We start from the raw sequence: 53,161 nt of genomic DNA, 5'->3' as shown, positions 1-53,161 counted from the left end.
GCGTAGGCGGCCTCGCAGAGCACCGCGCAGAACACGAGCAGGTTGCCCAGCCAGGGCATGGACGGCGCACCGGCCGCGCTGCCGGTGGCGGTCGGTGCATGCGTCGGCGTGAACGCGAGCAGGCCGATGCCCAGTGCCGCGCAGGCAATGGCCAGGCCGATGCGCACCGTGATGCGCTCGCGCAGGAAGAGCCAGCTCGCCACCGCGACCACGGCGGGGATTGACGCCATGATTACGCCCGCCGACACGGCGCTGGTGAGGCTCACGCCGAACAGCATGCAGATCGAGAACAGGAAGTTGCCGAGGAAGGACTCGAGGAACACGAGCCCGCGCGTGCGTGCGCTCATGGGCGGCTCGTCGGGCGTGGGTTGGAGCCAATGCGGCATGGCGAGCGCCGCGATGCCGAAGCGCAGCCAGGCCAGCAGCAGCACCGGGAAGGCTGCCACCAGCGGCTTGGAGAGGGCGACGTAGATGCCGACGAGCGACATGCTCAAGGCCAGGCAGCCGTAGGCCACGAGGCGGCCGGAGGTGGATGCGGCGGGGTTCAATAGACTGGGCGCTGGTTGTTGATCGGATGGATTCGATGATGCCCCACGTTCTTGTCTACGGCACGCTGCGGCGCGGCGGGCGCAACGACATCGCGCGCTACCGGCCGGCGCCGGTGTTCGTCGGCGAGGCCTTCATCGTCGGCACGCTGTACGACCTGGGTGCGTACCCGGGCGTGGTGCTCGGCGGGGCAGGGCGCGTGAAGGGCGAGGTCTACCGCATCACGCTGGAGGTCGAGCGCGAACTCGACCGGCTCGAAGAAGTGGCCGAAGACGATTCGGGGGAGTACATCCGGCGCAGCGTGCGCGTGGCGGTGGGAGTGCAATCGATCGACTGCCTGGTCTACGAGATCCATCCGACGCGCATCGCGGGCCGCCATGTGATCGACAGCGGCGACTGGATCGCGCATGCGGCGGGCACCGCGGGATAGGCGCAGGTTTTCACAACCGAAAGAGCGATTCCGCATCGCGAAAATTCAAACTGCTGCGCCGCAATATTTTTTCTCGATATGAGAAAAATAATTTCTCATTGAGAAATATCTCCGTAAGTTGTTGATTTTGTTGGTTCAAAAATATGTCTTCTATAAGACATAAGAGTCCGCAATCGGATTACAGTAACCCCACGGCCGCAACGCCAACCTTCAATCAACCTCACGGAGTGACCATGCCCCAGACCCTGAACGAACAACTGAGCCGCGAACAGCAAATTGCCGCCCTCGAAAAGGACTGGGCCACCAACCCTCGCTGGAAGGGCGTGAAGCGCGGCTACAGCGCAGCCGACGTGGTTCGCCTGCGCGGTTCGCTCCCCATTGAGCACACGCTGGCCAAGCGCGGCGCTGAAAAGCTCTGGGCCAAGATCAACGGCGGTGCCAAGAAGGGCTACGTGAACGCCTTCGGCGCGATCTCTGCTGGCCAGGCCATGCAGCAAGCCAAGGCCGGCCTCGAAGCCGTGTACCTGTCGGGCTGGCAAGTCGCCGCCGACGGCAACACCTCGGAAACGATGTACCCCGACCAGTCGCTGTACGCCTACGACTCGGTGCCGACGATGGTCCGTCGCATCAACAACACCTTCAAGCGCGCCGACGAAATCCAGTGGGGCCGTGGCATCAACCCGGGCGACAAGGAATTCATCGACTACTTCCTGCCGATCGTCGCGGACGCTGAAGCCGGCTTCGGCGGCGTGCTGAACGCCTTCGAACTGATGAAGAACATGATCGCGTCGGGCGCTGCCGGCGTGCACTTCGAAGACCAGCTGGCCGCCGTCAAGAAGTGCGGCCACATGGGCGGCAAGGTGCTCGTGCCGACGCAGGAAGCCTGCGAGAAGCTGATCTCGGCGCGTTTCGCCGCCGACGTCATGGGCGTGTCGACCATCGTCCTGGCCCGCACCGATGCGGAAGCCGCAAACCTGATCACGTCCGACCACGACGCCAACGACAAGCCTTTCCTGACCGGCGAGCGCACGCAAGAAGGCTTCTACCGCGTCAAGAACGGCCTGGAGCAAGCCATCAGCCGCGGCGTCGCCTACGCCCCGTACGCCGACCTGGTGTGGTGCGAAACCGGCGTGCCGGACATCGGCTTCGCCCGTGAATTCGCGCAAGCCGTGCACGCCGCCTGCCCCGGCAAGCTGCTGTCGTACAACTGCTCGCCGTCGTTCAACTGGAAGAAGAACCTGGACGACAAGCAGATCGCCTCGTTCCAGGAAGACCTGTCGGCACTGGGCTACAAGTACCAGTTCATCACGCTGGCCGGCATCCACATCAACTGGTTCAACACCTTCCAGTTCGCCCACGCGTATGCCAACGGCGAAGGCATGAAGCACTACGTGAACATGGTGCAAGAACCCGAGTTCGCCGCACGAGACAAGGGCTACACCTTCGTGTCGCACCAGCAGGAAGTCGGCGCCGGCTACTTCGACGACGTGACCACCGTGATCCAGGGCGGCTCGTCCAGCGTGAAGGCGCTGACCGGTTCGACCGAAGAAGAGCAGTTCCACTGAGCTGCCTTCGCTGATCGCTGAGTGACGGCGCGCTGCGCTGTCGCCCCCAAGCCCGGCCTCGTGCCGGGCTTTTTCGTGGGCGCTCGATGGGCGGGGCTCAGGCTTCGAGCCGCACTTCGCGCACGCCGCGCCCCAGCCGCTGGCGCAGCAGCGTGCGCAAGGTGACGCCGTCCGCGTAGCCGACCATGCCCGCGATTTGCTCTAGGCTCTTGTTGCTGGTCTTGAGCAGGTGCACGGCGCGTTCGACGCGCAGGTCTTGCACATACGACAACGGGCTCTTGCCCAGCACCTGCTGCATGCGCCGGGCCAGCGTGCGCTTGCTGGTGCCCGCGGCCTGCGCCGCCTCGTCGAGCGAGAAGCCCTCGGCCAGCCGGCCGCGCGCCCAGCGCTCGAAGCGCTCCACCAGCGGGTCGGCGTGCGAGAGGTGGTCGGAGATCACGTAGGCCGACTGCGAGGGGCGCGAGTCCACGATGAGGTAGCGCGCCACCAGCGCGGCAAGTTCAGGGCTGGCCTGGCGCACCAGCCACAGCGCCATGTCGACGTGGCTCAGCGCCGCGCCCGCCGTGACGAGCGGCCCCGAGCTGACCAGCATGCGCGAATCGTCGAGCAGCACCGCCGGGTAGCGCTGCCGGAAGAGGGTGGCCAGCCACCAGGTGGTGGTGGCCTTGTGGCCCGCGAGCACGCCGGCTTCCGCCAGCACGAAAGTGCCGATGCACGCGGCGGCGATGCAGCCGCCGTCTTCGGCGCGCGCGCGCAGCGCCGCGCAGGCATCTCGGACGTCGGCGCGTTGCAGGGCGGGCTCCAGCGTCTCGGGCATCTTGCAGCCGAGCGCCGGGACGACCAGCCAGTCGGTGGCGGCGCCGGTGTCGGCCAGCGTGTGCGTCACGGGCACGGTGAAGCCCTGGGCGGTGCGCACGCGCTTGCGGGTGCCCACGATGGAGACGTCGAAAGGTGCCACGTCGAGCTGCAGCATGGCGGCGAGTTCGTTTGCGGTGGTGAAGACGTCGAGCACCGTGGCCAGGCCGGAATCGAACACGCCGTCGAGGGCGAGGACATCGAGTTTCATGGCAATAACGATACCAAAGATGTCAAAAAAGCCAATGGTCCAGAGGGCGGGGCTTGCCTAGAGTTCGTGCCAGCGCCGCGCAATCCCGTGCGCCGTTGTTGTCCACCCAGGAGATGTCCCATGATCAAGTTCGCGCTGTTCGCCCGCCTCGAAGCCAAGCCCGGCAAGGAAGCCGCCGTCCAGCAATTCCTCGAGGCTGGCCTGGCCATGGCGCGCGAGGAAAAGACCACGCCGATCTGGTTTGCGCTGCGGCTGTCGCCCAGCACCTTCGGTGTGTTCGACGCGTTCGAGGACGAAGCCGGCCGCCAGGCACACCTGAGCGGCCCGATCGCCCAGGCCCTGATGGCGCAGGCGCCCGAGCTGTTCGCCGGACCGCCCTCGATCGAGCCGATCGAAGTGCTCGGCCTCAAGAACGTGGCGGCCGCGGCGTCGTGAGCGTGCAGGCGCAGCCCATGACGACGCCCGTCGGCGACCCGGTGTTCGTCAGCGACGGCGAACGCTTCGTGCCCACCGAGGCGGCCATCGGCCCGTGGTCCGCCGAGGCGCTGCAGGGCAGCGCGACCGCCGCCTTGCTCGTGCGCGCGCTCCAGGCGCACGAGGCGAGCCGCGGCCGCGAGGTGGCGCGGTTGGGCTTCGATTTCTGGCGCCCTGCGAGCCGGGCGCCAATCACGCTCGAGTTCACCCTGCTGCGCGACGGCACCAAGGCGCGCACGGTGGCGTTCGACATGGTCCAGGACGGCAAGTCCGTGCTGCGGTGCACCGCCTTGCTGCTGCGCAGCGGGCAGACGCCCGCGCTGCCGGCCGCCGACGCCTTCGCCGCCGCGACATTCGCACCGCCGGAAGAGGGCGTGCCCATTCCCGCGGCGGCGTCCCGCATGAGCCCGTTCTTTGCCGGCGTGGACGTGCGCATGGCGCGCGGGCAGATCCTCGAGCCCGGCCCGGCTGCCGCGTGGCTGCGCCTGGGCCGGCCGCTGGTCGACGCCGAGGCCGCATCGCCGCTGGCCCAGGTGGCCTCGGCGGCCGATCTCGTGGCGGGCATCTCGCAATGGGCCCATCCGGCGCGGCTGGGCTTCGTCAATGCCGACCTGACGATCAACCTGCGGCGGGCGCCGCGCGGCGACTGGGTGCTGGTCGATGCCCTCACGCTTGCGGGCCCGATGGGCACGGGCTATGCCGTCGGGCAGCTGCACGACCGCGACGGGCCGGTCGGACAGTGCGTTTCCAGCCTCCTGTTCGAGGCGCGCGGCTGAAGCGGGCAGCGGCTAGAATCGCCCACTCTGCACTCAACAAGAGCGAGAAAGGCACCTTGGTTATGACACCGCGAACTACCCCGCAAGGATTCAGCGGCTTTTTCTTCTTCGAAGGAAAGGGCCGGTAGCCCCGCGCTCGCTGGTTTTTCCAGCGCACCAACCAAGCAAAGCGCGGCATCCACCGCGCTTTTTTGTTTTTCTCCCGAGGTTTTCACATGATCCAGATCACGCTCCCCGACAACTCGCGCCGCGAGTTCCCCGGCCCGGTTTCGGTGGCCGAAGTGGCCCAGTCCATCGGTCCCGGCCTCGCCAAGATGACGGTGGCTGGCAAGATCGACGGCAAGCTCGTCGATGCCAGCGACGTCATCGACCGCGATGCCAGGCTGCAGATCATCACGCCCAAGGACGACGAGGGCCTGGAGATCATCCGCCACTCGACGGCCCACCTGGTCGGCCATGCGGTGAAACAGCTGTACCCGACGGCCAAGATGGTCATCGGGCCGGTGATCGACGAAGGCTTCTACTACGACATCTCGTTCGAGCGCCCGTTCACGCCCGAAGACATGGCCGCCATCGAGGCGCGCATGCGCGAGCTGATCGCGCAGGACTACGACGTGATCAAGAAGATGACGCCGCGCGCGGAAGTCATCGAGGTCTTCAAGTCGCGCGGCGAGGACTACAAGCTGCGCCTGGTCGAAGACATGCCCGACGAGCAGGCCATGGGCCTGTACTACCACCAGGAATACGTCGACATGTGCCGCGGCCCGCACGTGCCGAACACGCGTTTCCTGAAGGTCTTCAAGCTCACGAAGCTGGCCGGCGCCTACTGGCGCGGCGATGCCAAGAACGAGCAGCTGCAGCGCATCTACGGCACGGCCTGGGCCGACAAGAAGCAGCTCGACCAGTACATCCAGCGCATCGAGGAAGCCGAGAAGCGCGACCACCGCAAGCTGGGCAAGGAACTCGACCTGTTCCACATCGACGAAGTGGCGCCGGGCGTGGTGTTCTGGCACCCCAAGGGCTGGGCGGTCTGGCAGCAGGTCGAGCAGTACATGCGCGGCATCTACCGCGACACGGGCTACTGGGAAGTGAAGGGTCCGCAGATCCTGGACAAGAGCCTGTGGGAGAAGACGGGTCACTGGCAGAACTACCGCGACAACATGTTCACGACGGAGTCGGAGAAGCGCGAGTACGCGCTGAAGCCGATGAACTGCCCGGGCCACGTGCTGATCTTCAAGAGCGACCTGCGCAGCTACCGCGACCTGCCGCTGCGCTACGGCGAGTTCGGCCAGTGCCACCGCAACGAACCCAGCGGCGCGCTGCACGGCATCATGCGCGTGCGCGGCTTCACGCAGGACGACGGCCACATCTTCTGCACGGAAGACCAGATCCTCGACGAATGCATCGCCTACACGGCGCAGCTGCAGAAGGTCTATGCCGACTTCGGCTTCACGGACATCCTCTACAAGGTCGCGACGCGGCCCGAGAACCGCGTCGGCTCCGACGAGCTCTGGGACAAGGCCGAGCACGCGGTGATGGAATCGCTGCGCCGCTCGGGCGTGGACTTCGTCATCTCGCCCGGCGACGGCGCCTTCTACGGCCCGAAGATCGAGTACACGCTGCGCGACGCCATCGGCCGTCACTGGCAGTGCGGCACGATGCAGGTCGACTTCAACACGGCCGAGCGCCTGGGCGGGGAGTACGTCACGGAATCGAGCGGCCGCGCCCACCCGGTGATGCTGCACCGCGCCATCGTCGGCAGCCTCGAGCGCTTCATCGGCATGCTGATCGAACACCACTCCGGCGCCATGCCCGCATGGCTCGCTCCGGTGCAGGTGGCGGTGCTCAATATCAGCGAAGGACAGGCCGACTACGCGGCGCAAGTTGCGAAAACGCTGCAAAATCAAGGGCTTAGAGTTCAGCTGGATCTGCACAACGAAAAGATTACGTATAAAATACGGAAGCATTCGTTGCAAAAGCTCCCTTACATCCTCGTCGTGGGTGACAAGGAAAAGGAAGCAGGTGCCGTCGCAGTGCGCGCCCGGGGCAATCAAGACCTCGGTGCAATGTCCCTCGAATCGTTCACGCAACGGCTCGTCCAGGACGTTGCTGACAAGCGTTGATTTGTCTCTGAAACACCCCATATGTTTCTCTGCCATCTCGTGCCGCCTGTCCGCGAAGACTGAGCGGCGATCGCTACAGATTTTGTAGCAAACTTTGAAGGATTCTGACCATCGCTACTGCATTTCGCGACCGCCGCCACCGCGAGGAACGCCAACACCGCCTGAACCGGGAAATCATGGCCCCGGAAGTCCGCCTGGTCGGCCCGGAAAACGAGCCATTGGGTGTCATGAGCCTTTCCGAAGCCTTGCGCCTTGCGGGTGAGGCTGACGTGGATCTGGTGGAGGTCGTTGCTGCGGCCAATCCGCCCGTGTGCCGCCTGATCGAGTACGGAAAGTTCAAGTACCACGAGCAGAAAAAGGCAGCCGAGGCGAAGTCGAAGCAGAAGGTCATCGAGGTCAAGGAAATCAAGTTCCGGCCCGGTACCGACGATGGCGACTACAACATCAAGATGCGCAACATCAGGCGCTTTCTTGAAGAGGGCGACAAATGCAAGATCACGCTGCGCTTCCGCGGCCGCGAGATCACGCACCAGGAGCTCGGTCTGGCACTCTTGCAGCGCATTCGCGACGAGTTGGGCGACACGATCATGGTCGAGCAGTTCCCGAAGCTGGAAGGCCGTCAGATGATCATGATGATCGCTCCGGGCCGCAAGAAGGTTGGCGGCGCGGCGCCGAAGCCGGCAGCAGATGCTGCTGCGCCGGCAGCAGCGCCCACGGCAACCGCCTGAGGCATTTGCAGTAGACGGGTTTTGAAGGGATTTCGCCCTGGCCCGCATTTCGAAAGAAGTGCAGGCGGGGGCGAGATAAAGAAGTGTCTCGGGGCCAACAAGTCCGTGGAGTATCCGCGGCGCCTCACGAGCACAAACTAAAGGAGCATTTACATGCCCAAAATGAAGACCAAGAGCAGCGCGAAAAAACGTTTCCGCGTTCGTCCCGGTGGCACCGTCAAGCGCGGTCAAGCCTTCAAGCGTCACATCTTGACGAAGAAGACCACCAAGAACAAGCGTCACCTGCGTGGTGCAGTCGCAGTGCATGAGACCAACATGGTTTCTGTCGCCGCCATGCTGCCCGGTCGTGGCATTTAACTCAGACGAACAAGGAGTACACACATGCCTCGCGTCAAACGTGGTGTAACGGCTCGCGCCCGCCACAAAAAAGTTCTCGCACTCGCCAAGGGTTTTCGCGGTCGCCGCGGTAATGTCTTCCGCGTCGCCAAACAGGCGGTGATGAAGGCTGGGCAATACGCCTACCGTGACCGTCGTACCAAGAAGCGCGTGTTCCGTCAGCTGTGGATCGCGCGTATCAACGCCGCCTCGCGTGAACTGGGCCTGACCTACAGCCAGTTCGCCAACGGCATCCGCAAGGCCGGTATCGAGATCGACCGCAAGATGCTTGCGGACATCGCCGTGCACGACAAGGCCGCTTTTGCCGGCATCGTGGAGCAGGTCAAGGCCAAGCTGGCTGCTTGATTTTGCACAGCAGGTCGCCGTCTCCGGACGGCTTCTTGCGCCCACGGCTCAAGGGCTGGCGCTTGAAAAGGCTCCAGCTCTTTTTTATTTCCCCTCGAAGATTTTGTTGCTATGAACGAGTTGGACTCCCTGGTCGACACCGCACGCGCCGCCTTCGCCGAAGCGAAAACGCCCGCAGAGCTCGAAAACGCCAAGGCCCAGTTCCTTGGCAAGTCGGGCCGCATCACCGAGCTGATGAAGGGCATGGCCGCGCTGAGTGTCGAAGAGAAGAAGTCCCGCGGCGCCGCGATCAACGTCGGCAAGCAGGCCATCGAGGCCGCACTGACCGACCGCCGCCAGCAACTCGCCGATGAAGAACTCTCGCTGCAGCTGCGCGCCGAAGCGCTCGACGTGAGCCTGCCCGGCCGCCACCGCGCCGGCGGCGGACTGCACCCCGTGAGTCGCACGCTGGAGCGCATCGAAGAGATCTTCTCGAGCATGGGCTTCGATGTCGCCGACGGTCCCGAGATCGAGAGCGACTGGCACAGCTTCACCTCGCTCAACAACCCGCCGAACCACCCGGCGCGTTCGATGCAGGACACCTTCTACGTCGACCTCAAGGGCGACGATGGGATTCCCTACAACCTGCGTCCGCACACCAGCCCGATGCAGGTGCGCTACGCCCACCAGCACACCAAGAAGTACGCGGCCGAGTTCGCCGCTGCTGCTGCCGACACCACCGGCACCGTGAAGGCGCCCGAGATCCGCGTGATCGCGCCCGGGCGCACCTACCGCGTCGACAGCGACGCCACCCACTCGCCCATGTTCCACCAGTGCGAAGGCCTGTGGCTCGGCGAGAACGTCAGCTTCAAGGACCTGAAGGTCGTCTTCACCGACTTCTGCCGCACCTTCTTCGAGCGCGACGACCTCGTGCTGCGCTTCCGCCCCAGCTTCTTCCCGTTCACCGAGCCGAGCGCCGAGATCGACATCCAGTTCGCGAGCGGCCCGTTGGCCGGCCGCTGGCTCGAAGTCGCCGGCTCGGGCCAGGTGCACCCGAACGTCGTGCGCAACATGGGCCTGGACCCCGAGCGCTACATCGGCTTCGCCTTCGGCATGGGCCCCGACCGGCTCACGATGCTGCGCTACGGTGTGAACGACCTGCGCCTCTTCTTCGACGGCGACCTGCGTTTTCTCTCGCAGTTCCAGTAAGCACGCCCCCTCCACAGATAGAAAAACCAGATCGAGATCGAAGAGATGCAATTCCCGGAATCCTGGCTGCGCGAGTTCTGCAATCCGCCCCTCGACAGCGCCACACTGGCCGAAACGCTCACCATGGGCGGCTTCGAGGTCGAAGAGCGCCGTCCGGTGGCGCCGCCTTTCACGCGCATCGTGGTCGGCGAAATCAAGGAAGCCGAGCAGCACCCGAATGCCGATCGCCTGCGCGTGTGCCAGGTCGACGTGGGGCAGGGCGCCTTGCTGAACATTGTGTGCGGTGCGCCCAATGCGCGCGTCGGCATCAAGGTGCCTTGCGCCCTCGTCGGCGCCGAACTGCCGCCGGGTGAAGACGGCAAGCCCTTCCTCATCAAGCTGGGCAAGCTGCGCGGCGTCGAGAGCCAGGGCATGCTGTGCTCGGCGCGCGAGCTGAAGCTGAGCGAAGACCACGGCGGCCTGCTCGAACTCGACGCCGACGCCCCCATCGGCGCCGACGTGCGCGATGTGCTCAAGCTCGACGACGCGCTGCTCACGCTCAAGCTCACGCCGAACCTGGCGCACGGCCTCAGCGTGTACGGCGTGGCGCGCGAACTCGCCGCACTCACCGGCGCACCGCTGAAGACGCCGGCCATTGCACCCGTGGCCACGTCGTTCTCCGATGTGCTGCCGGTCAAGATCGAGGCACCCGACCTGTGCGGTCGCTTCTCGGGCCGCATCGTGCGCGGCGTGAACACCAAGGTCGCGACGCCGGCCTGGATGGTCGAGCGCCTCGCGCGCTGCGGCCAGCGCAGCGTGACGCCGCTGGTCGACATCTCGAACTACGTGATGTTCGAGTACGGCCAGCCCAGCCACATCTTCGACCTCGACGAGATCCACGGCGGCCTCACGGTGCGCTGGGGCAAGGCGGGCGAACAGCTCAAGCTGCTCAACGGCACGACGATCACCGTCGACGAGAAGGTCGGCGTCATCGCCGACGACCGCGAAGTCGAATCGCTCGCCGGCATCATGGGCGGCGACGCCACCTCGGTGACCGACGACACGCGCAACATCTACGTCGAGGCCGCGTTCTGGTGGCCCGAGGCCGTGCAGGGCCGTTCGCGTCGCTTCAACTTCTCGACCGACGCCGGCCACCGCTACGAGCGCGGCGTCGACCCGAGCCGCACGGTGCAGATCATCGAACGCATCACGCAACTGGTCGTCGAGATCTGCGGCGGCGAAGCCGGCAAGATGGACGACCAGACGCTGCGTCTGCCCGAAGCCGCGCCCGTCACGCTGCGCGTGGCCCGTGCCGCGCGCGTCATCGGCATGCCGCTGACGCAGGCGCAATGCGCCGACGCACTCCACCGCCTCGGTTTCGAAATCACCGAAGGCGAAGGCACGCTGACCGTCACGCCGCCGCCGCACCGCTTCGACCTGCTGATCGAGGAAGACCTCATCGAAGAAGTGGCACGCCTGATCGGCTTCAACAACCTGCCGACCACCGCGCCGCTCGCGCCCATCACCGCCCGCGTGCGGCCCGAGGCGCAGCGCAGCCGCTTCGCGGTGCGCCGCAGCGTTGCAGCGCTGGGTTACCAGGAAACCATCAACTTCAGCTTTGTCGAAGCGCACTGGGAGCAGGACCTGGCGGGCAACGCCAACCCGGTCAAGCTGCTGAACCCCATCGCCAGCCAGATGAGCGTGATGCGCTCGTCGCTGCTCAGCTCGCTGCTGCAGGTGCTCAAGTTCAACCTCGACCGCAAGGCACCGCGCGTGCGTGTGTTCGAGTTGGGCCGCGTGTTCCTGCGCGACGACAGCGTTGTCACCACCGACAGCACCGTGCGCGGCGTGAACCAGCCCATGCGCGTGGCAGGCCTGGCCTGGGGCGATGCCGAGGCATCGCGCTGGGACGGCAAGCCGCAGCGTGTCGATTTCTACGACGTCAAGGGTGATGTCGAAGCGCTGCTCGCGCCGCGCGTGCCGACCTTCGAAGCGGCCGAGCACCCCGCGCTGCACCCCGGCCGTTCGGCCCGTGTGCTGCTCGACGGCCAGGCCGTCGGCTTCATCGGCGAACTGCATCCGCGCTGGCGCCAGAAGTGGGACTTCACCCAGGCGCCCGTGCTGTTCGAACTCGACCTCGACGCCGTCACGGCGCGGCCCGTGCCCGTGGCGCAGCCGGTGCCCAAGCACCAGGCCGTCGAACGTGACATCGCGGTGGTCGTGGCCGAAGCGGTGTCGCATGACGCGCTGATGCAGGCCATCCGCGCGGGCGCGTCCGCCTCGGGCCTGCTGCGCGATGCGACGCTGTTCGACATCTACCGTCCGCAGCCCCTGCGCGAAGGCGCCGTGGCGGCGCCAAGTGCGCTGGCACCGGGCGAGAAGAGCATGGCCGTGCGCCTGACCTTCCAGAGCGATGCCGCCACGCTGACGGACGAGCAGGTCGAACCCGCTGTCCGCGCAATCGTCGAACAACTGGGCGCCACCCTGGGCGGCCGCTTGAGAGGATGAAGATGAACGCCGCCGAATTCACGCTCGAAGCCCTCGAAACGCCAGCGCTCACCAAGGCGCACCTGGCCGACCTGCTGTTCGAGCAGATCGGCCTGAACAAGCGTGAGTCGAAGGACATGGTGGAGGCGTTCTTCGAGCTCGTGGCCAGCAGCCTGATTGAAGGCACGGACGTGAAGATCTCGGGCTTCGGCAACTTCCAGATCCGCGTGAAGGCGCCGCGTCCCGGGCGCAACCCGCGCACCGGCGAAGCCATTCCGATCGGCGAGCGCCGCGTGGCCACCTTCCATGCCAGCGCCAAGCTCAAGGAGCAGATCCAGGGCAGCGTCGAGCCGCAGGGCGGCACTTCCGAAGTCGAGTGGAGCCTGGGCGCGGAATAGTGCTTGGTGCTGTGCCGCCGCGTAGAGTAATCTATGAGGTTTCCCGCGCACAGTCTTGATTTCAATGGAGAAAACGCTCCCGCCGATTCCCGTCAAACGCTACTTCACCATCGGTGAGGTCGGCGAGCTCTGCGGTGTGAAGCCGCATGTGCTGCGCTATTGGGAGCAGGAGTTCACCCAGCTGCGCCCGATGAAGCGGCGCGGCAACCGCCGCTATTACCAGCACCACGAAGTGCTGATGATCCGCCGCATCCGCGACCTGCTCTACGACCAGGGCTTCACCATCAGCGGTGCGCGCAACAAGCTGCAGGAACTCACGCAGGGCGAGCGCGACCGTCGCAAGGCGGGTGAAGTGCCACTCGAAGGCCTGGAGGCCATCGAGATCGGCCAGGAGGAATTCGACGCCGCCGTGCACGAGGAACCGGGGTCCGCGGCGGCCGCGCAAACCGTCGATCTGTCGCAGTTGTTGCACCTTCGCCGCGAACTCTTTGAAATTCGTGAGCTTCTGACTGTCGGACACTGAATTTAGCCCGCTATAATCGAGAGCTTCGGTGTGTGGCGCAGCCTGGTAGCGCACTTGCATGGGGTGCAAGGGGTCGAAGGTTCGAATCCTTTCACACCGACCAAAAACAGTAGTTAGATCAACGGGTTAGAGCCAAAAGCTCTGACCCGTTTTTCTTTGCGTCTGACAAATGAGGGGGTGTTCTGACAAACCAGCAGGTTTTCAGCCCTCTCCACGCCCCCCAATTGCCGATGGCAAGGGGGTTCCGACAGGCACCTTCCGACGGTAGACGCGCTTCGTCACCTTGACGTCTTCGTGGTGCAGCAGCTCCTGCGCAGCAACGTCCGAGTCGGCGTCCGAAGCCGCCTTCGCGCGCATGTCGTGGAACGTGATCTCCCGGGCCGCCAGGCCGAGCTTGGTGCGCACCACGCGCCACAAACTCTTGAACGCTTCTTTGCCGTATGGGTTGCCTTGCTTCGTGATGAACAGGTAGTCGCTGGGCAGACTGGCCGCGCCGCCGCGGTTCTTCTTCCGCAGCTCGAGCGCGCGTGTCAGCGCGCGCCAGAGGTCGGGCGTCATGGCGTAGGTCTTCGTCACGTGACCCTTTTCGTTGCGCTTCTTCGTCACGCGCAGCTCGATGCGGTGCTCGTTGAAGTCGCCGATCCTGATGTCGAAGATCATGCCGGCCCGCGCGCCGGTCTGGGTGCTGATCTCGAGCATGCACTGCAGGACCGGGCTGGCCGCCTCGTAGATCTGGCCGTAGCGCTGGTCGCTGACGTACTGGTCGCGCGGCGATTCCGGCAAGTACTCGATGCCCTCGCACGGATTGAAGGTCGTCAGGCCCCAGCGCACGCGCGCCAGGCGGAACATGCGCGACAGCAGCTGGATGTCCTTGTTGGCCGACGACGCGCGGTCCCGGTTGTCGTGCAGGTGCTGCGTGATGGTCACAGCGCTCAGGTAGCCCGGCAGCAGGGCCTGCAGCTCTGTCTTCGGGTATCGCTTCGTGCGGAAGGCCTCGCGCAGGCGCCGGATGCGCCCCTCGTATTCTTCCTTGGTCTTGTCGCGCTTGAGGGTCGACAGCTCGTCGGCTTCGTACTTCCGGATGATCTCCTCGACGGTGCCGACCACGTCGTCGTCGGGCACGGCGGCCACCAGCGCGGGCGAGACGTGCTTCTCCCACCACAGCCGAGCCTGGACCGGCGTGGTTCCGCAGCGCACCTTGATGCCTGCGGCCCGCAGCTTGGCCTCGATCTCTTTCGTGAGCCCGTCGGTGCCGCGCCAGTACCAGATCCCGTCGACCTTGCGCATTCCGCGCGGCAGGTCGGGGATTTTCTTGTTAACCGTGCGCGGCCGAGGCATCGTCAAATTCCTTGGACAAGCTGGTGAACGTCCGCAATGCGGCCACGGCCGACTCCATGCGGTTGAGATTCCGCGCGTCGATCTCGATGGTGTTCCAGCGGTGACCGCAAGCATCGCAGCAGCGCAGCCGGGTTACTTTTGAGTCCCCGGTCCGGGTCGAAAGGACGCGCTGCTCCGAGCTGGTGCAGGAGGGGCATTTCATTGCAGTTCCTCCAACGCGTCGTCGCGCACCTGAGGGGCCGCATTGCGGCGGTGCTTGCTGTTTTGGATTTCGGCATCGGTGAGCACCGAGTCTTCGTGGGTGGCAACTTCAGCCATGGCCAACTCTCTCGGGCGGAGTCCGGGAACGCGCAGTCCATACTTCGCTCCCCGGATGGAGAGAGAAATGCAAAAGCGATTCGTTTCTATGGGCTCGTTCGTGTGCCTGGCGGTGTTGACATGCCTGCTTCTGCTGTATGCACTTGCGATTTTCCCGGGCGTACCGGCAATCCGATGGTTCTTCAAAACATCGGCAGTTGTCTTTGGGCGGCTGGATGCGCCGGCTTGGGTTCAAGCAGTCGGCTCGGTGGTCGCAATTTTTGCGTCGGGTGGAATTGCGTGGTGGCAACTCCGCGCTGCTAATGCGTCGGCGGATGGTGCAGCGCGTCAGAAGGCGCTTGTCATGGTTGAGGCTGTTGGGACGTTGGTGCGTGCCCATTTGAACGAACTGGAATCGCTCAACGCCCTTTTGGACTACTACAACTATCCCGCAACTCGAGGCCGCATGGACCGGCTGGACCCCATTGCACTTTTTGCAACTACAGAGCGGGCTGCGCAAAGTATCCCGCTTCACGATCTTCCCGATGGCGAGACGATCCGGCTTGTTGTTGAGTTGCAGAACCACATTCGAACCAACCGCTCGGTTGCGGTCAGGTTGAAGGAGTACTACGGCGATGGCGAATGTGACTGGGCGCTGCCCCTTTCCCCTCTTGGGCTCAACATCGAGGCCGCCCGGGGCCTTGTAGAGAAGTGCACCGAGGCTTTGAAGCGCGCTGGTCGCATGAAGTAACTTGATCCTGCATGCGGCGAGCGGAAGGGGGCGGTCTTCAGTCCTCAAAGCGAACTCCTGCCGCGCTCGGGCGCGCAGTGAAAGATTTGCGGTTTGGGCATTCGATGTGGCTGCACTCGACTTCGCCGCGCGCGACCTCGCGCATGCGCATGCCGCGCCTGTTGCAGGTGCGGCAGTCCTTTGGGTCGCGCTCGCCGGTGTAGATGGCGCCGGCGAGTGGATGGGGTGTGCTGGGCTGCGAGGCGCGCGCACGGCACTCCGCATCGACGGCAGCGGCTTCGAGTTGACGCGTGGGATTGCGCGGGATTACGCGGCTGACCTTTAGCATTCGGCGCACCTGGGCGTATCAGCCGGCACCGCGAAGAAGCCGAGCGACCCTCTGAGCGGCTGGAACGGCAGCGGCTGCGTATTGCGGAGGACGAAGCCCTGCGGCCCGAAGAACCATGGCGAATCGCTGGAGCCAACGCAATCGACTACATCGGCGCGCCCGACAATGCCGCCGCGCGGGAGGGCGTCGAATGCGGGCAGGGCCTGCGCCGCCTCCTGCAGCCGCGGCGACAGGGACAGGAAATCGAGAGCATCCTCGTACTCGCCACGCGTCATGCCTTTCGCGGCATGGATGAGCGTTGTGCCCCGATGACGCGTGGCCCAGCTGCGGTTCTCGATGAGCTTGATCGTGCCGGCTCCCAGTGCCGCGGCGCGCGCTGCCCCTTCGAGGTCCGGCCGCACGATCAGCCAGGCCCAAGGCTGGCGAACTGAGATTGCGAACATGGAGCCGGGATTGCTCGGGAAAGGTGCCGGACTGACGAACTCGGGCGGCATCATGCTGGCTCCTTCTGCGTCATGCGGCGAAGGCGCAGCTGCAGCGCGGCGGCGGCGTCGAGTCGCGCGTGCAATCCTTCGAGCGCCTCGGCGCTGAGCGGATAGCCGGACCGACGAACGAGGCGCGCGGCGTCCTGCAGCGTGTGCAGGTCGTGCGGGTTGTGGAACTCGACCGTCATCCGGCTGGCAGTGACATCGACGCCTGCCACGGAAACGAGTGGGCCGGCGCAGGCAATTTCTGTAGCAGCCATCGCGTCGGTGGTTGCGAGAATCGCCTCGACCAGCTCCACACGTCGGGCGGGCGTCAGTTCGGGGGCAAGGCGCTTCACCACGCGCCATAGGGCGGTTCTGCTGCTCATGCTGTCGCCTGCTGTTCTGCCGCGGCCTGGCGCAGCGTGAGGTGGTAGGAGGTGGCGGCGGCCTCGGCCATCTGCTGCGGGGTGCTGTGGCGCAGCATTTCCTCGTAGACATCGAGGCCCGCAGCCATGGCTTGGATGCCGGGGCCGTCGAAGCCGTAGCGTCCGTGACGCCCGCGAATGCCGTCGCATCGGATCAGTGCATCGCGGGCTGCGACCATGGGCGCGACGCATACAGGGTCGATCTGTTCGGCGCGCACGAGCCCGACGTTGATGCACGAGGCGAGGCGGTCGAACATGTCGTCATCCGTCGAGCCGGCCTTGAGCTGGCAGAAGGCGTCGTGCAGCTTGGTCATCACCTCATCGGCGGTGCCTGAATGCGTGTCCTGGCGCGCGGCAATGAGCATTGCCCACGTGGCCGGGTTGACACCGTGGCGTTGAAAGCGGCGCTTCATGCGGCCTCCCTTCCGTAGATCAGAGATTCATGGGCGAAATTGGCAGCCACGAGCCTTTCGGCTTGGATCGGTGCCACGCTGTTGCCACACATCCGAACCTGGGCTGTCGCGCTGAGCTTGATGCGCGGCACGGCCAGTGGATCTGCGGCTTGCACCCCGTCCTTGAACAGCAGCGCCGGGTCTGGAATCTCGTGGATGACATAGCCTTCCGGGAAGCTCTGAGCAAGGAAGAGCTCCGGCGCCTTGAGCATGCGGAGCGTGATGTCCACAAGCACCCACCATTGCCCCTCGTGAAACATGAGCACCAGCTCGGCCGGCTCGGGGAAGTGCTCGGGCAGGTGCTGGTGCAGCAACTCGGCGCACATGCGCGCGCGTTCGCGCAGCTCGGGTGCGAGGCACTCGGCGGGCACCTGTACGGCCTGCACGAGGCCCATGCGTCCCTTGGTTGGGAGCGTGTGCATCGGCTCGGCGACACCTTGCCATTGGCCTCCGTTGCTGTAGTACTTCACGCAATAGGCGGTGATGAGGCGCTGATTGGCTCCCTTGGAAAGGATGGTGGACATGGGCGCATCAGCCGACCGCCCAGCGTTGTCCTCGTAGAAGCCGCCGTAGGCCTGCTCGAGGCACGCGGCGACTAGGGCCTGCTCGCCGCGGTGTGCGCCGGTGATGGTGCGCAGCGGCTCGGCTGGGTCATTTCCTGCGCGCTCGCCGTGGTGCGTCAGGTGCGTGAGGTGCACGGCGGCGACCGCGCTGGTGCCGCCGCTGGCTGTCACGGTGTTGAGTGGCTGCTCGAGGCTGCGCACGCCGTGGCTCCAACGCTTAGCGCCGGTCGCCGACGATTCCCCGTGCCCCATGTCCACCAGGTGGGCTGCCACCACCGCATGCTTCACGCCACCAGCCACTACGGTGCCGAGCGGGCGCTCAATGTCCAGCGCGCGCGGCTCCTGTCCGGCGCGCTCGCCATAGCCGATGGTCACCAGGCTTGCGCTGGCGAGGCCGTGATGAGTGCCACCGGCCGAGATGGTCGAAAGCGGCAATGCGATGTGATCGCCTTGCAGGTGGCTTTCCTCGGTGCCGCGCATTGGCGCGACTACGGGCGCGACCACGGCGTGATGGCCGCCGGTTGTGACAGTTGCTAGCGGCAGAGACGCGGGCGCGCCGGTGTGACCGGTGGTGTTGGTCATCACCATGGGCGAGAGGGTGGGCGTGACCACCGAAAAGTGCCCGCCCTTGACCTGTGCGCAGATCGTGCGCAGCGGCTCGTCGGCCGCCATGTTGCGCTGGTTGCTAGCGTTGGCATGCTCGCTCACGAACGGGGCGAGCACTGGCTGAGCGATGCACGAGTCGGCCTTCGACGTGATCGTTTGCAGGGGCAGGTTGACGGGCCGTTCTGGCGATTGGCCCATGCGCCCGCCCACTCCCACGATGAATGGCTTAGGGCTCGCGAGAACGTGCCGCCACAGGCCCTTCGCAACACGGCGAAGTGTGTTCACGGCGAGCGCGCGGTCGCGGCCAAAGATGCTGCGGGCCGGCAGGCTGAAATCGATGCATTCAGCGGCCGAGCGCCACGGCAGCAGCTTGCCGGCGAGCACCTCGGCACTCGCGGGGTTGCCGTGCGTAGCCTCGGGCCAGCGGATGGGTAGGCCATCGCGCCGGGCCACAAGAAAGAGGCGCTTGCGGATGGTCGGCGCGCCGTGGTCACACGCGCGCAGCTCGCGCCATTCCACGTTGTAGCCGTGGCCGCGTAGCTGACGCACGAAGCTCTCGAAGGTCTTCCCCTTGCGGGCGGGGTCTGGTCGAGCGGTGCCATCGGTGCCCACGAGTAGCGGCCCCCAGGTGGTGAACTCTTCGACGTTCTCGAGCATGAGCACGCGCGGCTTGGTCAGTGCCACCCAGCGCATCCCGACCCATGCCAGGCCGCGAATGTGTTTCGCCACGGGCGTGCCGCCCTTGGCCTTGGAAAAGTGCTTGCAGTCTGGCGAAAGCCACACGAGCCCGACCGGCTGGTTGCGAGTGACTTTGATCGGATCGACTTCCCACACGCTCTCGAGCAGGTGCTGCGTGCGCGGGTGGTTCATGGCGTGCATCGCCAGCGCTTCGGGGTCGTGGTTGATGGCAATGTCCACCGGTCGCCCGAATGCGGCCTCGATGCCGGTAGATGTGCCCCCGCCGCCAGCGAAGTTGTCGATGATCAGCTCGTGCGGGAATGGCAGGCCTTGCTGCTTCGCCTGTGGTGCAGGCGGTCGAGTCGGTGGGCTTGGCCGGCGCGCACGGGGAGTGGCGCGCGGCATCTCCCGCAGCATCTCCGCGATCTGCGCACGTGACACATCCACGCTGAAGCCCTCGAACTCGGAAAGGCGGTGAAGCTCGTCGTCCTCCGCGCGAACGGGGTTGTGGCTGGTCACCTCCAGTCGATATGTTCGGAGCGGTGCCGGAAGCGCGGGCAGCAGATGGCGCTGAATCAAGATGGCCAGCGCTTCGCGCGCGTCGACCTCGGCGCCGGCCTCCGTCGCGGCGCGAAGGAAGACCGGGTGCTCTTGGAGCATCTCTCCGTCGCCGAACCCCCAGTTGGCGAACAACTGGCTCGCATGGAGCTCAACCCCGCACTCGCGGCCGAGGTCCAGTGGTTGGGTGAAGTCGTCGCGCTTCACGTCTTCATGCCTCCACGGCGACATTGACGCGCGCGCGGTCGATGCCGAGGTCGCGGGCGACAAACTCGCCCAGCACCAGGCCCTGCAGGTGGCGCACGTCGTGGATGTTGGCGATGACGGCCTCGGGCTTGAAGCGAGCACCGTCCGTCGCACTGACATGGGCGTTCTCGGCCTCGCCGTTGCAGCCTGGCCGCGTCACCTGCCAGAGCGTGCCGCCGGCGGCGCGCACGGTGTCGGCCTCGTTATCGAACCGCACATCGGTGATGACAAAGCGACTTTCGCCGTCGCGCTGGTACGCGACCAGGCGCGAGAGCAGGGCGCGCGTCCAATAGCGCGGATGCTGCATGCGGCGGTACTCTGTGCCCCACCATTGAAGAATCTGCCGCGGCGCGCGCGGCATGTCGAGCCATTCGTCGCTGAGCGGCGTGCGGTGGTCCGGCGCCGCTGCGCTGAGCGAATAGACCACGGCCGCGAGGAAGTCCTGCGGGGCACCGCGCATGCGCAGGGCCGGGGTGGGAATGCTCTTGAGGTGAGGCGATGCCAGTTCATCGGGCATGAGCCAGAATCCATTGGCGACCTCGCCGCGCAAGGCATCAGCGAAGGCCAGTTTGCGAAAGCGCGCATGCGCCACCAGCAGATCGGCCACCGTGTCTTTGCCCGAGCCGGCAAAGCCGGTCAAGCCGATGATGTGTTGCTTCATGCGCGCTGGCTTCACGGCTTGCCGATCAGGACGGTGTAGCCCAGCGGCGTGGCGCCCTCGGGGGTGTTCACGGTCGCACTGCGCACCTGTTCGACGTAGCCCGTGAAGGCATCTTCGATGGCGTTCTCGGGACGCTCCAGCTCATAGTGAAACTTCACCGCGCCGCTGTGCAGGCGGTACTTCAGACGCGCGGTGAGCTTGTAGCCGTCGCCGTTCTTGAAAAGGCGCAGGCCGAGCGTGAAGGTTTTCGGAATCGACAGCCCGCCCTCGGCGCCGGCCGTGGCGTTCACCGTCTCCACGTAGGTGAGCTGGGTCTGCCCGTCCTGCAGGCGCTTCGCGCTCGAAAAGTTGATGCCCGTCGCTGCGGCAATGGTGGTCGCGACCGTGAGCAGCTTCTCGGCGTCCTCGCCGTGCAGGTCGGCCATGTTGTCTTCGATGAACTCGGCGAACTCGGTCTGACTGAAGACCTCGCCGTCCTTGTCGAGCCAGCGCTTTGCTTCCGGTGTGAGCACCGCAGCGAAAACGGCGCGATGGTCGCGCCAGCCCGGGCTCGCCTTCGTGTCGTTGAAAACGGCGGTGATGGTGCGGGCGTCGATGTCGGCGTATACGTAAGCCGACGACTGGGCCCGCTGGTCGGCGAGGTAGGTGAGCAGGCTCTCGAGCGAGCCCAGCGCGATGGTGCCGCGCAGGCGGGTCGGTGCGGGCTGCGCCTGCTCGATCTTGCTGGTGAGGTCGATGTGCTGGAACGAGGGCGGCGCGATGAGGTGCGTCGTGCCCGCGATCACCTTCGGCTCGAGGCCGGCGGCGGTGATATCGCGAACGAGTTGGGCGGTAGGCGCGTTGAGGGCGTCCATGGATCAGGCTTCCTTGAAAGTTGCGGGAGGGGTGGCGGTGGAAACATCACGCAGCTGCAGCTCTTGCTGCCGCGGGTGATTGCGGGAGGTCTCACCGTCTTCGGTGAGCCAGAAGAAATCGCTGGCCTGCTCGGGCTTGGGCAGCTCGAGCTTTCGGTCGGCGGTGATGGTCACTTTGTCGACCGAACCGCTGTTGGAGCGAGTGGCCGGGGCCACCTTCACCTTCAGCGTGAGCGAGCCGGCGCGGCCGGTGGTTTGCACCGTGCGCAGCAGCTCGGCGAAGTCGGCGCTCAACGCGGCATTGGTGGTGCCTTCGTTGAGCTCGACAATGAAAAGGGAAAACGCTTTCACGGGCGTGGCTCTCCTGTGGTTGATGAAAGGGCAGGGTGGGGAAGGGGCGCGCCTCAGGCGGGCTGCGCGGCGGGCGCGCGGGCGGGCAGCAGCTCGCAACTGCTGACGCTCGCGCTTGTCTCGGGCGAACCGCGCGGGCCCAGCAGGGAGCGCGGATTGATGAGCACCAGGCGCAGCGCGTCGCCGGCCTTGAGCGCGGGGTGCGCCTTGCGCCAGGCTTCTGCGTTGGGGCCGAGCCAGCGCACGACATAGCCCTCGACGCGGCCGGGGCCTTGGTTGTCGATGAGCCGCATCTTCAGCACGAAGTCCTTGTTGTCATCGACGTGCTCGCTGACGGCCGGGCGGCCCGGGTAGTCCTTGCCCACGAAGAAGACACCGGTAGTGGTGGTGGTCACAGGCGCTGTCCTTTCTTCTGCTCAGCGATCACGCGCTGGAAGGTCTTTCGGATGTCGGTTTCGCAGGCGCGCTGGTACTTGAAGCGCGGGTCGAGCAGGCCGCTTACGGGGCCGGTGGGCGGGGGCGGCGCGGGGTTCAAGCGCGAGCTGAATCACGGCGTGCTCCATCCGTAGACCGCCATCGCTGCGACGATGACGGGCATGACGATGGGTACCGCGAGCATCGCGATGGTCTTGAGCAGGCCCGGTGCGGGCTGTACGGGCGACGTTCGGAAGGGCGTGCTCATGCGGCACCGCCTTGCGCCTGCTCGGCAGCCTTCGCAAAACCGCGCATCGAGCCTGCCGCGCTGACGGCGGACAAGTTCAACGCATCGATTTCACCGTTGAGGGCGTGTGCCTGCGCTGCGAACTGCGCGCGCATGGGGTGTGTGGGCGCGTCTTCGACGTGGGCGCGCACCACGCCGTCTGCAATGCCGGGCAGCGATACCTTGCCGGCCTTCAGCGCCTTGTCCGCAAGCGGCAGGCCCATGGGCTGCCACGCGGCGATGCCGACTGCAGGGCAGCGATAGAACGCCTGGCGGCGCGTGCTGACCTTGCGAATCCAAATGTCCACGCGCGCCGAGCCGGTCGGGACGAAGCCGGTGGCTGCGCCCGCGCTCGTGGCGTGGTGAGCTTTGACGCCGCGCATCGCTTAGCTCGCGTGCTCGAGGCGTTCAACTTCGCTCACCGGGCAGCCGGTGACGTGCTGCGCGCTCATGAACGCGGCTTCGGCGTTCGAGGCCTTCAGCTGAATGAAGGGGCGGGCGCCGGTGTCGGAGGGGGCCAGGTGGCCAAGGCCATCGCGGGGAACGAAGAAGCAGCGGTAGCTGCGCGTCGCGGGGAGTTTCGCCATCGTCATCTCCAAGGTGGCTGCGGGATGCAGCACTTGGATTGAAGTCTAGAATAACTAGACTTCGAGAGTCAAGTAAAACTAGCCATTCAGGCAAGCATTTGTTGACTAAGTGACTTGAGGCGAGAAAAAGCCGCCCTGATGGCGGCTAAAAAAACGTGCTGAGTTGTCGCTACTACCAGAGGGAAGTGATCTTTCGCCGTGGCACTGGATGCGCGATGTAGTAGACCCAATCCACATCCTCAAACCGATAGTGAAGCACCACCGAGGTGTTGTAGCTGCCAAGTCGGTAAGCGCCGCGCTGCGAAAGCAGGCGCTTGATCATCGTGACGCCTGAGGTCAGCCGAACCAGTACATCGTCCTCCAGTTCAGGCGTGGTGCCTGGCTCCACCAGCGCGAAATCGCCTGGGGTGTACTTTGGAACCATGCTTTCTTCGGAGACCTCCACGAGGAAGGCGTGGGGGTCTGTACTCGCCACGAGCCCGTATTGATCCGTTGCTCCTACTGGATGGTCTCCATCGCTCCAAATTCGCTCTGACAAGCCGCCAGCGCCTTTGCCGACAACCCATATGCGATGCGGCTTGGTCGGGTCGACGAGGATTGCTCCATCAGGCATTTGGGGGGCGAGCTCGTTAGGCGGCGGCGGCGTGCTGGCGCTCTCACGGCCGAACGGGTGAGGGTATCCGGTGACCTCTGCGATCTTCTGGATTTGCACAAAGCTGGGAGCGGTTTTCCCGTTCTCCCAAAACCCTGCTGTCGCCTTGCTCCGACCCATGGCGTCGCCAAGCTGCTCAAGCGTCCAGCCTTTGTGTTTTCGGGCGGCGCGCACCCAGTCTTTCAACTCCATTCCTTCATCGTAAAGAAAAACTTGACCGCGCGAGGCAAGTAATACTTGAAGAGCGGGTCTAGAAATACTAGACTTCACTGAAATTGCCAAAGGATCAAGCATGGAACACCCCGTAGACAAAGCTGCAAAGGTTGTTGGTTCTAAAGCCGCACTTGCGAATGCGCTGGGCGTTACCAAGGCTGCCGTCGGTCAGTGGAAAGACGAAGGGCGGCGCGTGCCCGCTGAACATTGCCCGTCCATTGAGCGCTTGACCTCTGGTGCCGTGCGCTGTGAAGAACTGCGGCCTGACGTGGCGTGGGGGGTATTGCGCCGCGACCAAGCTGCCGACGCGCCAACGGAGAGCGTGCATGCGTGAGCGCTGTGGCCCCTTCATAAGCATCTCGCTGACGGGCGACGTGAGTATCCGGCTGCCCGGCCGGAAGTCTGCGATCCAGCTCTCGACGGCCGAGGTGCCGCTTATCCGAGAAGTGCTGGCGCATCCCGATCTCCGGTCCAGTGCTGGAGGTGCATCTTCTTCTCTTCCTTGCGCGTCTGCCGGCGAGTGCGGTGCATGGCGGGTGATGAGCTGCGACCAAGCCGGCGGCGTGCCGGGGAGGGCGCGCGCGTGTGACGTCATCGATTTTTCGTCGGAGGTGCCGCAATGCTGATCCACGCATCTGCGCGTGATTGCGCAGCCAGGGTGCTTCCCGGCGATGCGCACATCGTTCTGTCCATCGACGCCCGTGATGGTTCCATCGGCATTCAGGCCTTCCTGCGGGGCGAACTCGACGTGTCCTATGCCCGGCTGGCCGAGGAAAGGCTCCCGTCCGAAATCCTGAAGCTCTTGGCTGAGCTGCGCTCGATGCTGTGTGCTGCGGGCAAGGAAGGCGAGGGCGCTCATGTCTGAAAGCGGCCGCATCTTTCGCGACGTATCCGACGTAGATCGCGCCCACGGGCGCGTCGCGCTGCTCAAGTTGGCGGCTGCGCCTTCTTCATCCGATCTTGTAGGTCTTGGAGCAGCTCGGCCCACTCTTCCCAGTACTTGGGGCGCTGGTACTTCGGGTCCAGTTGCGCGGCTAATTGATCGACTCCGGTATCGAATTCCTCGATCACCTGGTGGATTCGATCCGGATGAATCTGAGTCAGAACCGCTCGGAGCACGGCCGATTGGGCCAAAAGGCGGCTCTGGTTCTGCGCAAGCATGTTTTGAAGATCGGTGATGGCCTTGATCGTCTCCTGCTGGAACTTCTCCGGGTCGTGCATGGGTGTCCCTGGTGGGTTGCGAATCCCGGGATTCTCGCTGCAAGGTGGGCGCCTCGTTTCGGGGTGTCATGCGCGACACCGCCATCGGTGTGACGACGCTGAGAGGAGGCCGCGCCTCAGATGACCCGAGCCTTTCCCCGCTTTGAAGCGCTCGCTGCGCAACGCGAGCGGCGCATTGCCGCGTGCTCACGACCATCGCACGTCCGCCGGGCGCATCACGTCGACGGCCGGCGTCAGCACGCGTCGGCACAGCCCCTCGAGCGTCTTCGTTTGCCGCGGTGTGCGTGCGCCATGGGCCAGCGCGCTCGCCGAACAGATGGCGATCCACGACGAGACGGTTTCCCGGTTGATTTCGGGCTCCACCTCCAGCAACAGCACGAGCTGCTGCAGGAATTGTTCGACGGCATCGATTCGCTCGCTGGGCGTGGGGGCGAAGGCTTCCATGTCCGGCTGGTCCTTCTCTTCTCTTGAGGTTTGCATGAACGCAACTTTCTCAATTCCGGGCCATCTCGCCTATGGCGGCGATGAGCCCAATCCCTCCAGACCCGCCGGGCAGGACATCCTCGATGCGGTCTACAACACGGTGCACGGGTATCCGGGCGGTGTGGTCGAGCTCGCCAAGCGGATGAAGATCCCGGCAAATACGCTCACGCACAAGGCCAATCCGAAGACGACCACGCACCAGCCCAACCCACGAGAGCTCATCGCGATGCAGGCGTACAGCGGCAATTTCGCGGTGCTCCATGCGATGGCCGAGGCACTGGGTCACACCTGCTCTCTGGCGACGCCAGACCAGTCGGGCGGCGATCCAGTCGAGGCGCTAATGCGCCTGCACTCAGCGTTCGCCGACTACGTGCGGGCCACGGCTGATGCGGTGCGCGAAGGCGAGGGCGCTGTCACAGGGAATCAGATCCGCCGTGCGGACTACACCGCGCAGGAGGTCATCGCGGCCGTGGGCCACGTCATGGCGCTGCTGCGCGGGCGCATGCGGAAGGCGCCGCAGACATGAGCCGTGGGGAAATGGATGTGCCGGCCGATATCGACTTGGCGAGCCTGCTCGCGCGGGTCGATGAGGTTGGCGATTGCCTGATCTGGAACTGCTATGCGCTCGATGGACTGCATCCGCAGTGGCGCGTTGGCGGGCGGCTGTGGAACGTGCGGCGGTTGCTGTGGCTGCTCGTGCGTGGGCCGCTCGCGGCCGGCCTGCAGGTAGGTGTCGGCTGCGATGTCGACCTGTGCGTGCATCCCGACCACCTGGCGGCGCGCACGCGCTCGCAGGCATGCGCCGGCAAGCAAAAAACCGCCGCGCACCGCGTGCGCATCGCGCTTGCGAAGCGGGCTGGCTCGACGCTGACCGCCGACATCGTGCAGGCGGTGCGCATGAGCGCGGAGCCGAGCGTTGTGCTCGATGAGCAGCTCGGGCTCTCGCGCGGCTATGCCTCGAAGCTGCGCACAGGAGCGGTTTGGCGGCAGCACGGGTGCGCGTTCGGCGGCCTGGGGGAGCGTGCAGCGCCATGAGCATCAAGGTGATGACGATGGTGTTCGACCGATACCCCGTGGGCGGTAGCGAGCGGCTTCTCGCGCTGGCCATTGCAGACCATGCGCACGACGACGGCACGCACATCTACCCGGCCATCGACACGCTGGCGAGCAAGACGATGCAGAGCCGCAGCACGGTGCAGCGGCAGATCGCCAAGATGCTCGCCATCGGGTGGCTCGAGCGCGTCGGATCAAAGACGGGGCGCGGCTACGTCAATGAATACCGCATTTCGTCGGCGTGGATCAGGGGCGAGTTGTTGCCTTCGCAGGTTGCGCCGCCGCTTGTTACAGACGTGGAGCCCAGTTATCCACAAGCAGGTCAGATTGACACCCTTATTTCTGCGCAGAAGGGTGTCATCCAGAGCGAAAAGGGTGTCATCCGCGACGTGAAGGGTGTCACAGCTATGACACCCGAATCTTCAGAACCGCCAAAGAACCGAACCCCCCTACCCCCCGAGGGGGGGGCGACGGGTTTCGATCAGGTCTTTGCGGAATACCCGAACCATGCCAACAGGGCGAAGGCAGAGCGGCGGTGGCGCCGGCTTGGGCCCGACGCGGCATTGCAGCAGGCCATGCTCGCGGCCATCGCCGTGCAGCGGCACTGCGTGAAGTGGACGAAGGACTCGGGCCAGTTCGTGCCCGAGTTCCATACCTGGCTGCGAAACGCGGGTTGGCGCGACGACGTGAGCGGGCGCGGCTCGGTCGTGCCGTGGGACACCAGCCGCAGCACCATCGAAGCCAAGGCTGCCGAGCTGGGCATCGCCCCTTGGAACGAGAGGGACCTGAGCGTCAACCGTGAGAGCTTCCACGCCTACACCGAGCGCGTGCGCCGTCTGGTCGAGCAGGAGGCTGAATGCGCATCGACCTGAAGCTCGACGGCATCGAGTCCGTGCGCGGTGCACTCAACAAGCTCACGGGCAATCAGGCGCGCGATGCGTTCGCCGCGGCCCTCAACGACACGGCCTTTCGCGTTCGCCGCGAGATGCAAAAGGAAATGCGGGCGGTCTTCGACAAGCCGACGCCGTACATCCTCAAGAGCGTGTATGTCCGGCAGGCCACGCGGCAGCGGCAGGATGTAGCCATCGAGCCCACCTACTTCGGCGGCAAGGGTATCGACCCGCAGAAGATCCTTCAGGCGCAGGAGTTCGGCGGCAGGCGCACGGACAAGCGCAGCGAGGTGGCGCTGCGCCGTGTGGGCATCCTGCCTGCTGGCTATCAGACGGTCATTCCTGCGAGCCCATACCCGGGCAGCGATGACGGCCGAGGCAACCTGCGCGGCTCATTCCTTTCGCAGTTGCTGTCCTACTTCCGTGCGTTCGGCGAGCAGGGCTACAGGGCCAACATGACGGACAAGCGTCGTGCACGCGTGCACCAAGGCTCGAAGAAGGTCGATGGCCGCCGCTACTTCGTGGCCTATGGGCGCTTGCGCAGTGGGCCGACTGCACACCTGCCTCCTGGCATTTGGGCGGCAGCGGGTACGCATGGGGTTGATGTGCGCCCTGTGCTGTTGTTCGTGCAGGTGGGTGATTACGTGCCGCGGCTCAGCATGGAGACGGTGGCCGAGCATGCCGATGTTGATGCGTACATGGCGCGTCGGCTGCGCTACCGCATCAGGCAGGCGGTGGGCGAATGAAGACGGCCAAGGCAGGCATGCACCACCGCAGGGCGCCGAGGGGGCGATGCGAGAAAACAACATCGACCGGGGGAGGGCGCGGGTCCCTCCTGGAGGCCTGCCGTGCGGGTAATTCGAACCGCGTCCTCGGACTGTTCACCGACCTTCCTAAGGGGGTTAAGTGAAGGTAGTTGAGGCTATGGGTGTGGGCATCACGCAAGCGGAGTTCGCTGCGCTGGTCGGGGTGAGCGAGGCGAAGGCGAGCCAGTTGGTCGGCGAGGGCGTCATTGAGCGCGGCCAGACCGCGCACGCGTGGTTGCTCGCCTACTGCGAACGCCTGCGCGAGGTCGCCGCGGGCCGCGCATCGGTCGAGGCCGGCGGCCTTGACCTCGTACAGGAGCGCGCGAGGCTGGCGCGCAGCCAGCGCGAGGCGCAGGACATCAAGAACGCCGTGGCGCGTGGCGAGTTCGCGCCCATCGGTCTGCTCGCCGACGTGCTCGGCATGGCATCGAGCGCGGTCGTGGATCGCTTCGAGCAGCTCGAGGGTGCGTTGCGCAAGGCCTGCCCCGAGTTGCCGGACGAAGCGAAGGCCACCGTGCAGCAGGTCATTGCGAACGCGCGCAACGAGTGGATTCGCGCGACTGAAAAGCTCGTGGTGCTCGAGCTGGATCGATTGGCGTCCGACGACGACGGCAGCGCAGAGGATGCGCTCGGCGAAGAGGCGGGGCAGTAGTGGCCGAGTACGTTTCGCGTGAAACATTGCGCGCCGTGATCCACGCGGTGAGCCTCGGCCTTGCCAGCCTGCGCGCCGAGGTCTTTCAGACGCTCAGCGAGTGGGCCCGCGACAACTTCAAGCTGGCCGGCGAAAGCTCGCACCAGAAGGGTGGATGGATCGCGTGGTCCTTTCAGATCGGCATCCTCGACTTCATGAGCGATGACCGCATCGAGGAACTCGACGTGGAGAAGTCGAAGCGCGTCGGCTACACGAAGATGATCACCGCCTTCGTGGCCTACAACATCGCGCACCGCCGGCGCAAGCAGGCGCTGTGGCAGCCGACAGACGACGACCGCGACAGCTACGTCAAGAGCGAAATCGATCCCATCCTCGATGCGCGCGACGGCGTGCCCTCGGTACAGGCGGCGCGCCGCAAAGGTGGTGGCAGCGACGACACCATCAAGATGAAGAAGTTTCGCGACAGCGTTCTTCATCTGCTCGGAGGGAAGGCGAAGCGAGCCTATCGGCGCATCACTGTGGCGATTGCCATCCTCGATGAGTGGTCCGCCTTCGACCAGACCATCGAGAAATCGGGCGACCCGGGCGGCCTTGCGAAGGGCCGCCTCGAAGGCGCCCCCTATCCGAAGTTCGTTGGCGGCTCGACGCCTGGCTTCAAAGGGTTGTGCCATGTCGAGCGTGCCGTGCTCAACGCCGAGGGCTTCGTCCGGTTCTACATCGACTGCAAGCACTGCGGCCTCGAGCATCCGCTCGCATGGGGCGGCAAAGGAAAGCTGCACGGCTTCAAGTGGGAGCGCGGCAACCCCGCCAGCGTGCACCATGTCTGCCCGCATTGCCGCAAGTCCATTCGGCAAAGCGACTTCCTGCAGGGCGGCCTCCCCATGCAGGGCACCTGGGTGTGCGAGAAGACGGGCAAGAGGTTCGGGCCGGACCGGGTGTGGCGCGACAGCGCCGGCATGCCCACTCGCCCGCCGAAGACGCTGGGCGTGCACATCTGGGCCGCGTACAGCCCCCAGCGCACTTGGGAAAGCATCGTCAAGGAATTCGAGGAAGCGCTCGACGCGCTCGCCCGCGGCGACTCGGGGCCAATGCAGCTCTTCGTCAACGAGACGCTCGGCGAGACATGGGAAGTCGTCGGCGAGCGCACCGATGAGCATGCGCTGCAATCGCGTGCCGAGGACTACCCACTGAAGACGGTGCCGGCGGGCGGCCTGATCCTGACAGCTGGGGTGGACGTGCAGCGCGACCGTTGGGAAATCGACGTATGGGCGTGGGGCCGCGGCTTGGAGTCCTGGCACGTCGACCACCACGTCATCCATGGCAATCCCGCGTCCGAAGATGACTGGGCACCGGTCGCGGCCTACCTGTCGAGCCGCTACGTGCAAGCTTGGCACGGCGGCTCGATGGGGTTGAGCGCAATTTCCATCGACTCGAGCGACCAAACGCAGGCGGTCTACAACTGGGTGCGCAAAACACAGCACCAGCTTCCGAGGCTGCGCGCCATCAAGGGGCGAGGCGAAGAGAACGTGCCTGTCCTGGGGCCCAGCAGCCCGCAGGAGGTGCGTTGGAACGGCACGAAGATTCCCAACGGCATCAAGCTGTGGAATGTGGGCATCGACTCGGCGAAGGATCTGTTGCTCGGGCAACTTGCCATCGAGAAGGCGGGGCCAGGCTTCGTTCATTTCAGCCAGGAGCTGCCGCAAGAGTGGTTCGAGCAGCTCACGGCCGAGCAGCGCATCCTCGTGAAGGTCAACGGGAAAGAGGCCTACCGCTGGGTCAAGCGCAGGCCGCGCAACGAGGTGCTCGACAACCGCAACTACGCGCTGCACGCCGCCTTCGGCCTCGGCCTCCACAACTACACCGACAAGCGCTGGAGCGACCTTGAGGCTTCTGTGCAGCCGGCGCGCGATCTGTTCTCGGCGCCGGTGCCCGCAATAGCCGCCCCTCCGACAACTCAACCGACGCCGTTCGCATCGGAGTCTGCCAAGGCGACCGCCTTTGCCGACGCAGATATTTTTTCCCCTATTGCCCTCAACTGAAAATGACAGAACCACTTGACCACGACGAGCCGCTGGCGATCATTGAAGAAGAGGCGCGCGCAATGGCGCAGTGCTTTGGTGTGGCTGCGCCAGACGAAGCAGCAGCCTCACTGATCGACCGAATTCTCCTGCGGCTTGGCGGTGCGCATATCTATGTTCCGAAGCGCCGCGCGCGATCACGTCGGCGTGATCGCGCAGAACTGCATAGCCGATTCAACGGAAGCAATCTATTTGAGCTGGCAAAAGAGTTCGGTATGACGCCCAGGCACCTCCGCAGGATCCTGGCAGGGGAACGCGAGCGGTAGAAGCGGCTCTGCTGGATAAGCAAAGTTCAATCAAGTGCGGGCCCATCCGGGCCGACGTTAGTGATCGGGTCTCTTTCGTTTATGTGCCCACCGAAGAGGGCGTTAAATGCAGTTTCGGCATCGTGAAGAAAGTTCAGAATGCCTTCAAGAAGTTCTCGAAAGGTGGCGCAACGCCATCTCACATGTGGCGAAATCTTCACCAGTGTTTCGCGTATATAGCTGTCCAGACTCGTGGGGGCTGCCGTGAACTCGTTCGGCTCCCAGCCCGGAGTGATAGAGCGGAAATTGAACATTGAAAAAGCGTTCACTGGGAGGGTATAGATGGCCTGAAGACGCTCAAACTCCTCGAGGGCTTTTGGGTCTAGGTCATTACACCGCTCGGTTCTGACGGGGCTGAACGGCTCGACGTACTCCATCACGCGATCCGCAGCATCTCCGACCCGAGGGCAGAAATAGCGCTCCCACCAAACTTTGAAATAGCGTTGTTGCAACTCGAGGTAGGTCAGTCCGGTGATGTTGGTATTCCGTGTGTACTGTTCTGCGCCTGATTGGAGGCCGTGCTTCGAGACGATGAAGCCGATGTTGCCTCCTGTCTCGTGCATGACCGTAGTGAATGCGTGAACCACCGTTTGCGGAATGCTTGCATTCCAGTTCTTGCACTCGACTACATACCGAATCTTGTCGACGCTGTGGACGTCAACAGCGAACACGTCGAGCTCGACCTTGCCGCGCGGGGTCTCCACTTCGACTTCTGCCTCGGCATCGAGTCCGATGTTGCGCAACAGGCGTTTGACTCCTGATTGCAGCTCTTTCCAATCGTCGGGGAGTGGGTGGTCGATCATTTTGGGGTGGACATGATTTTGTGACATTGTCCAGCGGAAATGTCCGCGATGAACTGTTGTCATCGCATGCATGGGCATTTACCGCCACCTCACGGTTTCAGAACTCCAAGCGATGCGCACGCGCCTGATGGCGTCGCTGCAGGACCGACTCGCTTCTCCCACATCCGCCGCGCACAACGGGCGCTCTGTTCAGTATCAACAGAACGTCGCTGAAATCCGCAAGGAAATCGCGGCGTTGAGCGAAGAGCTCGAAGCCCGCGGCGTCGGTGTTTCCGGTGGCGCGGTGCGCGGCCCGATCTACATCGTTTGAAGATGAGCCGCCGCAACCGCCGTCTCATGCACGCTGGCCCGCGCATCTCTGCGCCTGGCGCCAGCGGCCCCGCGGGCGCCGGGATGAACGCGCACGAAGCCGCGTCAACCAACGACCTGGCCCTGCATGGTTGGAACCCCATCGCCGGCAGCGCAGATGCGGATCTGCTGCCCGACCTCGACACGCTGACTGCACGCTCGCGCGACCTCGGCCGCAACAACGGCCTCATGGCCGGCGGCATGCAGACGATGCGCGACAACATCGTCGGATCGGTGCTGCGGCTCAGCGCGACGCCGGACTATCGCTTGCTCGGGTGGACGCGCGAGCAGAGCCGCGAATGGGGCAACCTCGTGGAGGCTAAGTTCCGCTCGTGGGCGGAGACCACCGAGTGCGACGCGGCGCGCACGCAGAACCTGCTCGGCCTCACGCTGCAAGCTCTCGGCGGCGCCATGCTCAACGGCGACGCGTTGGGCTTGCCGCTGTGGCTGCCCCGTCCTGGCACGCGCTGGAACACGCGCTTGATGATGGTCGAGGCAGACCGGCTCGCCACGCCCCTGGGCCTCGAGCATCGCGACGACATCCGCAAGGGCATCGAGTTCGACCGCTGGGGTGCGCCTGTGGCGTACCACATCCTCAAGCGCCATCCGGGCGATGTGTTCGCGTTCGGCTTCTATGGCATGACGCGAGAAGCGCAGCTCATGGAATGGGACCGCATTCCTGCTTTCACCGCGTGGGGCCGTCGCCGTGTCATCCACTTGCACGACAAGGAACGCACCGGCCAATCGCGCGGCAAGCCCGTTGTCACGGCCGTCATGCGCGAATTCCACATGGCCGGCAAGTACGCGGCGAACGAGCTGCAGGCCAGCCTCGCAAACTCGCTTGTTGCCGCGTTCCTCGAGTCGGACCTCGACCCGAACTCGGCCGCCGCTTTGTTCGGTGACAACCCGCGCGACCAGTGGAATGCATCGGTGGCGCAGACCCGCAACATCCGCCAGCTCAAGGGCGCGGCGGTCATTCCGCTGCCCGCCGGCGCGCGACTCTCCAGTTTCACGCCAGGCCGCCCGAATCAAGCCTTCGAGGCCTTCATGCTCGCCTCGCTGCGACACATCGCCGCCGGCATGAACCTGCCCTATGAGTTGCTGCTGAAGGACTTCAGCAAGTCGAACTACAGCAGCGCGCGTGCCGCCCTGCTCGAGGCCTGGCGTTACTTCCACGGCCGCCGCCGCTGGCTCACCGACTACTGGCTTCGGGCCATCTACGAACTGTGGTTCGAAGAGGCCGTGAACGCCGGCGAGATCGAGGCGCCCGGTTTCTATGAGAACCGCTACGCCTACCTGCGCGCGCGCTTCATCTTCGGTGGCCGTGGCTGGGTCGATCCAGTGAAAGAGGCGCAGGCCGCCGGGCTGCGCATCGAGATGGGCATCTCCACGCTCGAAAAGGAATGCGCGGAGCAGGGCGACGACTACGAAGAAATCATGGATCAGCGCGCCATCGAGTTGCGCATGGCCGCTGACCGCGGCCTCAACACCGCGCAGCCCATCGCCGTGGCTCTGGCTTCGGCCGGGCAGGGCAAGTCCGACGACGAAGAACAGGCTGGCGCATCCCAAGGGCAGAACGAGGAAACCGCCGCATGAAATACCCCCATCTCGCAGCGCGGATCTTCAACACGCCGCTGCTCATCCATCCGCAGAAGCTCGACGCCATCATTGCCGGCCTGAGCGACCGCTTGCTCGGCGCCATGCCGCTGATGGTCGCCTCGGCCGATGGCTTGCCCAAGCTGGCGCCCGAACTGTTCTCGACGCGGCGCGGCGAGCAGAGCGACCGCGGCTATCGCGTGGTCGAAGGCGTCGCGGTGCTCAACGTCAACGGCGCGTTGCTGCATCGCAGCCGCCTCGATGTGGCGGAGAGCACTTTCCTCGTGGGCTACAACGACCTGGCCGCCGACCTCGAGGATGCGATGAGCCATCCCGATGTGCACGCGGTGCTGCAGGTCTACGACAGCCCGGGTGGCGAGGCGCAGGGCGCATTCGAGTATGCGCAGCGCGTGTTCGATTTGCGCGGTCGCAAGCCCATGCAGGCCATTGCTGACGGCATGGCGCTGTCCGCCGCCTATCTGGGCGCCAGCGCAGCCGACGAAGTGGCGGTTACCGCAACCGGCTATGCCGGCTCCGTAGGTGTGGTCTCGCGGCACGTCGACTTCTCGCGCGCGCTCGATCAGGACGGCATCACCGTGACGCACATCTTCGCCGGTGCGCACAAGGTCGACGGTAACCCCTACGAGCCGCTGCCCGCCGACGTGCGCAGCGCCTGGCAAGCCGAGATTGACGGGCTCTACACGATGTTCGTGGATGCGGTCGCACGCCACCGCGGCATGGAAGCGGCGGCTGTGCGCAAGACGCAGGCCGCCAGCTATTCCGGCGTCGCGGCCGTGGCCTCTGGCCTGGCCGACCGCATCGCCACCACAGACCAACTGATTTCCGAACTGGCCGCCCAACGCGGCCGGTCCTTCCCTGTCGGGCCGACCGCCCGATCCAACGCCAACGACAAAGGAGCATCTATGTCCGGCATTTCCCCCAACGAGGCGGGCGGTCATCAAGCCGCAGCAGCCCCCGCCGGTGCGCCGGCAGTTCCCTCCGCCTTCACGCAGGCCAATGTGGATGCGGCACGCGCCGAAGGCCGCCAGGAGGGCGCGCTGACCGAGCGCACTCGCGTGAGCGGCATCTTCGCGCACGAGGCCGCGGCCGGGCGCACGCAGTTGGCCATTCAGTGCGTCACCAGCGGCCTGAGCGTCGAGCAAGCCGGCGCCGTTCTCGGTGCCGCACCGGTGGCTACCGCCGCGCCGGTGAATGCCTTCGCCACCGCCATGGCCGCGGTGGGCAATCCCGATGTCTCGGGCGTCGAGGCCGGCAGCGGCGCGCAGACCGACGAGGCCGCTCTCGCGAGCCAGATCGTCGCGAGCTTCCGCGGCTCGCGCTGATTCAACCATTCACAGGAGTTGCGAACATGAACTATCGCGCAAGTTTCTCGACGGAGGGCGTTTCTGCCTCCAAGGTGCTCGTGGCCGGCAACGCCCACCTGCTGGTGGGCCGCAAGGTCACGCTGCTGGCCGGCGCGGTCTACGCGGCCGGCACGGTGCTCGGCGTCATCACCGCTTCGAAGAAGCACACCGTCAGCGCCTCGGCCGCCGCCGATGGCAGCGAAGAGCCGGACCTGATTCTGGCCGAAACGGTCGACGCCACCGCGGGCGACCGGGAAGCGCTCGGCTATGCACGCGGCGACTTCAACACGAGCGCGCTCGTGCTCGGCGCGGGCCACACCGTTGCCAGCATCACCGAAGCCCTGCGCACCAAGGGCATCACCTTGCTGGCCGACGTGGCCTGACGCCCAGCACCCAGCAATCCAACCTCTCAATCAGGAGCAACTTTCATGGACATTTTTTCCATCGGCGTCCTCGCGCGTGTGATCGCCGAGCTTCCGGCCCCCGCGCCGTTCATCCTTAATTCGTTCTTCACGGCCATGCAGACCGAGACGAGCGAGGAAATCCACTTCGATGTCGAGAACGGTCGCCGCCGCCTGGCGCCGTTCGTCGCGCCCATCGTGGCCGGCAAGGTCGTGCAGTCGAAGGGCTTCGTCACGAAGACCTTCAAGCCCGCCTACATCAAGGACAAGCGCGTCTTCGACAGTTCGCGCCCGTTCAAGCGCGCCATCGGTGAGCGCATCGGTGGCGAGCTGTCGCCGGCGCAGCGCCTGCAGGCATTGCTCGCCACCGATCTGCAGGATCAGCTCGAGATGCTCGCCCGCCGTCAGGAAGTCATGGCTGTGGAAGCGCTGCGCACCGGCAAGGTCACCGTCAAGGGCGAACAGTATCCGACCGTGGTCGTGGACTTCGGTCGCCATGCCGACCTGACCGTCGAACTCTTGGCCGGCAACCGCTGGGGTGAAGCCGGCGTCGACCCGCTCGAAGACGTGCAGGCGTGGTCGATGGGTGTGACGCAGCATTCGGGCGCGGCCGGCAACACGCTCATCATGGACGTGAAGGCCTGGCAGCTCTTCAGCGCTGCGCCTTCGGTGCAGAAGCTGCTCGACCGCTTCCGTGGCGCCGACAAGCTCAACGCGACCGTGATCGGCGAGGGTGGTCGCTACATGGGCAATATCGGCGACTTCGATATCTGGGTCTATGCCGGCTGGTACGAAGACCCGGACACCGGCGCGCTGACGCCGTACCTGCCCGACCACACGGTGCTCATCACGAGCCCGGACCTCGAAGGCACGCGCGCCTATGGCGCGATCAAGGACGAAGAGTCCGGCTTTCAGGCCATGCCGTACTTCTCGAAGTCGTGGGTGGAGAAAGATCCGGCTGTGCGCCTGCTGCTGCTGCAATCGGCCCCGCTGCCGGTGCCGTACCGCGTCAACGCCTCGATGTCGGCCAAGGTTCGCTGAGGCCCCGAGCATGTCTGCGCGCGCGCCCTTCGCCGATATCGAAGCCATGGTGGATGCCGGGGTGCTCGGCCACCTGGCGAACGCCATCGCGACGGTGGCGGGCGTCGACGTGCCGGTCATCTTCGATGTGCCGTCCGCCCAGTCCTTCGACGGGCAGATCGACGCCAGCGCACCCGAATGCAGCGGGGCTGCCGAGCTGCTCGCGAATGTCGAGCGCGGAGACACCATCGTTCTGCGCGGGCGCAGCTACGAGGTGGTGACTGCGGAGTCCGATGGCGCCGGATTCATCCGCCTCGTGCTGGGGAGCCTCTGATGCTGGCGCTCGAACCCGCCATCGTGCAGCGGCTGCGCGCGAGCCTGGCCGAAGCGTGGACCGTGAAGGGCATGTTCTCCGACGCCGGAAAGCGAGAGCCCGACCTCTTCGCGTCCGTGATGTTTGGTGATGCGGATGTGCCGGCCAGCGAGGTGCCGGGAGTGCTGGTGCGGCCGTTGTGGCTTGTCACGCTCGTTGGCAGGCGCGCCGATGCAGAGGCCGCACCGCAGCTCGACAGCGCCTTCGCGCTCGTCATCGAGGCGCTTCACGGCTGGGCGCCTGGGCAGGTCGCGGGCAGGCGCTGGGAGCGTCTTCAACTGGTGCGCGTGAAGCCGCCACCTTTTCTCGAGAACGGCCTTGTCGGCATCGAACTCGCTTTTTCTACTTCCGCCCGCTTCGACGGGCAACCCTGAAAGGACATCGCTATGCCTATCTCGCACACCAAGACGGAACTGTCGGCCCCCCGCGGCCGGCTTCGCCTGGACATCATGAACGCCCTCGAGGAACTCACGGGCGAAGAAGAAATGGGCAACTGCCCGGCCTTCGTGCTGACCATCGATTCGGAGAAGGCCGAAGAATTCTCGGCCGAGAGCGCGGCCAGCGAACTCATCGGCACGCTGACCGGCAAGGTCAAGCGAACCGCCAAGATCACCTGCAACAACATGAGCATGGCGACCTATCAGCGCTTCCTCGCTGCGACGAGTGAAGTGGTGGTGCAGGCTGCCGTGGCGGTCACTGCCGAGCTGCGCACCGTTGTGCCCGGCAAGATCTATCAGCTGGGCCAGACGGCGGCGAACCCTATCGGGGTGCGCAATGTCACTGCCGTGACCGTCAAGTCCGAAGACGGCACCACGCCCTATGTGGCGGGAGAAGACTTCAACGTCGACCCCGAAACCGGCGCGGTGCAGATCATCGGCGGCGGTGGCATCACGGCCGGCGTCGTGCAGTTCGGCTACACGCCCGTGGCTGGCTCGTACACGCGCCTCAAGACCGGCGGCAACACGTCCTTCCTCTCCGCGATCCGCGTGGTCGCGGACAACGCGGCAGGCAGCAACAAGGACTGGTACATGCCCCGCTGCAATCTCACGCCGTCCGGCGATCTGCCCATCGTTTCGAACGAAGTCGAGTTCGTGAAGGTCGAGTTTGACGTTGACGTTCTCAAGTCCGCGAATGCGGAAGCAGTCTATGTCGGAGGCCGACCGGTCGCCTGATCGAACGCCCGTCCCCGCGCATCACCGCGGGGGCGTGATGACGCATGCGGCTTCGCACAGAGGCTCCATGCGCCGCCATCGCCCCACTCACCTGACCCTCTCTCCCAGTGGCCATTAAGCCGATTCAGATTCTCATCAATGCCAAGGACGATGCGTCCGCGGTATTCGACAAGCTGCAGGCCAAGATTGCAGCTGTCGGCGCGGCCATCCTCGGCTACTTCGGCGTCAAGGCATTCGTCGGCGCCATCAAGGGCGCAGCCGACCTCGAGGCGGCGCTGAGCAGGGTTCAGGCCGCGACGGATGCCAGCGCCGAGGAAATGAAGCTGCTGCGCAAGACGGCAGAAGAAGTCGGCGCCTCCGGCAAGTTCAGTGCAGTGGAGGCGGCGGGAGCGCTCGAGAACCTCGCCAAGTCTGGCCTGAGCGCCAAGGATGCCGTCGCCACGCTGCCCGCAGTCCTGAACCTGGCTGCGGCCGGCGACATTGAGCTCGCCACTTCAGCCGAGTACGTCACCAAGGCTGTCAACGGTCTCGGCCTTTCGTTCGCGGATGCAGGGCGGGTGGCCGACGTGCTCGCTAAGGGTGCAAACGCGACGAACACCAGCGTGACCGGTCTTGCGCAGGCGTTGAGCTACGCAGCGCCGCTGGCCAACTCGTTGGGGCTGAGTCTCGAAGAGACGGTCGCCATCATCGGCAAATTCGCTGACGCCGGCATCGATGCGGGCCGCGCTGGTACGGCGCTCAACAGCATCATGGCGCAGTTTGCTGACCCGGCCAGCAAGTTCCGAACGGAGCTTGCCGCCGCTGGCATCACGACGGTGGATTTCAGTACTGCCCTGCGTGAGCTTGGCAAGGGCGGGCCGGGCGTGAGCCGGGCCATCAATGCGGTGGGGACCGAGGCTGGGCCCGCACTGCGCGCGCTGCTGAATCAAGGCATCGGCAAGCTCGGCGAACTCACGCGTTCCCTCAAAGACTCCGAAGGCAGCGCTGCAGCGACCGCGAAGGTCATGCAGGAGAACCTGAACGGCGCTGTGAGCGGGCTGGGTCGCGCATGGGAGTACGTGACCAACACGCTGGGCACGCCCGTGTTGCCGGTCCTCACGAAAGCGGCCGAACAACTCGCCACCTCGTTGCGGGCCGCGGTCAGCGACGGGACGGTGGCCAAGTTCGGCACAGCCATTGCGACGGCGTTCCAGGCGGCCATCAAGTGGGTGCGGGACTTCGCGGCGAGTTTTGATTTCGGCGCGGCCACCTCGAGCGCATTGGCGTTCGCCGATCGGGTTGGTGCAACGCTTGAGGACCTGAGCCGCAGGGCGAAGACCACGAGCGAGGTTGTGCAAACCGCGTGGGGCGTCATGTCCGGCGGGGCCAACGTGCTCATCGGCGTCATCTTCAAGATCGCTGAGTCGTTCGCCGGCGTGACTTCGAACATCCTCAGCGGTGTTTCGCTCATCATCGAGGGCCTCTCGAAGATCTCCATTGGCAACGTCTCCGCTGCATTCAAGCAGGCCGCCGACGAGATCCGCGACTCTGCGCAGGGCATGGCCGGCGTCACGGAGGGGTATGCGCAACAAGCCAGCGCTGCATTCGATCGGGCTGCCGAAGGCGCAGAGTCAGCTCGCGCCGGATGGAAGGCGCTGACCACGGAAGCCGATGCATCCGCCGTCGCAGCGGCGACCGCTGAGAAGGCCTACACCGGGATGTCCACGACGCTGCAGGCCACGGCTGAGGCCAATGCTGCAGCGGCAGAGAAATCCCGCGTCACGGCTGTCGCCCACGCCGAGCAGGCCAAAAGGGCGCAGGAGGCGACGGCTGCACAGGAGGCGTTGCGGGCCGAATACGCGCAGGCGATTGCCACCGGCAATGTGCAGCGTGCGGCAGAGGTCATGGTCAAGCTCAAGGCTGCCACGGATGCCGCTGCCGCTGCTGCTGAGAACAACACGAAGAAGCAGGAGCAGCAGGCCAAAGCCATCGAAGCGGCGTTCGCGCGCATGGGCCTGCAGACGAAGGAATCGCTGCGCATCGCAGCCGAAACTGCGCGTCAGGACTTCGAACTCATCCGCGACAGCGGGCAGGCGAGCGCCGATGCCATCGCCGCAGCATGGGCGAAGGCCGCTGAAGCCGCCATCGCCGCCAACGATGGAGTGGTGCCCACGTGGGTTGCCGCGCAGGCTGCCGCAAAGGGCTACGAGGTGCAGGTGGATGAGGCAGGGCGCGCCACGCTGCAGCTCGTTCAGACGTCTGCGGCATTGAAGGGCTTGGCTGGAGGATTCGACAACGCCGCGAAAGCCGCACAGAACTACGGCAAGGCGGTCGGGGGTGTGCGCGCGCCCGGTGGCGCTGGCCCAGGCGGAGCCGCCGGCGGTGGCGCCGGCGCGCCGGGTGCTGTGCGCGGCGGGCGTCTGCCCAATGGCACCTACCTCCGGCCCGAGGACCAACTCGGCGTCATCGGCCCCAACCAGGTGGTGAAGTCGACGCAGATGAGCGGGGAAATGCGCGGCGCGGGCACCGACCTGGGCACGCGCACCGGCATCGCAGCCTTTCTCAAGGCCGCTGGCGTGGATGACGACTCGGTCGCGCGAAAGATCGCGAGCGAGTTTGCGGACTCGAAGGGAGACATTCCGTTCTTCGACAACCCGGGACAGAAGAAGTACGGCGGCGACGGCGGCACGCTCAGCATGGCGCTGCTCAAGGCAGCCGAGCAATACACGTTCGGCACCGCCAACAGCAAGGCGCAGCAGCCGTCGACCATCCCTCGGCCCGAATCCACGCGCAATGTGCGCGTGAACCTGAACCTTAACGGCCGGGACATGGGCGCTGTCAACACCGACGCTGCCGGGGCGGACGCCATTCAGGGGCTGCTCGCGCAGCTGGAGCAAGCCCGCGGCACCGCGGCATCGAGATAAGCAATGGCAACCTCCCAATTTCACACGCTCGGCGCGCTGCAGATTTCGCGCGGCATGGTCTGGATCGATGAGTTCTCGTGGAGCGCAGTCGAGAAGTCGGCAGAGTATTCCGTGACCGGCGCACTGCTCATCGACGCGGCCGTCAAGCAGGCGGGCCGTCCCATCACGCTGCGTGGCGATGCCGATGCCGGCTGGATTCGACGCAGCGTACTCGAGGGCCTGCGTGCCCTTGCCGCGAGCGATCCGGTAGGCGACCACCTGCTGACGCTGGCCGATGGCCGGACCTTCACTGTTCAGTTCGCCCCCGGCGCTCCCATCGAGGCGTCGCCGGTTTTGCGCCCCGAACTTCCGCCCGACACCCATCCCTACGTCGCGACGCTGCGACTTATCGAGGTCTGACACATGACAATTTTCAGCGGCGACCTCAAGCTCGTCAAAACCCAGGTGATGGCCGACGTGCCCGAGGGCGGTGGCGCGCCCACCGGCGTTGTCGTGCCTGACGGCACCAGCAACGCCATCTTCCCCGACGTGTCCGAACTGGACCGCGCGCTCGGCCGCGTGAAGCTGCGCAAACTGGCAGTGCATGTCGACACGGCCAACGTCGATGTGTACCAAGGGTCGAACGTCATCATTTCGGAGCCGCCCGACGACCCGAACATTTCGATGACAGCTTTCAGCACGGGCGAGACATTCGACCGGCGTGTCGAGGCCGTCTCGCGGATCGAGGCCTACCTGTCGATCGGCCCGCAGTACCCGGCGTACCTCTACGGCAACCACATCCAGCATCAGGACACGCTGCTCATCTTCCAGAAGACCAGCAATACGCCGCCGATCGGTGCCACGATGGTGCTCACGAAGCGCGAAGGCTTCCCCGACGAGTTCCGCCAGTACGTGCGGGTTATCGAGGCCGCCGCCGAAGAGCGGGAGTTCGAAGATGATCGCGGGCTGTTCAAGCGCTGGGTGCTCACGCTGCGGCTGGGCAACACGCTGGCGCAGGACTTTCCCGGCTTCGACATGTCGCGCTTCGACTACACGAAGGCCCAGATTGCGCAGCTCACCAAGCTGAGCGACACGGTCGTCGCGAACGCCGCGCGCTACTACGGCGTGACGCGCCTCGAAGAGCCTGCCAGCATCGGCGCCTTCACGATCAAGGGTGAATCCATGTTCACCCAACTGGTGCCATCGGCCCAGATCGAGACGCCGATCGCCGACGCGCGCATGAACCAACTGTCTGCGGCCGTGGTGTCTTCGGGCGGCGCTGTGGTGCAGAGCCTGAATGCGATCTTCTCGACGACGCAGAGCCTGTCCTTGGGCGGTGCCATCGCCCCGAGCACGCTGTCGATCGTGGCGGATGCAATCTCCGTGACGGACAGCGGCGGGCGCCTCCTGTCCGGCGGCGCAGAGGTCGGCACCATCGACTACGAGAACGGCATTGCCGCGCTCACGACCGAAGTGTTCGGCGGGGGCGGCCGGATCTTCACCATCACTTACGCGCCCGGCGCCGCCCCGCAGGCGGTCAGCCAGTCGCAGGGCTTCGAGGTCAAGGCCGAGACGCGGTCCCTGAGCTACGTTCGAACCATCGAACCGGCCCCTGCGCGCGGTACGCTGTCGATCAGCTACATGAGCCAAGGGCGTTGGTATGTGCTGCGCGAGCAGGGCGACGGCGCGATCAGGGGCCCCGACAGCAGCTTCGGCGCCGGCAACCTGAACTTCGACACCGGCACGGTCCTCGTGACCTTGGGCGCGCTGCCGGACGTGGGCAGCTTCGTCATCTACCAGTGGGTGGAGCCTGACGCAGCGCGGTCGAGCGAGGTGCTGACCCTCGACAACAACGGGCGCTTCTACTGGCCCTTCAACACCTCGGGCGTTTCGAGCCTTGAAGCCGGCGCGAAGGCGATCAAGCCCGGCGCGCTCACGATCGCGTGGAACGACGGCACAGCCCGGTCGGCGCAGGACGACGGTGCCGGCAGCATCACCGGCGATGCCACGGGCACGGTGAACTACGCGCGCGGCACCTTCCGGCTGAGCCCGAACCTGCTCCCTGCACCTGGCACGCCCATCACCGTGAACGTGGACACCGGCGCGAAGACCGCAGCCACGGTTTCCATCGTTGGTGGGTCGGGCGACCTCGGCGTGACGGGTATCACGCCGGGCTCGGTCGCTCTCGACGTAACGGGGCAGATCAAAGCTATCTACGAGGACAACCCAGTGGTGAACTGGGGTGCTGCGACCACGTACCGCATCGTCGATGACGCGGCGGGCGCGCTCGTGCTGCTACTCGGCGATGCGCGCCTCGTGGTCGGCAGCATCAACTACGCCGCCGGCACGTTCTCGTTGACCGCCAACACCGTCATCCCCACGCCGGTCGCGCTGCTTGCGACTGCTTGGGACAACGTCCTTCTGCGACGACCCGGTGACTTCATCGGCGACATCGTGGTTGCCTGAGGCACAACATGACCGATGTCACTCTCAACCCCCTCGATACCGGCGCTGCACTCAAGCGCGTCCCCTTCGCGTCAGTCGCGCTCAGCACGGTCCTGTCGATGAACCTTTCGGGCGTCGCCAGCGCGGCCGCGACGTTCTCGTCGGGCGCTGCGGGCGCCGAGGTGCTGTCCGGCGACATGGACCAGCTGCACCTGAAGACCAACGTCGCCAACGCATTTTCCCTGTCCGGCGTGCGGTTCAGCCGCGCAGGGCAGGACTACGTCGTCAAGGCCAGCGGCGCGGTGCAGATCAATCCCTCGCCAGTGACCGGCAACGGCACCACGGTCGGCACGATGACGCCCGCCCAGGGCGAGGTGGTGCTTGACTCGTGGGCGGCCGGTGGATCTCCTGCCGTAAGCAACTGGCGCGGGGTGGCGGGTGCGCCCGTCAACGGTCCCGATACACCCTTCAGCACCTACGCGATCACGTTCCGTGTGCCCACCGCGCCGCTGCGCACCGGCAGCGTCTCGATCCTCGGGACCATGCAGGACGGCACGACGTTCAACGTCACGGCCGACAGCGACGGATACATCAATGCGACGCGCGTCAAGGGCAAGGTCAACTACACCACGGGCGTCGTGATCATTGTCGGCGTCACGCCCACCTCCGCCGGCGGACAGACGCAAGCCGACCTGTCGTTCCTTGGGGTGCCGGGTGTCACCAACGCCTACGTCGACCTGATCCGCCAGGAGACCGTTCGCCTCAACGCCGTGGCCTTCACCTACCTGCCGCTGGACGCCGCCCTGCTGGGCATCGACCCTGTGCGTCTGCCGACAGACGGTCGCGTGCCGATCTTCCGGCCCGGCGGCGCGCATGTCATCGGCCACAAGGACACCACCACGCCCGCAACCGCGATCGTTGGCGGCACCGTGAATTGCGGCCGCACGCGCTTGTCGCGCGTGCGCGTGATCGGCAGCGACGGCGCCACGCAGCACACGGGCTACACGGTCGATCTGGAGGCAGGTGTCGTCACCTGGACCGATGTGACGGGCTTCGTGCAGCCGATGCGCGTGGAACACCGCATCGAGGACATGACGCAGACACGCGACGCCCAGATCAACGGGCAGCTGACGGGCATGCGCCCTTTGACGCACGACTATCCGGCCGGCTCCTACATCTCCAGCGCGCTCATCACGGGCGACCTGGCCGCCCGCGTGTCGCTGCTTTTCGACCAAGCCACCTGGAGTCCGCAGACCTTCGCCGACTCGCTGGTGGGCGATTCGGCGACCGCGACCTACAACGACATCGATTTCCCGGTCGAGGTCACGAATGCCGGGGCAGTCACAGAACGGTGGGCCTTCCGGTTCAAGTCGACGATGACGTTCGACATCATCGGTGAGCACCTGGGTGTGATCGGCGAGGGCAGCATCAACACCGAGACGGCGCCCATGAACAACAACGCCGGTGCGCCGTACCTGCGCATCCCTGTCGGCGGATGGGGTTCCGGCTGGGCGGTCGGCAACCTGCTCCGCGTCAACACCGTTGGCGCGCTGCCCACTTTCTGGCTCGCGCAAACCATCACCCCCGGCGCAGAAGCCGGCGAAGACTACTCGTTCGAAGTGCTCGTGCGCGGCGACGTGGACAACCCAATCATCTAAGGCCCTGACATGACTTCTCCCGTTGACACCTCTGTCAAGTACTTCACGAGCGCAATGGCCAACGCCCCCGTGCTGAGCGGCACCGTCGGCTCGATGATCGCGCTGCTCGACGCGTGCCTCAAAGACGGTTTCGACACGAAGACTCTGACCTCGCTCGTCGTCGTCGGCGGTGTTGCGACAGCGACCTACACCGGCACGCATGCATCGCTCGTCGACGCGGTCGTGCAGATCGCAGGCGTCACCGGTGGGCCGGCGGGCTTCGCGGGCCTGAACGGCGAGCAGAAGATCACCGGCATGCCAGGCGCGACGACACGCACGTTCGCGACTGCGCTGCCTGACGGCACCTACACCGGCACGATCACTATGAAGGTGGCGCCCGCCGGCTGGCTCAAGCCTTTCAGCGGCACGAACCTCGCAGCGTACAAGTCGGCCGATGTTGCATCGACCGGGATGCTCCTGCGAGTGGACGACACGGCCACAACGCAGTGCCGAGTGATCGGCTACGAGGCCATGTCGGATGTCAACACGGGTGCGGGTCCTTTCCCGACGACGGCGCAGATTTCAGGAGGAGGGTACTGGCCTAAAAGCACCGTGGCTACGTCGGCCCCGGTTGCGTGGGTGTTGGTCGCCGATGGCCGTACTTTCTTGATCCACATCGCCCCCGGTCTGCCGCAAAGCCCATCCTTTATGCAAGGCTGCACAAGAGGGTTTGGCGATGCCATCGCTCTCAAGCCGGGAGGCGATGCATTCGCATGTTTTCTGAGCCACTCGGTTCAACCCGGCTCTGCTTCGATGTACGACTCTGCGCTGGATGGCACGCAGGCGTCCGGCTACGCTGTCTTTCCTCGCTCTTTCGCTGGCGTGGGGTCCGCTGCACAGCACTTTTGCTTGCCGTACACCGGCCAGAACATTCTCTCGGGTACGGACCCCACGTTTGGTTCGTTTCCGAGCCTGGTGGATGGCTCACTCAAGCTCAGCCGACGCTATTTCACAACAACCGTCACCACGGCGCCGCCGCGGGCGGATTGCCCCGGTCTCGTGAGTTCCCCGCAGACTTTGCTTTTCGATAGCTTTCGCATGAACGACCGCATCCCAGGGGCCGGCGCTTTTGCGGGACGCACTCTCGTGGCGTTGAACCCGACGCAGGCTTCGATGTCCGGCACGCCGACCACTGGAAACACCGGGGCGTCTTTCGTCGACGTGACCGGCCCTTGGCGGTAACGCAGGATGGCCGCACATCGTTATTGGCGCGCGCTCGGTTTCGAGGCCTATGGACTTGTCGGCTTGGAGCTCAGCGAGTTCCATCTGCTCTCAGGAACTACACGCGTCGACGCATCGGCGACGTTGACGAGCAACATCGCGCCAACGTCGGGCGCGCTTGCGAATCTGCAGGATGACGACCTAACAACAGGGGCCCTGTGGTCGGCGAGCGCCGTTTCGGCACTTGTGATGGCGTGGGATGCGGGCGTCGGAAATTCGATGGACGTGTCGGACATCCGGTTCGGCTCGGGCAGCGATGCCGTGAAGTTCCCATTGGCCGCACGTCTTCAATTCTCGGACGACGCTTCGACCTGGACCGACCTTCTCCTGCTGGCAGGCTTCACCTGGCCCGGGCCCCGTGCAAAAACGGACAGTGTCGACGCCACAAACGTATGGTCCTTTGTGGATCGCGCGCGGACATGGTCGACTTTGAGCGCGGATCAGTTGGTGCTCGGAACGGCCAACGCAACCTCGGGCAAAGGCCTGGTCTACAAGTCCACGGGGAAGCTTCAATTTGAGGTGACGGTCACTTCGATTGCGCCGTCCGCAGACTTTGCCGTAGGAGTGGGCACCGCAGCAGCCAACCCGAGCACCTACGTGGGCAGCGGCGCCGGGAGCTACGGATACAACCGCAACGGCAACAAATACCTCGCGGGGGCGGCTACGCCCTACGGCACTGGATTCGTTGCGGGGGACGTGATCGGAGTCGTGATCGACTTTGCCGTGGGGTCCTTGACGTTCTATAGGAATGGTGTGTCTCAGGGCGTGGCGAGCGCCACGGGGCTGCTGGGCTTGACCTTGGTGCCCTACGTGGGGACGACCAGTGCCGCACAGGCGATGTCGACTGCGACGTTGAAAGGCTCGGGCTTCACCTACCCGGTGGCGGGGGTGTCCGACTGGTCGGAAGCACCTCTGATTCGACGCCACAACATCATGAGGGGGCGCGCTGCGCTGGCCAGCGACATCGTGAGTATCAACACGCTCGCAAGTATTGTGAAACCTCTCTCGGCGATGGTCCTCGACCACTTGGGAAAGAGCCGGCGAGAGTACAACTACACCGACTCTTGGGCGCTTGGCGTCGGTCGGATCAACGGAACGGTCAAAGAGGACGGCTCGCCCGACGTGCCCGTGCGCCGATTGGTTCGGCTCATCCGCGAACAGGACGGTACGGTCATTCGGGAGCAGTGGAGTGACCGTGTCACGGGTGCCTATCAGTTTGACTACGTCGACGAGCGCAAGCGGTACACCGTCATCAGCTACGACTACGAGCATGACCATCGGGCGGTAGTTGGCGACAACCTCGCGCCCGATCTCATCGAGACGCCCGTCACCCCTGTGCCCGAGTTGGCACTGAGAGGTGCGTCACCGCTTCAGGAGATCACCACGGCCACGGCGATCGCGCTGGTCGTACCGAACACGACGCAGGTGGGCGACCTTCTTGTCGCCATCGTTTCCGTTCGGTCGTCGGCCGCCGCGACGCCCGCCGGCTGGACATTGCGTTCGTCGTCGGGCGGGGCCACGGGCTCGGGCGCAACAACCGAGGTTCACGTCTACACGAAGACCGCGGTCGCGGGAGACGGCAGCACGACCGCGAGCTACACCTTCGGGCAGACGAGCAATCTGCGGTTGCAAGGGCAGATGCTGGCGCTCTCAAGCCCGACCGGCACCCCGGCGTTTGCAACCGAAGGGCACCTCGTCAAGAACAGCACGAGCGACGCCTTCGTTGCAGTGCCGTCTGTGTCCTCGGCGGTCAGCAAGAACCAAATCGCCATCGCAGCCGCGACCTTCGTGGGCTACATCGGACAGGCAAAGATTTACTCGCTTGGCTGGACCGAGATCCCGCGCCCGCTGTCTTTGAGCAATGACAACCGCCTGGCGGTCGCATGGCGCCTTCTCAGCGTGTCGGAGGTGACGACAGGGCTTGCGACTACCGATCAGGTGACACCGGGCAATGCCATGACCTCCAGCGTCCTCATCTTCACGGACCCCTGAACTATGGCCTTCACGCACACCGTTGCCACAAACGACGCCATGCTGCTCGGCGTGGCAGCTCTGCTCGACGCGGATGCAGAGCCCGCCTATGCCATCCTGTACGAGGGCGTGACGGCTCTCGTGACGATGATCTTCGCGAAGCCGGCCGCCTCACTGGTCGCCCACGAGTTGGTCTTCGCGCAAGGGGACGCCACGGGCGACTTCATTCTTGAGCAAGGCGAGGCCGATGGCTTCGAGCTCTACAACGGTGCCGGCGCGTTGCTCGGCATAGGGGACGTGACCGACACGTTGGGTTCTGGCGCGCTCAAGGTCAGCGGCACCACGGGGACGCTGCTCTATGCCGGCGCCCGTGCGATCCTGGCCGAGCTGAAGATGGCGTGACGTGGCATCCGTCGACCTCGTCTTCCGCGCCGCGCCGCTTGCGCAGCCTGCACACCTCGTCTTCGGTGACGACGGCAGCAATCCGATCACCGATGCGCTCATCAGTGGCGCGATCACGCTTGCGAAGCCGACCCTGTCGGGCCGTGTTGCGCTCGGCATCGGTGTGTCGGGCGCGGTCGTGCTCACCAAGCCCACTTTGTCCGGCGAGGTCGTCTATCACTCGGACACGCAGCGGCCCCTTGTCGGCCGCACGCGCGCTCGTTTCCAAGACGCGTTGCCGATGGCTGTGGGCACGCAGGACCGAGCCCAGCGTGCGGCGCGCCTGCCTGTCGCCACAGAGGCCCGGTTTCAGTCTGCAGTCCCGCTGCGCGTTGGCGTGCGGGCGCGATGGGCCGACACGCAGCGCACCAGGCGTGCCTCGCGAGATCGGTTCCAAGAAGGAATGCCGCTGGGCATATCGGCCGTCTCGCGCTTTCAAGATTCACAGCGGCTACCGCTCGCCCGCGCCGTTCGGTTTCAAAACGGAGCACCGCTCGGCACGTCGGCCGTCGTGCGCTTTCAGGACGGGCGGAAGATCCGCAATCAAGCGCGAACCCGCTGCCAAGACGCGATCGCGCTGCACGCGGCCTTCGCAGAGCACGATGGCTATGGCCGTCCGATCGAGGTGGGCTCCCGCACCCGCTACCAAGACGCGATCAGGCCAGCCCCTGGCCTCAGTGACACGCCCATCCCACCCCGACCGGAGCCGTGCTACGTGCCCACCGGCAACCTCGTGTTCTCGGCGCTGTGGAGCGCGGACACCAACCTCGTTTTCATCTGCGAACGCCACGGGCCACGGCCCAGTGAGCCGGTCGTTGTTCCAGTTCGGAGGGTATACGTCGTGGAAAACCACATCACGCTGCACCGGGTAGACACCGGCGCAGCCATCGAGGCGGACGCCTTCAGCATGAGTCTCGATGTGGACTCGTGGACCTGGGCTTGGAGTGCGTCGCTGCCAGCCAGTGCTCTTGCGCTGATCGAGCCCGCCGGCGACGGCGACCCCGTTGATATCGAGACGACGGTCAACGGCGTGGCCTTCCGGTTGTGCGCCGAGAGCTACAGCCGAGAGCGCAGCTTTGGCAAGGCGCGCATTCGAGTGCAGGGCAGAGGGCGCAGCGCGATCCTTGATGCACCGTACGCGCCCACGTTGAACCACTTCAGCGCCGCCACGCTGTCCGCTCAGCAGCTCGCGGCGCTTGCGCTGACCATCAACGGTGTGGGCATCGGCTGGGATGTGGCATGGGGCCTCGAGGATTGGGGCGTGCCCGGCGGCACCTGGAACGTTCAGGGCAGCTACATCGCCGCGGTGCAGGACATCGTCCGCGCCGCCGGCGGCTACGTGCAGCCGCACCGCACGGACGCGACGCTGCGCGTGCTGCCCCGCTACCCGGCGACGCCGTGGACCTGGCACACGCTCACGCCCGACTTCGAGCTGCCGAGCGCCATCGCCAGCGTCGAGGGCATCGACTGGCGCAGCCTGCCGGCCTACGACCGCATCTTCGTTGGCGGCACCACTGGCGCAGGCGTGCTCGGGCAGGTGACGCGCGCAGGCACCGCGGGCGGCTCCGTCGCGCCAATGGTCACGCACCCGCTGATCACCAACGCGATCGCGGCACGGCAGCGAGGCCTTGCCGAACTCTCGAACACCGGCCGCCAGGCGCTCGTGACGCTGCGCATGCCCGTGCTGGCCGAGACCGGAATCATCCAGCCAGGTGCGCTCGTGCGCTACGTCGACGGGCCCGTCACGCGGCTCGGCCTCGTGCGCAGCACGGCCTTGAACTGGGATCGGCCGGTGCTGCGCCAGACGATCGGCCTTGAGACACACGTGAACTGACCCATGCGAAACATCTACCGCGTCTTCCTCGACCTGCTGCCGGCGCGCCCGCTGCAGGTCGGAACCATCACCGCGCTCGACGGCGAGGTGGCCACCGTCACGCTACCAGGGGGCGGACTGCTGACGGCCAGAGGCGCGGGTGCGATTGGTGACACGGTCTTCGTGCGCGACGGTGCGATCGAAGGCGAAGCGCCGTCACTGCCTGTCGAGGTCATTGAAATCTAAAGAGAAGGGGTACCTCATGGACATGGGCGACATCGCCGGCAATCCGATCGCACAGCTTGCGTTCCTCATTCTCTCGGCCGCCGGCGGCTATCAGGTGTGGCGCAAGCAGCAGCCAACCGATGCGAAGGAGCGGGCCGACAGCGAGGGGCAGATTGCCGCGCTCGGCACGTGGAAGGAGCTGCTCGAAGGCGAGCGCGCGGCGCGCGTGAAAGCCGAAGAGCGGGCCGACAAGTTCGCGGCCGAACGAAACGAAGCGTTGAAAGAGCTGTGGGAGATGAGGGGGCAGCTCAAGGCAATGAACGAAACCCTCGCCGCGCAAACGACCGAACTCGCCTCGCTGCGCGATCAGGTTCGTCAATTGAAGGAGCAGATCCATGCACAGTGATTCAGACAGCGCGCCGCTCGAGGACCTGCCGCGGGTCCGGCCGCCGCGCCAGTGGCGCCGGCTCTTCGAGACGCTATGCGTCATCGGAAGTCTCTTCCTCGGCGGCTTCGGTTCGGGCTACTTCTGGTCGACGCGCAACGCCGATGCGCAGCTACTGCGTCAGCGCAGCGACCACCTGGCCGAAATCGAGCGTCTGCAGCAGGCCTACGGGCAACGCATCGACCGCGCTGCTGGTGCCGTCGCTGATGCAGCCGTGGCTACTACCAATGCGGCAATGGCGACGACCAACGCAGCGGAAGCCGTGGGCGAGGCTGCGGATCAGGTCGGCACCGCGGCGAAAACGGCCACTTCCGCGGCGATCACCGCCAAGGCCGCGGCGAAGGCCACGGCCGCTGTACCCGTGCCGTCGTCGGCCGGGGCGGTCAACAGCACCATCAAGCGCGCGAACGAGAGATTGCAAGGGGGGCGCCCATGAAGGCCGTCGCCATCGTTTGGATTGCGCTGGTGTTGGTGGCCTGCGCATCGCCGCCGGCGCCAGTCGTTCGCGACTGCCCGGCCCTCCCGGTGCTCCCGGCCAGCCCGACCGCAGCGCAGCGCGGCCAGCACACCGAGGCCCTCGTCGCGCTCTATCTGCGCTGCGCGGGCGTGACGCCATGAATCGACTTTTCAACAAACTCTTGCCGGAGCTCTATTGCCCATGATCGACATCCAAACTCTCATCGACTGCACCGGTGCCGCGCGCGCGAATGCTGAGCGCTATGCCTGGCACCTCAATGACGGCATCGAGCGATTCGGCATCGCCTCGGCGAGCGCGGTCGCCTGTTTGCTCGGGCAGGTGGCCATCGAGTCCGAGGGCCGCGAGGGGCCGCTGTCGGTGGTCGAGGAAGACCTCTACTACACCTCGCCCGACCGGCTGCGCAAGATTTTTCCGAGCTTTTTCGTCAACGGCCGCTTCCGGGCCGAGGACTATGTGCGCAATCCGAAGGCGCTGAGCGAGGTTCGCTATGCAGGCTTCCACGGTCGCGGTCTCATCCAGCTCACCTGGCTCGACGCGTATCGGGCGGCCAGCGATGCGCTGGGGTTCGACTACGTGGGCAGTCCGGGCCTTGTGCTCGAGCCTCGGCACGCGGCGCTTACGGCGTGCTGGTTCTTTGCGGCCTACAAGGGCTGCTTGCCCGCGGCCGAGCGGGGCGATGTCTATGAGGTCACTGGCCGTGTGAATGGCGCAGCGCGCCTCAAATTGGCCGAGCGCAAGGCGATCACATCGCGCGCGTACAAGGTGCTGAGCAAATGAGCGCCGTGTCCCGAATCCTGCGTGATGCAGAGGGTGGCCGGCTCACATTCTGGTGTCCTGGCTGCGACGGTGCGCATCAGGTTGCCGTAGGCCCAGAGCTTCACGAGAACGATGCGCGCTGGGGATACAACGGCAATCCCGAGGCTCCGACGTTCACGCCTTCCATTCTCGTGCGCTCGGAGACTTGGACGCCGCCCGTGACGGCTGAGAACCTCGAGGAATGGCGGCGCGCGCCATGGCCTCAAGCGAAGGTGCCCACGGGGTGCCACTCGTATGTGACGGATGGCCGCATCCAGTTCCTCGGGGACTGCACGCATGCGCTTGCTGGACAGACCGTCGACCTTCCCGACTGGGCTGACGTATGACGAAAATTCTCGACATCGTTCCATCGTGGTTGTGGGCGCTGCTGCTGGTGTTGGCCCTGGCCGTGGTGGGCCTCGAGCGCACGCA

65 protein-coding genes and 1 tRNA gene (2 of these 66 running past the window's edge) are annotated in these 53,161 nt (G+C 65.4%); 46 read left to right on the top strand and 20 right to left on the bottom strand.

Features of this window, described 5'->3' with window-relative positions; genetic code table 11:
• Positions 1–548, bottom strand: partial view of a DMT family transporter gene (locus tag AC07Y4_RS08515; protein ID WP_487848440.1) — the 5' portion only. It extends 382 nt beyond the left edge of the window; the window shows 548 of its 930 coding nt (coding positions 1–548); it begins with the start codon at positions 546–548; the stop codon falls past the left edge of the window.
• Positions 549–583: 35 nt separating this feature from the next.
• Between AC07Y4_RS08515 and AC07Y4_RS08510 the strand changes: the two genes are divergently transcribed.
• Positions 584–976 (top strand): gamma-glutamylcyclotransferase family protein, encoded by a 393-nt coding sequence (locus AC07Y4_RS08510; protein ID WP_487848441.1) that lies wholly within the window; start codon positions 584–586, stop codon positions 974–976.
• 233 nt (positions 977–1,209) lie between these two features.
• A complete protein-coding gene (gene aceA / locus AC07Y4_RS08505; protein ID WP_056579731.1) occupies positions 1,210–2,541 on the top strand; it encodes an isocitrate lyase in 1,332 nt (443 codons plus the stop codon).
• Positions 2,542–2,638: 97 nt separating this feature from the next.
• Here aceA and AC07Y4_RS08500 read toward each other — a convergent pair whose 3' ends face one another.
• On the bottom strand, positions 2,639–3,607 hold the full coding sequence (locus AC07Y4_RS08500) for a GlxA family transcriptional regulator (protein WP_487848442.1): 969 nt from the start codon (positions 3,605–3,607) through the stop codon (positions 2,639–2,641).
• Positions 3,608–3,727: 120 nt separating this feature from the next.
• On the opposite strand from AC07Y4_RS08500, the gene AC07Y4_RS08495 reads away from it, so the two are divergent.
• The 11 genes from AC07Y4_RS08495 (at position 3,728) to AC07Y4_RS08445 (ending at position 13,127) form a co-directional block, all read left to right on the top strand.
• On the top strand, positions 3,728–4,042 hold the full coding sequence (locus tag AC07Y4_RS08495) for a putative quinol monooxygenase (protein WP_307589124.1): 315 nt from the start codon (positions 3,728–3,730) through the stop codon (positions 4,040–4,042).
• A 17-nt stretch (positions 4,043–4,059) separates the two neighbouring features.
• Positions 4,060–4,857: a thioesterase family protein gene (locus AC07Y4_RS08490; RefSeq protein ID WP_487848443.1), complete on the top strand. Its 798-nt coding sequence runs from the start codon at positions 4,060–4,062 to the stop codon at positions 4,855–4,857.
• 215 nt (positions 4,858–5,072) lie between these two features.
• On the top strand, positions 5,073–6,980 hold the full coding sequence (thrS, locus tag AC07Y4_RS08485; RefSeq protein WP_062473452.1) for a threonine--tRNA ligase: 1,908 nt from the start codon (positions 5,073–5,075) through the stop codon (positions 6,978–6,980).
• A gap of 101 nt (positions 6,981–7,081) precedes the next feature.
• Positions 7,082–7,708, top strand: coding sequence for a translation initiation factor IF-3 (gene infC / locus AC07Y4_RS08480; RefSeq protein ID WP_487848567.1), 627 nt, complete (start codon positions 7,082–7,084; stop codon positions 7,706–7,708).
• 153 nt (positions 7,709–7,861) lie between these two features.
• Positions 7,862–8,065 carry a 50S ribosomal protein L35 gene (rpmI, locus tag AC07Y4_RS08475; protein ID WP_007832497.1) on the top strand — a complete coding sequence of 68 codons (204 nt, stop codon included), beginning with the start codon at positions 7,862–7,864 and terminating at the stop codon, positions 8,063–8,065.
• Between the two features lie 24 nt (positions 8,066–8,089).
• Complete coding sequence (rplT, locus tag AC07Y4_RS08470) at positions 8,090–8,449, top strand: 50S ribosomal protein L20 (protein WP_007832499.1); 360 nt, start codon at positions 8,090–8,092, stop codon at positions 8,447–8,449.
• A gap of 111 nt (positions 8,450–8,560) precedes the next feature.
• Entirely contained in the window at positions 8,561–9,637 is a 1,077-nt protein-coding gene (gene pheS / locus AC07Y4_RS08465; RefSeq protein ID WP_056579739.1) for a phenylalanine--tRNA ligase subunit alpha, read from the top strand.
• A 45-nt stretch (positions 9,638–9,682) separates the two neighbouring features.
• Positions 9,683–12,124, top strand: a complete 2,442-nt coding sequence (gene pheT / locus AC07Y4_RS08460) for a phenylalanine--tRNA ligase subunit beta (RefSeq protein WP_487848444.1) — start codon at positions 9,683–9,685, stop codon at positions 12,122–12,124.
• A 2-nt stretch (positions 12,125–12,126) separates the two neighbouring features.
• Entirely contained in the window at positions 12,127–12,501 is a 375-nt protein-coding gene (locus AC07Y4_RS08455; RefSeq protein WP_095747662.1) for an integration host factor subunit alpha, read from the top strand.
• Between the two features lie 64 nt (positions 12,502–12,565).
• Positions 12,566–13,024 carry a MerR family transcriptional regulator gene (locus tag AC07Y4_RS08450; protein WP_159276173.1) on the top strand — a complete coding sequence of 153 codons (459 nt, stop codon included), beginning with the start codon at positions 12,566–12,568 and terminating at the stop codon, positions 13,022–13,024.
• Positions 13,025–13,050: 26 nt separating this feature from the next.
• Positions 13,051–13,127 (top strand) — tRNA-Pro (locus tag AC07Y4_RS08445).
• Positions 13,128–13,225: 98 nt separating this feature from the next.
• On the opposite strand, the gene AC07Y4_RS08440 is transcribed toward AC07Y4_RS08445, so the two are convergent.
• The gene (locus AC07Y4_RS08440) at positions 13,226–14,311 is read right to left on the bottom strand and encodes a site-specific integrase (protein WP_495274385.1); all 1,086 of its coding nucleotides are present in this window, start codon (positions 14,309–14,311) and stop codon (positions 13,226–13,228) included.
• Between the two features lie 28 nt (positions 14,312–14,339).
• Positions 14,340–14,564 carry an NrdR family transcriptional regulator gene (locus AC07Y4_RS08435; RefSeq protein ID WP_495274384.1) on the bottom strand — a complete coding sequence of 75 codons (225 nt, stop codon included), beginning with the start codon at positions 14,562–14,564 and terminating at the stop codon, positions 14,340–14,342.
• Between the two features lie 183 nt (positions 14,565–14,747).
• Here AC07Y4_RS08435 and AC07Y4_RS08430 point away from each other — a divergent pair, with 183 nt between their 5' ends.
• A complete protein-coding gene (locus AC07Y4_RS08430) occupies positions 14,748–15,410 on the top strand; it encodes a hypothetical protein (protein ID WP_495274383.1) in 663 nt (220 codons plus the stop codon).
• Between the two features lie 321 nt (positions 15,411–15,731).
• Here AC07Y4_RS08430 and AC07Y4_RS08425 read toward each other — a convergent pair whose 3' ends face one another.
• The 13 genes from AC07Y4_RS08425 to AC07Y4_RS08365 form a co-directional block, all read right to left on the bottom strand.
• Positions 15,732–16,235, bottom strand: a complete 504-nt coding sequence (locus AC07Y4_RS08425; protein ID WP_495274382.1) for an ASCH domain-containing protein — start codon at positions 16,233–16,235, stop codon at positions 15,732–15,734.
• Positions 16,232–16,591, bottom strand: a complete 360-nt coding sequence (locus AC07Y4_RS08420; protein ID WP_495274381.1) for a hypothetical protein — start codon at positions 16,589–16,591, stop codon at positions 16,232–16,234. Before AC07Y4_RS08420 ends, AC07Y4_RS08425 begins: the two co-directional genes overlap by 4 nt.
• On the bottom strand, positions 16,588–17,043 hold the full coding sequence (locus AC07Y4_RS08415) for a hypothetical protein (protein ID WP_495274380.1): 456 nt from the start codon (positions 17,041–17,043) through the stop codon (positions 16,588–16,590). The genes AC07Y4_RS08420 and AC07Y4_RS08415 overlap by 4 nt, the downstream gene beginning before the upstream one ends.
• On the bottom strand, positions 17,040–19,694 hold the full coding sequence (locus AC07Y4_RS08410) for a DNA cytosine methyltransferase (protein ID WP_495274379.1): 2,655 nt from the start codon (positions 19,692–19,694) through the stop codon (positions 17,040–17,042). Before AC07Y4_RS08410 ends, AC07Y4_RS08415 begins: the two co-directional genes overlap by 4 nt.
• Positions 19,695–19,698: 4 nt before the next feature.
• On the bottom strand, positions 19,699–20,394 hold the full coding sequence (locus AC07Y4_RS08405) for a deoxynucleotide monophosphate kinase family protein (protein WP_495274378.1): 696 nt from the start codon (positions 20,392–20,394) through the stop codon (positions 19,699–19,701).
• Positions 20,395–20,405: 11 nt separating this feature from the next.
• Positions 20,406–21,248: a DUF2303 family protein gene (locus AC07Y4_RS08400; RefSeq protein ID WP_495274377.1), complete on the bottom strand. Its 843-nt coding sequence runs from the start codon at positions 21,246–21,248 to the stop codon at positions 20,406–20,408.
• Between the two features lie 3 nt (positions 21,249–21,251).
• Positions 21,252–21,599: a YfdP family phage-associated protein gene (locus AC07Y4_RS08395; RefSeq protein WP_307698002.1), complete on the bottom strand. Its 348-nt coding sequence runs from the start codon at positions 21,597–21,599 to the stop codon at positions 21,252–21,254.
• A gap of 53 nt (positions 21,600–21,652) precedes the next feature.
• Positions 21,653–21,994: a hypothetical protein gene (locus AC07Y4_RS08390; protein WP_095744640.1), complete on the bottom strand. Its 342-nt coding sequence runs from the start codon at positions 21,992–21,994 to the stop codon at positions 21,653–21,655.
• Complete coding sequence (locus tag AC07Y4_RS08385; RefSeq protein WP_495274376.1) at positions 21,991–22,134, bottom strand: hypothetical protein; 144 nt, start codon at positions 22,132–22,134, stop codon at positions 21,991–21,993. The genes AC07Y4_RS08390 and AC07Y4_RS08385 overlap by 4 nt, the downstream gene beginning before the upstream one ends.
• 12 nt (positions 22,135–22,146) lie before the next feature.
• On the bottom strand, positions 22,147–22,281 hold the full coding sequence (locus tag AC07Y4_RS08380) for a hypothetical protein (protein WP_495274375.1): 135 nt from the start codon (positions 22,279–22,281) through the stop codon (positions 22,147–22,149).
• Positions 22,278–22,682, bottom strand: coding sequence for a hypothetical protein (locus AC07Y4_RS08375; protein ID WP_495274374.1), 405 nt, complete (start codon positions 22,680–22,682; stop codon positions 22,278–22,280). Before AC07Y4_RS08375 ends, AC07Y4_RS08380 begins: the two co-directional genes overlap by 4 nt.
• A gap of 3 nt (positions 22,683–22,685) precedes the next feature.
• Complete coding sequence (locus AC07Y4_RS08370) at positions 22,686–22,886, bottom strand: hypothetical protein (RefSeq protein ID WP_495274373.1); 201 nt, start codon at positions 22,884–22,886, stop codon at positions 22,686–22,688.
• A gap of 172 nt (positions 22,887–23,058) precedes the next feature.
• A complete protein-coding gene (locus AC07Y4_RS08365; RefSeq protein ID WP_495274372.1) occupies positions 23,059–23,832 on the bottom strand; it encodes a helix-turn-helix domain-containing protein in 774 nt (257 codons plus the stop codon).
• Between AC07Y4_RS08365 and AC07Y4_RS08360 the strand changes: the two genes are divergently transcribed.
• Positions 23,831–24,085 (top strand): transcriptional regulator, encoded by a 255-nt coding sequence (locus AC07Y4_RS08360; protein ID WP_495274371.1) that lies wholly within the window; start codon positions 23,831–23,833, stop codon positions 24,083–24,085. The genes AC07Y4_RS08365 and AC07Y4_RS08360 overlap by 2 nt on opposite strands.
• A gap of 285 nt (positions 24,086–24,370) precedes the next feature.
• Positions 24,371–24,616 (top strand): hypothetical protein, encoded by a 246-nt coding sequence (locus AC07Y4_RS08355; protein WP_495274370.1) that lies wholly within the window; start codon positions 24,371–24,373, stop codon positions 24,614–24,616.
• 62 nt (positions 24,617–24,678) lie between these two features.
• On the opposite strand, the gene AC07Y4_RS08350 is transcribed toward AC07Y4_RS08355, so the two are convergent.
• Positions 24,679–24,972, bottom strand: coding sequence for a hypothetical protein (locus AC07Y4_RS08350; protein ID WP_495274369.1), 294 nt, complete (start codon positions 24,970–24,972; stop codon positions 24,679–24,681).
• A gap of 186 nt (positions 24,973–25,158) precedes the next feature.
• The gene (locus AC07Y4_RS08345) at positions 25,159–25,416 is read right to left on the bottom strand and encodes a hypothetical protein (RefSeq protein WP_495274368.1); all 258 of its coding nucleotides are present in this window, start codon (positions 25,414–25,416) and stop codon (positions 25,159–25,161) included.
• 34 nt (positions 25,417–25,450) lie between these two features.
• On the opposite strand from AC07Y4_RS08345, the gene AC07Y4_RS08340 reads away from it, so the two are divergent.
• The 7 genes from AC07Y4_RS08340 to AC07Y4_RS08310 all read left to right on the top strand — a co-directional run bounded on the left by AC07Y4_RS08340 (position 25,451) and on the right by AC07Y4_RS08310 (position 31,200).
• Positions 25,451–25,981: a phage regulatory CII family protein gene (locus AC07Y4_RS08340; protein ID WP_495274367.1), complete on the top strand. Its 531-nt coding sequence runs from the start codon at positions 25,451–25,453 to the stop codon at positions 25,979–25,981.
• Positions 25,978–26,490: an HNH endonuclease family protein gene (locus AC07Y4_RS08335; RefSeq protein WP_495274366.1), complete on the top strand. Its 513-nt coding sequence runs from the start codon at positions 25,978–25,980 to the stop codon at positions 26,488–26,490. The genes AC07Y4_RS08340 and AC07Y4_RS08335 overlap by 4 nt, the downstream gene beginning before the upstream one ends.
• Positions 26,487–27,380 (top strand): helix-turn-helix domain-containing protein, encoded by an 894-nt coding sequence (locus AC07Y4_RS08330; protein WP_495274365.1) that lies wholly within the window; start codon positions 26,487–26,489, stop codon positions 27,378–27,380. The genes AC07Y4_RS08335 and AC07Y4_RS08330 overlap by 4 nt, the downstream gene beginning before the upstream one ends.
• Complete coding sequence (locus AC07Y4_RS08325) at positions 27,365–28,144, top strand: hypothetical protein (RefSeq protein ID WP_495274364.1); 780 nt, start codon at positions 27,365–27,367, stop codon at positions 28,142–28,144. The genes AC07Y4_RS08330 and AC07Y4_RS08325 overlap by 16 nt, the downstream gene beginning before the upstream one ends.
• Before the next feature lie 184 nt (positions 28,145–28,328).
• Complete coding sequence (locus AC07Y4_RS08320) at positions 28,329–28,856, top strand: hypothetical protein (protein ID WP_495274363.1); 528 nt, start codon at positions 28,329–28,331, stop codon at positions 28,854–28,856.
• Positions 28,856–30,895, top strand: coding sequence for a phage terminase large subunit family protein (locus AC07Y4_RS08315; RefSeq protein ID WP_495274362.1), 2,040 nt, complete (start codon positions 28,856–28,858; stop codon positions 30,893–30,895). The genes AC07Y4_RS08320 and AC07Y4_RS08315 overlap by 1 nt, the downstream gene beginning before the upstream one ends.
• Positions 30,896–30,897: 2 nt before the next feature.
• Positions 30,898–31,200 carry a Mor transcription activator family protein gene (locus AC07Y4_RS08310; protein WP_495274361.1) on the top strand — a complete coding sequence of 101 codons (303 nt, stop codon included), beginning with the start codon at positions 30,898–30,900 and terminating at the stop codon, positions 31,198–31,200.
• A gap of 26 nt (positions 31,201–31,226) precedes the next feature.
• On the opposite strand, the gene AC07Y4_RS08305 is transcribed toward AC07Y4_RS08310, so the two are convergent.
• Positions 31,227–32,120: a restriction endonuclease gene (locus tag AC07Y4_RS08305; protein ID WP_495274360.1), complete on the bottom strand. Its 894-nt coding sequence runs from the start codon at positions 32,118–32,120 to the stop codon at positions 31,227–31,229.
• Between the two features lie 34 nt (positions 32,121–32,154).
• Between AC07Y4_RS08305 and AC07Y4_RS08300 the strand changes: the two genes are divergently transcribed.
• The 23 genes from AC07Y4_RS08300 to AC07Y4_RS08190 form a co-directional block, all read left to right on the top strand.
• Positions 32,155–32,352 carry a hypothetical protein gene (locus AC07Y4_RS08300; protein ID WP_495274359.1) on the top strand — a complete coding sequence of 66 codons (198 nt, stop codon included), beginning with the start codon at positions 32,155–32,157 and terminating at the stop codon, positions 32,350–32,352.
• Positions 32,353–32,354: 2 nt separating this feature from the next.
• Positions 32,355–33,986, top strand: a complete 1,632-nt coding sequence (locus AC07Y4_RS08295; protein ID WP_495274358.1) for a phage portal protein — start codon at positions 32,355–32,357, stop codon at positions 33,984–33,986.
• Entirely contained in the window at positions 33,983–35,329 is a 1,347-nt protein-coding gene (locus AC07Y4_RS08290) for a S49 family peptidase (protein WP_495274357.1), read from the top strand. Before AC07Y4_RS08295 ends, AC07Y4_RS08290 begins: the two co-directional genes overlap by 4 nt.
• Positions 35,330–35,355: 26 nt before the next feature.
• Complete coding sequence (locus AC07Y4_RS08285; protein WP_495274356.1) at positions 35,356–35,733, top strand: head decoration protein; 378 nt, start codon at positions 35,356–35,358, stop codon at positions 35,731–35,733.
• Positions 35,734–35,778: 45 nt separating this feature from the next.
• Positions 35,779–36,792 (top strand): major capsid protein, encoded by a 1,014-nt coding sequence (locus AC07Y4_RS08280; RefSeq protein ID WP_495274355.1) that lies wholly within the window; start codon positions 35,779–35,781, stop codon positions 36,790–36,792.
• Positions 36,793–36,802: 10 nt separating this feature from the next.
• Positions 36,803–37,105, top strand: coding sequence for a head-tail joining protein (locus tag AC07Y4_RS08275; RefSeq protein ID WP_369663504.1), 303 nt, complete (start codon positions 36,803–36,805; stop codon positions 37,103–37,105).
• Positions 37,105–37,518 carry a hypothetical protein gene (locus tag AC07Y4_RS08270; RefSeq protein WP_495274354.1) on the top strand — a complete coding sequence of 138 codons (414 nt, stop codon included), beginning with the start codon at positions 37,105–37,107 and terminating at the stop codon, positions 37,516–37,518. The genes AC07Y4_RS08275 and AC07Y4_RS08270 overlap by 1 nt, the downstream gene beginning before the upstream one ends.
• Before the next feature lie 12 nt (positions 37,519–37,530).
• Positions 37,531–38,316: a phage tail tube protein gene (locus AC07Y4_RS08265; RefSeq protein ID WP_495274353.1), complete on the top strand. Its 786-nt coding sequence runs from the start codon at positions 37,531–37,533 to the stop codon at positions 38,314–38,316.
• Positions 38,317–38,423: 107 nt separating this feature from the next.
• Positions 38,424–41,219, top strand: a complete 2,796-nt coding sequence (locus tag AC07Y4_RS08260; protein WP_495274352.1) for a phage tail tape measure protein — start codon at positions 38,424–38,426, stop codon at positions 41,217–41,219.
• A gap of 3 nt (positions 41,220–41,222) precedes the next feature.
• A complete protein-coding gene (locus tag AC07Y4_RS08255) occupies positions 41,223–41,618 on the top strand; it encodes a hypothetical protein (RefSeq protein ID WP_495274351.1) in 396 nt (131 codons plus the stop codon).
• 3 nt (positions 41,619–41,621) lie between these two features.
• Complete coding sequence (locus AC07Y4_RS08250) at positions 41,622–43,664, top strand: hypothetical protein (RefSeq protein WP_495274350.1); 2,043 nt, start codon at positions 41,622–41,624, stop codon at positions 43,662–43,664.
• Between the two features lie 8 nt (positions 43,665–43,672).
• Positions 43,673–45,301: a hypothetical protein gene (locus tag AC07Y4_RS08245; protein ID WP_495274349.1), complete on the top strand. Its 1,629-nt coding sequence runs from the start codon at positions 43,673–43,675 to the stop codon at positions 45,299–45,301.
• 9 nt (positions 45,302–45,310) lie between these two features.
• Positions 45,311–46,522 carry a hypothetical protein gene (locus AC07Y4_RS08240; RefSeq protein WP_495274348.1) on the top strand — a complete coding sequence of 404 codons (1,212 nt, stop codon included), beginning with the start codon at positions 45,311–45,313 and terminating at the stop codon, positions 46,520–46,522.
• Between the two features lie 6 nt (positions 46,523–46,528).
• Positions 46,529–48,553, top strand: a complete 2,025-nt coding sequence (locus AC07Y4_RS08235; RefSeq protein WP_495274347.1) for an SPRY domain-containing protein — start codon at positions 46,529–46,531, stop codon at positions 48,551–48,553.
• Positions 48,554–48,556: 3 nt separating this feature from the next.
• Positions 48,557–48,934: a hypothetical protein gene (locus tag AC07Y4_RS08230; protein WP_495274346.1), complete on the top strand. Its 378-nt coding sequence runs from the start codon at positions 48,557–48,559 to the stop codon at positions 48,932–48,934.
• Position 48,935: 1 nt separating this feature from the next.
• A complete protein-coding gene (locus tag AC07Y4_RS08225) occupies positions 48,936–50,807 on the top strand; it encodes a hypothetical protein (protein ID WP_495274345.1) in 1,872 nt (623 codons plus the stop codon).
• Positions 50,808–50,810: 3 nt separating this feature from the next.
• On the top strand, positions 50,811–51,032 hold the full coding sequence (locus AC07Y4_RS08220) for a hypothetical protein (RefSeq protein WP_495274344.1): 222 nt from the start codon (positions 50,811–50,813) through the stop codon (positions 51,030–51,032).
• Between the two features lie 16 nt (positions 51,033–51,048).
• Entirely contained in the window at positions 51,049–51,417 is a 369-nt protein-coding gene (locus tag AC07Y4_RS08215; RefSeq protein WP_095744669.1) for a hypothetical protein, read from the top strand.
• Entirely contained in the window at positions 51,407–51,892 is a 486-nt protein-coding gene (locus AC07Y4_RS08210; RefSeq protein WP_495274343.1) for a hypothetical protein, read from the top strand. The genes AC07Y4_RS08215 and AC07Y4_RS08210 overlap by 11 nt, the downstream gene beginning before the upstream one ends.
• A complete protein-coding gene (locus AC07Y4_RS08205) occupies positions 51,889–52,074 on the top strand; it encodes a hypothetical protein (protein WP_495274342.1) in 186 nt (61 codons plus the stop codon). Before AC07Y4_RS08210 ends, AC07Y4_RS08205 begins: the two co-directional genes overlap by 4 nt.
• 40 nt (positions 52,075–52,114) lie before the next feature.
• Positions 52,115–52,711 (top strand): glycoside hydrolase family 19 protein, encoded by a 597-nt coding sequence (locus AC07Y4_RS08200; RefSeq protein WP_495274341.1) that lies wholly within the window; start codon positions 52,115–52,117, stop codon positions 52,709–52,711.
• Positions 52,708–53,076, top strand: a complete 369-nt coding sequence (locus AC07Y4_RS08195; RefSeq protein ID WP_495274340.1) for a ubiquitination-like system serine protease family protein — start codon at positions 52,708–52,710, stop codon at positions 53,074–53,076. Before AC07Y4_RS08200 ends, AC07Y4_RS08195 begins: the two co-directional genes overlap by 4 nt.
• Positions 53,073–53,161, top strand: the beginning of a protein-coding gene (locus tag AC07Y4_RS08190; RefSeq protein ID WP_495274339.1) for a hypothetical protein. The gene runs 469 nt beyond the window's last position; the window shows 89 of its 558 coding nt (coding positions 1–89); the start codon lies at positions 53,073–53,075; its stop codon lies off the right edge, out of view. Before AC07Y4_RS08195 ends, AC07Y4_RS08190 begins: the two co-directional genes overlap by 4 nt.

Source organism: Variovorax sp. GW460-12-1-14-LB1, from assembly GCF_059423605.1.
Note: the sequence above shows the minus strand (reverse complement) of the source record. Positions and strands in the feature narration are given on the sequence as shown.

What these genes read in the sequence shown, in the direction of transcription:
- AC07Y4_RS08510 (WP_487848441.1), top strand. Translation starts at nt 584, where the DNA reads ATGATGCCCCACGTTCTTGTCTACGGCACGCTGCGGCGCGGCGGGCGC.
- AC07Y4_RS08405 (WP_495274378.1), bottom strand. Translation starts at nt 20,394, where the DNA reads ATGAAGCAACACATCATCGGCTTGACCGGCTTTGCCGGCTCGGGCAAA.
- AC07Y4_RS08420 (WP_495274381.1), bottom strand. Translation starts at nt 16,591, where the DNA reads ATGAGCAGCAGAACCGCCCTATGGCGCGTGGTGAAGCGCCTTGCCCCC.
- AC07Y4_RS08300 (WP_495274359.1), top strand. Translation starts at nt 32,155, where the DNA reads ATGCGCACGCGCCTGATGGCGTCGCTGCAGGACCGACTCGCTTCTCCC.
- AC07Y4_RS08325 (WP_495274364.1), top strand. Translation starts at nt 27,365, where the DNA reads ATGCGCATCGACCTGAAGCTCGACGGCATCGAGTCCGTGCGCGGTGCA.
- AC07Y4_RS08220 (WP_495274344.1), top strand. Translation starts at nt 50,811, where the DNA reads ATGCGAAACATCTACCGCGTCTTCCTCGACCTGCTGCCGGCGCGCCCG.
- AC07Y4_RS08430 (WP_495274383.1), top strand. Translation starts at nt 14,748, where the DNA reads ATGCAAAAGCGATTCGTTTCTATGGGCTCGTTCGTGTGCCTGGCGGTG.
- AC07Y4_RS08345 (WP_495274368.1), bottom strand. Translation starts at nt 25,416, where the DNA reads ATGGAAGCCTTCGCCCCCACGCCCAGCGAGCGAATCGATGCCGTCGAA.
- AC07Y4_RS08290 (WP_495274357.1), top strand. Translation starts at nt 33,983, where the DNA reads ATGAAATACCCCCATCTCGCAGCGCGGATCTTCAACACGCCGCTGCTC.
- AC07Y4_RS08365 (WP_495274372.1), bottom strand. Translation starts at nt 23,832, where the DNA reads ATGCTTGATCCTTTGGCAATTTCAGTGAAGTCTAGTATTTCTAGACCC.
- rplT (WP_007832499.1), top strand. Translation starts at nt 8,090, where the DNA reads ATGCCTCGCGTCAAACGTGGTGTAACGGCTCGCGCCCGCCACAAAAAA.
- AC07Y4_RS08285 (WP_495274356.1), top strand. Translation starts at nt 35,356, where the DNA reads ATGAACTATCGCGCAAGTTTCTCGACGGAGGGCGTTTCTGCCTCCAAG.
- AC07Y4_RS08440 (WP_495274385.1), bottom strand. Translation starts at nt 14,311, where the DNA reads ATGCGCAAGGTCGACGGGATCTGGTACTGGCGCGGCACCGACGGGCTC.
- thrS (WP_062473452.1), top strand. Translation starts at nt 5,073, where the DNA reads ATGATCCAGATCACGCTCCCCGACAACTCGCGCCGCGAGTTCCCCGGC.
- AC07Y4_RS08310 (WP_495274361.1), top strand. Translation starts at nt 30,898, where the DNA reads ATGACAGAACCACTTGACCACGACGAGCCGCTGGCGATCATTGAAGAA.
- AC07Y4_RS08415 (WP_495274380.1), bottom strand. Translation starts at nt 17,043, where the DNA reads ATGAAGCGCCGCTTTCAACGCCACGGTGTCAACCCGGCCACGTGGGCA.
- AC07Y4_RS08495 (WP_307589124.1), top strand. Translation starts at nt 3,728, where the DNA reads ATGATCAAGTTCGCGCTGTTCGCCCGCCTCGAAGCCAAGCCCGGCAAG.
- AC07Y4_RS08205 (WP_495274342.1), top strand. Translation starts at nt 51,889, where the DNA reads ATGAAGGCCGTCGCCATCGTTTGGATTGCGCTGGTGTTGGTGGCCTGC.
- AC07Y4_RS08280 (WP_495274355.1), top strand. Translation starts at nt 35,779, where the DNA reads ATGGACATTTTTTCCATCGGCGTCCTCGCGCGTGTGATCGCCGAGCTT.
- AC07Y4_RS08235 (WP_495274347.1), top strand. Translation starts at nt 46,529, where the DNA reads ATGGCCGCACATCGTTATTGGCGCGCGCTCGGTTTCGAGGCCTATGGA.
- AC07Y4_RS08370 (WP_495274373.1), bottom strand. Translation starts at nt 22,886, where the DNA reads ATGGCGAAACTCCCCGCGACGCGCAGCTACCGCTGCTTCTTCGTTCCC.
- AC07Y4_RS08230 (WP_495274346.1), top strand. Translation starts at nt 48,557, where the DNA reads ATGGCCTTCACGCACACCGTTGCCACAAACGACGCCATGCTGCTCGGC.
- AC07Y4_RS08340 (WP_495274367.1), top strand. Translation starts at nt 25,451, where the DNA reads ATGAACGCAACTTTCTCAATTCCGGGCCATCTCGCCTATGGCGGCGAT.
- AC07Y4_RS08295 (WP_495274358.1), top strand. Translation starts at nt 32,355, where the DNA reads ATGAGCCGCCGCAACCGCCGTCTCATGCACGCTGGCCCGCGCATCTCT.
- AC07Y4_RS08400 (WP_495274377.1), bottom strand. Translation starts at nt 21,248, where the DNA reads ATGGACGCCCTCAACGCGCCTACCGCCCAACTCGTTCGCGATATCACC.
- AC07Y4_RS08270 (WP_495274354.1), top strand. Translation starts at nt 37,105, where the DNA reads ATGCTGGCGCTCGAACCCGCCATCGTGCAGCGGCTGCGCGCGAGCCTG.
- AC07Y4_RS08375 (WP_495274374.1), bottom strand. Translation starts at nt 22,682, where the DNA reads ATGCGCGGCGTCAAAGCTCACCACGCCACGAGCGCGGGCGCAGCCACC.
- pheS (WP_056579739.1), top strand. Translation starts at nt 8,561, where the DNA reads ATGAACGAGTTGGACTCCCTGGTCGACACCGCACGCGCCGCCTTCGCC.
- AC07Y4_RS08490 (WP_487848443.1), top strand. Translation starts at nt 4,060, where the DNA reads ATGACGACGCCCGTCGGCGACCCGGTGTTCGTCAGCGACGGCGAACGC.
- AC07Y4_RS08195 (WP_495274340.1), top strand. Translation starts at nt 52,708, where the DNA reads ATGAGCGCCGTGTCCCGAATCCTGCGTGATGCAGAGGGTGGCCGGCTC.
- AC07Y4_RS08200 (WP_495274341.1), top strand. Translation starts at nt 52,115, where the DNA reads ATGATCGACATCCAAACTCTCATCGACTGCACCGGTGCCGCGCGCGCG.
- AC07Y4_RS08435 (WP_495274384.1), bottom strand. Translation starts at nt 14,564, where the DNA reads ATGAAATGCCCCTCCTGCACCAGCTCGGAGCAGCGCGTCCTTTCGACC.
- AC07Y4_RS08250 (WP_495274350.1), top strand. Translation starts at nt 41,622, where the DNA reads ATGACAATTTTCAGCGGCGACCTCAAGCTCGTCAAAACCCAGGTGATG.
- AC07Y4_RS08450 (WP_159276173.1), top strand. Translation starts at nt 12,566, where the DNA reads ATGGAGAAAACGCTCCCGCCGATTCCCGTCAAACGCTACTTCACCATC.
- AC07Y4_RS08210 (WP_495274343.1), top strand. Translation starts at nt 51,407, where the DNA reads ATGCACAGTGATTCAGACAGCGCGCCGCTCGAGGACCTGCCGCGGGTC.
- AC07Y4_RS08355 (WP_495274370.1), top strand. Translation starts at nt 24,371, where the DNA reads ATGCTGATCCACGCATCTGCGCGTGATTGCGCAGCCAGGGTGCTTCCC.
- AC07Y4_RS08335 (WP_495274366.1), top strand. Translation starts at nt 25,978, where the DNA reads ATGAGCCGTGGGGAAATGGATGTGCCGGCCGATATCGACTTGGCGAGC.
- AC07Y4_RS08500 (WP_487848442.1), bottom strand. Translation starts at nt 3,607, where the DNA reads ATGAAACTCGATGTCCTCGCCCTCGACGGCGTGTTCGATTCCGGCCTG.
- AC07Y4_RS08380 (WP_495274375.1), bottom strand. Translation starts at nt 22,281, where the DNA reads ATGAGCACGCCCTTCCGAACGTCGCCCGTACAGCCCGCACCGGGCCTG.
- AC07Y4_RS08455 (WP_095747662.1), top strand. Translation starts at nt 12,127, where the DNA reads ATGAACGCCGCCGAATTCACGCTCGAAGCCCTCGAAACGCCAGCGCTC.
- AC07Y4_RS08255 (WP_495274351.1), top strand. Translation starts at nt 41,223, where the DNA reads ATGGCAACCTCCCAATTTCACACGCTCGGCGCGCTGCAGATTTCGCGC.
- AC07Y4_RS08215 (WP_095744669.1), top strand. Translation starts at nt 51,049, where the DNA reads ATGGACATGGGCGACATCGCCGGCAATCCGATCGCACAGCTTGCGTTC.
- AC07Y4_RS08425 (WP_495274382.1), bottom strand. Translation starts at nt 16,235, where the DNA reads ATGATGCCGCCCGAGTTCGTCAGTCCGGCACCTTTCCCGAGCAATCCC.
- AC07Y4_RS08245 (WP_495274349.1), top strand. Translation starts at nt 43,673, where the DNA reads ATGACCGATGTCACTCTCAACCCCCTCGATACCGGCGCTGCACTCAAG.
- AC07Y4_RS08360 (WP_495274371.1), top strand. Translation starts at nt 23,831, where the DNA reads ATGGAACACCCCGTAGACAAAGCTGCAAAGGTTGTTGGTTCTAAAGCC.
- AC07Y4_RS08240 (WP_495274348.1), top strand. Translation starts at nt 45,311, where the DNA reads ATGACTTCTCCCGTTGACACCTCTGTCAAGTACTTCACGAGCGCAATG.
- AC07Y4_RS08265 (WP_495274353.1), top strand. Translation starts at nt 37,531, where the DNA reads ATGCCTATCTCGCACACCAAGACGGAACTGTCGGCCCCCCGCGGCCGG.
- AC07Y4_RS08305 (WP_495274360.1), bottom strand. Translation starts at nt 32,120, where the DNA reads ATGCCCATGCATGCGATGACAACAGTTCATCGCGGACATTTCCGCTGG.
- AC07Y4_RS08350 (WP_495274369.1), bottom strand. Translation starts at nt 24,972, where the DNA reads ATGCACGACCCGGAGAAGTTCCAGCAGGAGACGATCAAGGCCATCACC.
- AC07Y4_RS08330 (WP_495274365.1), top strand. Translation starts at nt 26,487, where the DNA reads ATGAGCATCAAGGTGATGACGATGGTGTTCGACCGATACCCCGTGGGC.
- rpmI (WP_007832497.1), top strand. Translation starts at nt 7,862, where the DNA reads ATGCCCAAAATGAAGACCAAGAGCAGCGCGAAAAAACGTTTCCGCGTT.
- pheT (WP_487848444.1), top strand. Translation starts at nt 9,683, where the DNA reads ATGCAATTCCCGGAATCCTGGCTGCGCGAGTTCTGCAATCCGCCCCTC.
- aceA (WP_056579731.1), top strand. Translation starts at nt 1,210, where the DNA reads ATGCCCCAGACCCTGAACGAACAACTGAGCCGCGAACAGCAAATTGCC.
- AC07Y4_RS08275 (WP_369663504.1), top strand. Translation starts at nt 36,803, where the DNA reads ATGTCTGCGCGCGCGCCCTTCGCCGATATCGAAGCCATGGTGGATGCC.